The 54,282-nt window shown below is 60.5% G+C and carries 52 protein-coding genes and 4 tRNA genes (1 of these 56 cut by a window edge); 15 read left to right on the plus strand and 41 right to left on the minus strand.

The window, feature by feature from the left end; translation table 11 throughout:
* Window positions 1-1,170, minus strand: partial view of a threonine--tRNA ligase gene (gene thrS, locus BT204_RS07875; protein ID WP_003192490.1) — the 5' portion only. It extends 753 nt beyond the left edge of the window; 1,170 of the gene's 1,923 nt are visible here — the first part of the coding sequence; it begins with the start codon at window positions 1,168-1,170; its stop codon lies beyond the left edge, outside the window.
* A 364-nt stretch (window positions 1,171-1,534) separates the two neighbouring features.
* Between thrS and BT204_RS07880 the strand changes: the two genes are divergently transcribed.
* Together BT204_RS07880 and BT204_RS07885 are read left to right on the plus strand one after the other, a co-directional pair.
* Window positions 1,535-1,849, plus strand: coding sequence for a hypothetical protein (locus BT204_RS07880; RefSeq protein ID WP_019820908.1), 315 nt, complete (start codon window positions 1,535-1,537; stop codon window positions 1,847-1,849).
* Window positions 1,850-2,138: 289 nt separating this feature from the next.
* Complete coding sequence (locus BT204_RS07885; RefSeq protein WP_003234260.1) at window positions 2,139-2,351, plus strand: cold-shock protein; 213 nt, start codon at window positions 2,139-2,141, stop codon at window positions 2,349-2,351.
* 67 nt (window positions 2,352-2,418) lie between these two features.
* On the opposite strand, the gene BT204_RS07890 is transcribed toward BT204_RS07885, so the two are convergent.
* Complete coding sequence (locus BT204_RS07890) at window positions 2,419-2,739, minus strand: I78 family peptidase inhibitor (protein WP_054898318.1); 321 nt, start codon at window positions 2,737-2,739, stop codon at window positions 2,419-2,421.
* Window positions 2,740-2,883: 144 nt separating this feature from the next.
* On the minus strand, window positions 2,884-3,189 hold the full coding sequence (locus tag BT204_RS07895) for a hypothetical protein (RefSeq protein ID WP_034128280.1): 306 nt from the start codon (window positions 3,187-3,189) through the stop codon (window positions 2,884-2,886).
* Window positions 3,190-3,346: 157 nt separating this feature from the next.
* On the opposite strand from BT204_RS07895, the gene BT204_RS07900 reads away from it, so the two are divergent.
* Entirely contained in the window at window positions 3,347-3,553 is a 207-nt protein-coding gene (locus tag BT204_RS07900) for a hypothetical protein (protein WP_003192496.1), read from the plus strand.
* 29 nt (window positions 3,554-3,582) lie between these two features.
* Here the strand turns inward: BT204_RS07900 and BT204_RS07905 are convergent, their stop codons facing one another.
* Genes BT204_RS07905 through BT204_RS07935 form a run of 7 tightly spaced genes read right to left on the minus strand, consistent with a single transcriptional unit; the run spans window position 3,583 to window position 10,551 of the window.
* Complete coding sequence (locus BT204_RS07905) at window positions 3,583-4,611, minus strand: nucleoside hydrolase (RefSeq protein WP_054898319.1); 1,029 nt, start codon at window positions 4,609-4,611, stop codon at window positions 3,583-3,585.
* A 27-nt stretch (window positions 4,612-4,638) separates the two neighbouring features.
* Window positions 4,639-5,043 (minus strand): D-ribose pyranase, encoded by a 405-nt coding sequence (rbsD, locus tag BT204_RS07910; RefSeq protein WP_034128236.1) that lies wholly within the window; start codon window positions 5,041-5,043, stop codon window positions 4,639-4,641.
* Complete coding sequence (rbsK, locus tag BT204_RS07915; RefSeq protein ID WP_054922656.1) at window positions 5,040-5,957, minus strand: ribokinase; 918 nt, start codon at window positions 5,955-5,957, stop codon at window positions 5,040-5,042. The genes rbsD and rbsK overlap by 4 nt, the downstream gene beginning before the upstream one ends.
* 23 nt (window positions 5,958-5,980) lie before the next feature.
* Window positions 5,981-7,003: a LacI family DNA-binding transcriptional regulator gene (locus BT204_RS07920; protein WP_054922657.1), complete on the minus strand. Its 1,023-nt coding sequence runs from the start codon at window positions 7,001-7,003 to the stop codon at window positions 5,981-5,983.
* 3 nt (window positions 7,004-7,006) lie between these two features.
* On the minus strand, window positions 7,007-7,984 hold the full coding sequence (locus tag BT204_RS07925; protein WP_054898321.1) for an ABC transporter permease: 978 nt from the start codon (window positions 7,982-7,984) through the stop codon (window positions 7,007-7,009).
* The gene (locus BT204_RS07930; protein WP_054898322.1) at window positions 7,981-9,534 is read right to left on the minus strand and encodes a sugar ABC transporter ATP-binding protein; all 1,554 of its coding nucleotides are present in this window, start codon (window positions 9,532-9,534) and stop codon (window positions 7,981-7,983) included. Before BT204_RS07930 ends, BT204_RS07925 begins: the two co-directional genes overlap by 4 nt.
* A gap of 57 nt (window positions 9,535-9,591) precedes the next feature.
* Window positions 9,592-10,551: a sugar ABC transporter substrate-binding protein gene (locus BT204_RS07935; RefSeq protein ID WP_003192504.1), complete on the minus strand. Its 960-nt coding sequence runs from the start codon at window positions 10,549-10,551 to the stop codon at window positions 9,592-9,594.
* A gap of 564 nt (window positions 10,552-11,115) precedes the next feature.
* Here BT204_RS07935 and BT204_RS07940 point away from each other — a divergent pair.
* The 3 genes from BT204_RS07940 (at window position 11,116) to BT204_RS07950 (ending at window position 13,406) form a co-directional block, all read left to right on the plus strand.
* Window positions 11,116-12,204, plus strand: coding sequence for an asparaginase (locus BT204_RS07940; RefSeq protein WP_054922390.1), 1,089 nt, complete (start codon window positions 11,116-11,118; stop codon window positions 12,202-12,204).
* A 258-nt stretch (window positions 12,205-12,462) separates the two neighbouring features.
* Window positions 12,463-12,714: a DUF1654 domain-containing protein gene (locus BT204_RS07945; protein WP_083544056.1), complete on the plus strand. Its 252-nt coding sequence runs from the start codon at window positions 12,463-12,465 to the stop codon at window positions 12,712-12,714.
* 2 nt (window positions 12,715-12,716) lie between these two features.
* Window positions 12,717-13,406, plus strand: a complete 690-nt coding sequence (locus BT204_RS07950) for an endonuclease (RefSeq protein WP_052199994.1) — start codon at window positions 12,717-12,719, stop codon at window positions 13,404-13,406.
* Window positions 13,407-13,437: 31 nt separating this feature from the next.
* Here the strand turns inward: BT204_RS07950 and BT204_RS07955 are convergent, their stop codons facing one another.
* Entirely contained in the window at window positions 13,438-13,803 is a 366-nt protein-coding gene (locus BT204_RS07955; RefSeq protein ID WP_034128243.1) for an SPOR domain-containing protein, read from the minus strand.
* Window positions 13,804-14,067: 264 nt separating this feature from the next.
* On the opposite strand from BT204_RS07955, the gene csrA reads away from it, so the two are divergent.
* The 3 genes from csrA (at window position 14,068) to BT204_RS07970 (ending at window position 15,110) form a co-directional block, all read left to right on the plus strand.
* Window positions 14,068-14,262 (plus strand): carbon storage regulator CsrA, encoded by a 195-nt coding sequence (csrA, locus tag BT204_RS07960; protein WP_003192511.1) that lies wholly within the window; start codon window positions 14,068-14,070, stop codon window positions 14,260-14,262.
* A gap of 209 nt (window positions 14,263-14,471) precedes the next feature.
* Window positions 14,472-14,732 carry a hypothetical protein gene (locus BT204_RS07965; protein ID WP_072446265.1) on the plus strand — a complete coding sequence of 87 codons (261 nt, stop codon included), beginning with the start codon at window positions 14,472-14,474 and terminating at the stop codon, window positions 14,730-14,732.
* 93 nt (window positions 14,733-14,825) lie between these two features.
* Window positions 14,826-15,110: a hypothetical protein gene (locus BT204_RS07970; protein WP_072446267.1), complete on the plus strand. Its 285-nt coding sequence runs from the start codon at window positions 14,826-14,828 to the stop codon at window positions 15,108-15,110.
* Between the two features lie 20 nt (window positions 15,111-15,130).
* Here BT204_RS07970 and BT204_RS07975 read toward each other — a convergent pair whose 3' ends face one another.
* On the minus strand, window positions 15,131-15,808 hold the full coding sequence (locus BT204_RS07975; RefSeq protein ID WP_072446269.1) for an HAD family hydrolase: 678 nt from the start codon (window positions 15,806-15,808) through the stop codon (window positions 15,131-15,133).
* Between the two features lie 183 nt (window positions 15,809-15,991).
* Here BT204_RS07975 and BT204_RS07980 point away from each other — a divergent pair, with 183 nt between their 5' ends.
* From BT204_RS07980 to BT204_RS07990, 3 genes are read left to right on the plus strand one after another with little or no spacing between them, the layout of a single operon-like run.
* The gene (locus BT204_RS07980; RefSeq protein WP_054898328.1) at window positions 15,992-16,252 is read left to right on the plus strand and encodes a DUF2790 domain-containing protein; all 261 of its coding nucleotides are present in this window, start codon (window positions 15,992-15,994) and stop codon (window positions 16,250-16,252) included.
* A gap of 42 nt (window positions 16,253-16,294) precedes the next feature.
* Window positions 16,295-16,966: a heavy metal response regulator transcription factor gene (locus BT204_RS07985; protein ID WP_003192516.1), complete on the plus strand. Its 672-nt coding sequence runs from the start codon at window positions 16,295-16,297 to the stop codon at window positions 16,964-16,966.
* Window positions 16,963-18,363 (plus strand): heavy metal sensor histidine kinase, encoded by a 1,401-nt coding sequence (locus BT204_RS07990; protein ID WP_072446271.1) that lies wholly within the window; start codon window positions 16,963-16,965, stop codon window positions 18,361-18,363. The genes BT204_RS07985 and BT204_RS07990 overlap by 4 nt, the downstream gene beginning before the upstream one ends.
* 12 nt (window positions 18,364-18,375) lie before the next feature.
* Here the strand turns inward: BT204_RS07990 and BT204_RS07995 are convergent, their stop codons facing one another.
* The 5 genes from BT204_RS07995 to BT204_RS08020 form a co-directional block, all read right to left on the minus strand.
* Window positions 18,376-18,912, minus strand: a complete 537-nt coding sequence (locus BT204_RS07995) for an anti-virulence regulator CigR family protein (RefSeq protein WP_054922402.1) — start codon at window positions 18,910-18,912, stop codon at window positions 18,376-18,378.
* Between the two features lie 79 nt (window positions 18,913-18,991).
* A complete protein-coding gene (gene pcp, locus BT204_RS08000) occupies window positions 18,992-19,621 on the minus strand; it encodes a pyroglutamyl-peptidase I (RefSeq protein WP_054898331.1) in 630 nt (209 codons plus the stop codon).
* A 7-nt stretch (window positions 19,622-19,628) separates the two neighbouring features.
* Entirely contained in the window at window positions 19,629-20,579 is a 951-nt protein-coding gene (locus BT204_RS08005) for a DUF979 domain-containing protein (RefSeq protein ID WP_072446273.1), read from the minus strand.
* Window positions 20,576-21,292 carry a DUF969 domain-containing protein gene (locus BT204_RS08010; protein WP_054898332.1) on the minus strand — a complete coding sequence of 239 codons (717 nt, stop codon included), beginning with the start codon at window positions 21,290-21,292 and terminating at the stop codon, window positions 20,576-20,578. Before BT204_RS08010 ends, BT204_RS08005 begins: the two co-directional genes overlap by 4 nt.
* Before the next feature lie 623 nt (window positions 21,293-21,915).
* Window positions 21,916-21,992: transfer RNA gene (locus BT204_RS08020), tRNA-Val, on the minus strand.
* Between the two features lie 184 nt (window positions 21,993-22,176).
* Between BT204_RS08020 and BT204_RS08025 the strand changes: the two genes are divergently transcribed.
* Window positions 22,177-23,460: an NAD(P)/FAD-dependent oxidoreductase gene (locus BT204_RS08025; protein ID WP_034128252.1), complete on the plus strand. Its 1,284-nt coding sequence runs from the start codon at window positions 22,177-22,179 to the stop codon at window positions 23,458-23,460.
* A gap of 136 nt (window positions 23,461-23,596) precedes the next feature.
* Here BT204_RS08025 and BT204_RS08030 read toward each other — a convergent pair whose 3' ends face one another.
* The 23 genes from BT204_RS08030 to leuC form a co-directional block, all read right to left on the minus strand.
* Window positions 23,597-24,568 carry an XdhC family protein gene (locus tag BT204_RS08030; protein ID WP_072446274.1) on the minus strand — a complete coding sequence of 324 codons (972 nt, stop codon included), beginning with the start codon at window positions 24,566-24,568 and terminating at the stop codon, window positions 23,597-23,599.
* Between the two features lies 1 nt (window position 24,569).
* The gene (locus BT204_RS08035) at window positions 24,570-25,805 is read right to left on the minus strand and encodes a c-type cytochrome (RefSeq protein WP_072446276.1); all 1,236 of its coding nucleotides are present in this window, start codon (window positions 25,803-25,805) and stop codon (window positions 24,570-24,572) included.
* Between the two features lie 2 nt (window positions 25,806-25,807).
* The gene (locus BT204_RS08040) at window positions 25,808-26,347 is read right to left on the minus strand and encodes a (2Fe-2S)-binding protein (protein WP_054922414.1); all 540 of its coding nucleotides are present in this window, start codon (window positions 26,345-26,347) and stop codon (window positions 25,808-25,810) included.
* Window positions 26,340-29,171 carry a xanthine dehydrogenase family protein molybdopterin-binding subunit gene (locus tag BT204_RS08045; RefSeq protein WP_072446278.1) on the minus strand — a complete coding sequence of 944 codons (2,832 nt, stop codon included), beginning with the start codon at window positions 29,169-29,171 and terminating at the stop codon, window positions 26,340-26,342. The genes BT204_RS08040 and BT204_RS08045 overlap by 8 nt, the downstream gene beginning before the upstream one ends.
* A 388-nt stretch (window positions 29,172-29,559) precedes the next feature.
* Window positions 29,560-29,636, minus strand: a tRNA-Asp gene (locus BT204_RS08050).
* Between the two features lie 105 nt (window positions 29,637-29,741).
* Window positions 29,742-29,818, minus strand: a tRNA-Asp gene (locus BT204_RS08055).
* A gap of 55 nt (window positions 29,819-29,873) precedes the next feature.
* A tRNA-Val gene (locus BT204_RS08060) sits at window positions 29,874-29,949 on the minus strand.
* A gap of 107 nt (window positions 29,950-30,056) precedes the next feature.
* Window positions 30,057-30,821, minus strand: a complete 765-nt coding sequence (locus BT204_RS08065) for an SDR family oxidoreductase (RefSeq protein WP_003192533.1) — start codon at window positions 30,819-30,821, stop codon at window positions 30,057-30,059.
* A gap of 11 nt (window positions 30,822-30,832) precedes the next feature.
* Window positions 30,833-32,044, minus strand: coding sequence for an O-succinylhomoserine sulfhydrylase (locus tag BT204_RS08070; protein WP_014719150.1), 1,212 nt, complete (start codon window positions 32,042-32,044; stop codon window positions 30,833-30,835).
* Window positions 32,045-32,109: 65 nt separating this feature from the next.
* A complete protein-coding gene (gene purF / locus BT204_RS08075; RefSeq protein WP_003192537.1) occupies window positions 32,110-33,615 on the minus strand; it encodes an amidophosphoribosyltransferase in 1,506 nt (501 codons plus the stop codon).
* Between the two features lie 41 nt (window positions 33,616-33,656).
* Complete coding sequence (locus tag BT204_RS08080; protein ID WP_003192538.1) at window positions 33,657-34,214, minus strand: CvpA family protein; 558 nt, start codon at window positions 34,212-34,214, stop codon at window positions 33,657-33,659.
* Between the two features lie 242 nt (window positions 34,215-34,456).
* Window positions 34,457-35,125 (minus strand): SPOR domain-containing protein, encoded by a 669-nt coding sequence (locus BT204_RS08085; protein ID WP_014719152.1) that lies wholly within the window; start codon window positions 35,123-35,125, stop codon window positions 34,457-34,459.
* Complete coding sequence (gene folC, locus BT204_RS08090; RefSeq protein ID WP_054898766.1) at window positions 35,109-36,416, minus strand: bifunctional tetrahydrofolate synthase/dihydrofolate synthase; 1,308 nt, start codon at window positions 36,414-36,416, stop codon at window positions 35,109-35,111. Before folC ends, BT204_RS08085 begins: the two co-directional genes overlap by 17 nt.
* A complete protein-coding gene (gene accD, locus BT204_RS08095; protein ID WP_003192545.1) occupies window positions 36,413-37,333 on the minus strand; it encodes an acetyl-CoA carboxylase, carboxyltransferase subunit beta in 921 nt (306 codons plus the stop codon). Before accD ends, folC begins: the two co-directional genes overlap by 4 nt.
* Window positions 37,334-37,578: 245 nt before the next feature.
* Entirely contained in the window at window positions 37,579-38,211 is a 633-nt protein-coding gene (locus BT204_RS08100; RefSeq protein ID WP_057977621.1) for a phosphoribosylanthranilate isomerase, read from the minus strand.
* Between the two features lie 63 nt (window positions 38,212-38,274).
* Entirely contained in the window at window positions 38,275-39,099 is an 825-nt protein-coding gene (truA, locus tag BT204_RS08105; RefSeq protein WP_054898765.1) for a tRNA pseudouridine(38-40) synthase TruA, read from the minus strand.
* Between the two features lie 239 nt (window positions 39,100-39,338).
* A complete protein-coding gene (locus BT204_RS08110) occupies window positions 39,339-41,858 on the minus strand; it encodes a FimV/HubP family polar landmark protein (RefSeq protein WP_072446280.1) in 2,520 nt (839 codons plus the stop codon).
* Between the two features lie 161 nt (window positions 41,859-42,019).
* The gene (locus tag BT204_RS08115) at window positions 42,020-43,030 is read right to left on the minus strand and encodes an aspartate-semialdehyde dehydrogenase (protein ID WP_054899004.1); all 1,011 of its coding nucleotides are present in this window, start codon (window positions 43,028-43,030) and stop codon (window positions 42,020-42,022) included.
* A 249-nt stretch (window positions 43,031-43,279) separates the two neighbouring features.
* Window positions 43,280-44,392: an aspartate-semialdehyde dehydrogenase gene (asd, locus tag BT204_RS08120; RefSeq protein ID WP_003192554.1), complete on the minus strand. Its 1,113-nt coding sequence runs from the start codon at window positions 44,390-44,392 to the stop codon at window positions 43,280-43,282.
* Window positions 44,393-44,456: 64 nt separating this feature from the next.
* Window positions 44,457-45,539, minus strand: coding sequence for a 3-isopropylmalate dehydrogenase (gene leuB, locus BT204_RS08125; protein WP_003192555.1), 1,083 nt, complete (start codon window positions 45,537-45,539; stop codon window positions 44,457-44,459).
* 53 nt (window positions 45,540-45,592) lie between these two features.
* The gene (locus tag BT204_RS08130; protein WP_072446282.1) at window positions 45,593-46,357 is read right to left on the minus strand and encodes a class I SAM-dependent methyltransferase; all 765 of its coding nucleotides are present in this window, start codon (window positions 46,355-46,357) and stop codon (window positions 45,593-45,595) included.
* A 147-nt stretch (window positions 46,358-46,504) separates the two neighbouring features.
* A complete protein-coding gene (gene leuD / locus BT204_RS08135) occupies window positions 46,505-47,149 on the minus strand; it encodes a 3-isopropylmalate dehydratase small subunit (protein ID WP_014719160.1) in 645 nt (214 codons plus the stop codon).
* A 10-nt stretch (window positions 47,150-47,159) separates the two neighbouring features.
* Window positions 47,160-48,578, minus strand: a complete 1,419-nt coding sequence (leuC, locus tag BT204_RS08140) for a 3-isopropylmalate dehydratase large subunit (protein WP_054922598.1) — start codon at window positions 48,576-48,578, stop codon at window positions 47,160-47,162.
* 140 nt (window positions 48,579-48,718) lie between these two features.
* On the opposite strand from leuC, the gene BT204_RS08145 reads away from it, so the two are divergent.
* On the plus strand, window positions 48,719-49,609 hold the full coding sequence (locus BT204_RS08145; protein WP_034126233.1) for a LysR family transcriptional regulator: 891 nt from the start codon (window positions 48,719-48,721) through the stop codon (window positions 49,607-49,609).
* Between the two features lie 66 nt (window positions 49,610-49,675).
* A complete protein-coding gene (locus BT204_RS08150) occupies window positions 49,676-52,954 on the plus strand; it encodes a PAS domain S-box protein (protein WP_072446284.1) in 3,279 nt (1,092 codons plus the stop codon).
* Window positions 52,955-53,040: 86 nt separating this feature from the next.
* Here BT204_RS08150 and BT204_RS27845 read toward each other — a convergent pair whose 3' ends face one another.
* Window positions 53,041-53,973, minus strand: a complete 933-nt coding sequence (locus tag BT204_RS27845; protein ID WP_175550961.1) for a hypothetical protein — start codon at window positions 53,971-53,973, stop codon at window positions 53,041-53,043.
* Window positions 53,974-54,282 lie beyond the last annotated feature (309 nt).

A 54,282-nucleotide genomic window follows, 5' to 3' on the forward strand; every position in this document is an offset into this window, starting at 1 on the left:
CTCTTCGGTGCAGAAGATGTGGGCGTCGTCCTGGGTGAAGCCACGCACCCGCATGATGCCGTGCAGCGCACCCGATGGTTCGTTACGGTGGCAGGCACCGAACTCGGCCAGGCGCATCGGCAACTCGCGGTAGCTCTTCAGGCCCTGATTGAATACCTGCACGTGGCACGGGCAGTTCATCGGCTTGATGGCGTAGTCGCGGTTTTCCGACTGGGTGGTGAACATGTTGTCGGCGTAGTTGGCCCAGTGCCCGGATTTCTCCCACAGGCTGCGATCAACCACCTGGGGAGTCTTGATCTCCAGGTAACCGTTTTCGCGCTGCACCTTGCGCATGTACTGCTCAAGCACCTGGTACAGAGTCCAGCCATTCGGGTGCCAGAACACCATGCCCGGCGCTTCTTCCTGAAGGTGGAACAGGTTCAGGCGCTTGCCGATCTTGCGGTGGTCGCGTTTTTCAGCTTCTTCGATGCGCTGGATATAGGCGGCCAATTGCTTCTTGTCAGCCCAGGCCGTGCCGTAGATCCGTTGCAGCTGTTCGTTCTTGGCGTCACCGCGCCAGTAGGCACCGGACAGCTTGGTCAGCTTGAACGATTTGAGGAAGCGCGTGTTTGGCACGTGCGGGCCACGGCACATATCCACGTATTCTTCGTGGTAGTACAGCCCCATGGCCTGCTCGTCCGGCATGTCTTCTACCAGACGCAGCTTGTAGTCCTCGCCACGTGCAGTAAACACGTCGATCACTTCGGCACGCGGGGTGACTTTTTTGATGACGTCGTAATCTTTTTCGATCAGCGCGTGCATGCGCTGCTCGATGGCCGCCAGGTCGTCCGGCGTAAAAGGACGCTCATAGGCGATGTCGTAATAGAAGCCTTCTTCAATGACCGGGCCGATCACCATCTTGGCGGTTGGATACAGTTGCTTGACCGCATGGCCAATCAAGTGCGCGCAAGAGTGGCGAATGATCTCCAGCCCCTCTTGATCCTTGGGCGTGATGATTTGCAGGCTGGCGTCGCTGGTGATCAGGTCGCTGGCATCAACCAGCTTGCCGTCGACCTTGCCGGCCACGGTGGCCTTGGCCAGGCCAGCACCAATGGATGCGGCGACCTCGGCTACGGAAACCGGATGATCGAATGAACGCTGACTGCCGTCGGGAAGAGTAATAGTTGGCATGGCGCCTCCTCTCCTAGTGGTGACCCCTACCAAAGGTCACGTGGGTTGGGATGAGCCAGTACAAGATCCAACACCAGGCCGCTCAATAATGAACGCCTGCCTTACAGCGGCAGGAGCCTTTCGGCCAACCGATAATCGAACCAGAGTGACTGGAGTGAACAAAAAGAACCTGGCAAGGCGGCAAATGGCGCGCCCGGAAATAGCCAGGCAAGGATGCTAGCACAGATGAACGGTCATCGCGTTGGTCAAGCGCTGGGTAAAGAGCAATTCATGGCTTTACAGTTGCAAAAGTGAACTTGAGCTGTACGCAGGGCCTCAAAGCCACTGAGAATCGCCGTTCGTCCTCGACCCAAAGGAGCATCCCATGATGCGTTTTACCTCTACCCTCGCTGTCGCCGCTACCCTGAGCCTCCTTTCCCTCGGCGCGCAGGCTGCAGCCCCTTCCAACTGGCCAGCTGGCGCCCGTGACGCCTTCGTCAACGACTGCAGTGCCGCAGCCAGCCAGAACGTGGACGTCAAAACTGCCAAAGCCCACTGTGAATGTGGCGCTGACAAGATCAATGCCGAATTGAGCACTGCCGAGATCAAGGAATTGATGACCAACCAGAACGCCAGCCCGGAGCTTAAAAACAAAGCAGTCGCGGCTATTTCGTCCTGCAAAGTGGTGAAGAAAAAGTAAGATTGGCTGACGATTCGACGGTCATTTCGCTGAAAAAACAGCCTGAAAACTGCCATTTCACACAAATTATGCAGGTTTTACGGCTTTTTTTAACAGCTGATATTTCGTCGCGAAGCCCCGTAAATCGGGGCTTTCAGCCGAACAACGGATCAAACGCAAAGCGATTGATTAGCAAACAGTGCCTTGGGGGGGCTCCCAAGCCGAACATTTCGACTATGATAGCCCTGTGTGCCCAGTTGGCCTGAGCAGCACAGCACTACTGAAAATATATGTTTCTTGGAGATACACCATGTCTAATCGCCAAACCGGCACCGTTAAATGGTTCAACGATGAAAAAGGCTTCGGCTTCATCACTCCTCAAGGTGGCGGTGACGACCTGTTCGTACACTTCAAAGCTATCGAAAGCGACGGTTTCAAAAGCCTGAAAGAAGGCCAAACCGTTTCCTTCGTGGCTGAGAAAGGCCAAAAGGGTATGCAAGCTGCACAGGTTCGCGGCGAGTAATTCTCCGCTGAGCTAAAAAAACCCCGTCCATGTGACGGGGTTTTTTATGGGCGATGCAAAAGCCGTATCAGCCGCAGTTAACCCGGTTGATCACCAGATTGTCGTCGGTGTTCAGGTTCAGGCGGTCAGAGCGATACTCCAGCGTGACCATGTCGTTGGGCTTGAGGATGCGTGCATTCTGCGCGCCAGCACGCGTACGTGCTTGCTCCAGCAACTGGGGCGAGGCTTTCTGGCCGATGGCGAACTCTGCGGCCTTCGACTCACAGCGGCTATGACCGGCATCGGTCACAGTGGCAGCTTTGCCTGGCTCAGAGGCACCCGGGGTACTGCAACCCGCCAACGCGAGCGCAGCCAACAAAGTACCGAATGATGCGAGCTTCCAAGGCATGAAGCCTCCTATGATAAAAAGTGGACAGAGATCGTGCGACAGCATTCAAAGCGATTGGTTTCAAGACGTTAACCGCCTGTGGGCAAGTCTGCCTGAGTCACGGCCTGCAATCGCTTGGTGAATCGTGACTAGATATGAACGTATTCAGTAGATATCGATGTAGTCCGACGAAGGAGTAGGCCAATTCTGCTTCAGCGCGTTGAAAATCTGCATGACCCAGACTTCATCGCTGGCCGCCACGTTGCCGACATAGCCGGAACCTTTGGCCCAGGTCTCCAGGCGAAACACCAGGCCAGCGATATCAGCCCCACCGACTACGCCGGAAGAAATGTAGGCGATGCCTTCTTTGGTTACCCGCAACTGGGTATGTTCGTCGTCACTGGCGCTGCCAAGCAATTGGCGCACGGCGTCCAGCGTCAGGTTGTCGGGCTTGCTCAAATCGATTTGCACGCGGTGTTTCCCGGCCATTTAACAGGCCAACAGTGTCGCACAGCCGCCGCTTCATGCCTAAGTAGCAGTGCCAAATGCCGTACAAAATGCTTAACTGCGCCCCTCTGGAACGGCGTTCCAGTGCATTGCCCCCGCATTTTTAGCCCGTGAGATTTCCATGACCACCGTAACGCTTCAAGCCGACATCAAAGCCAAGTGGCCCCAAGGGCAAAGTTCCTACAGCCCCGGAAGCCCGGAAGAACTGGCGATCATTGGTATCGACCTGTTGGTCAAGGAACTGGGCACCCAGGCGGCGCAAGCATTCATCGGCCAGATATTCGAGAAATACCCGGCCGACTACATGGGCGCCCAAGAGCGCGAATAGAACAGGGCGACGAGCGCCGCCCCGCTAACTTACTTCAGACGCGCCAGGCGCTCGGTCAGCAGATCGAAGAAGCCCTGGGCGTCGCCATTCTCAACCCAGAACACATTCTTCGGCTGCTTGAGGCCGTCATACCAATCGACAATGGTCTGGCCGAAGGTCGGGCCTTCGCGGCTGTCGACCACCATATTGGCCTCACGACCGCTGAACAGCGAAGGCTTGAGCAGGTACGCCACCACGGTAGCGTCATGGACCGGGCCACCCGGAATGCCGTAGTGCTCCATATCGCCTTTGACGTACTCATTCAGAATACTGCTGACGACCTTGCTCGCATTGTTGTTCAGGTCCGCAATCTTCTTCAGGCGGGCGTCGCTGGTGAGGACTTTATGGGTCACGTCCAACGGCAGGTAGGTCAACTTCACACCGCTTTTGAGCACGATCTCCGCCGCCACCGGATCGGCGAACAGGTTGAACTCGGCCACTGGGGTGATATTGCCGCCGTTGAAGTGGGCGCCGCCCATCACGACCACTTCCTTGATGCCCTGGGTGATTTCGGGCGCTTGAGTCAGCGCCAGTGCCAGGTTGGTCTGCGGGCCGAGCATGGCGATGGTGATGCTGTGCGGCTTGGCGCTGCTCAGGGTCTTGATCAGGTAGTCGACTGCATTGCCTTCGGCCAGGCCTGTTTTCGGTTCATGCACCGTGACGCCCGAGATGCCTTCCTTGCCATGGATATTCTCGGCGTAGATCGGTTTGCGCAACAACGGCGCTGGCGCACCTGCGTACACCGGGATGTCCTCGCGACCTGCCCATTCGCGCGCCAGGCGCGCGTTGCGGGAGGTCTTGTCCAGGCGCACATTGCCGGCGACGGTGGTCAGCGCACGAATGCTCAACTCCTCCGGCGAGGCCATGGCGAACAGCAAGGCCACCACGTCATCGGCACCCGGGTCGGTATCGATGATCAGGTCGATTTTTTCCGCCGCTTGGGCGCTTGCAGCAGTGAGCGCGGACAAAAGCAGAACACTCCGGAACAGGTTTTTCAGGGTAGGTAGACCACGTTGCATAAAGCACTCCTTGTCATAGGGGGGACGCTAGAACGTTACGCCGGACACCAGCGCGATATTGCAGTACGGCTGGCACTCGCCAGTGCGCACCACAGCGCGGGCATTGCGGCTCAATTGCTTGAATTGGTCATGGCTGAGCAGGCGTCGCTCGCCCAGTGCAGCCTGCTCTGTGAGCGTATTTAGCGCGGTCAGCGCGGGCGGTTGCTTCAGCAGGATCTCTTCTGCCAGAACATGGCTTTCCACCTGCATTTCGCTAAGCACGATGCGCAAGGTGCTGATGAAGTCCGGGATGCCCTGGGTCAGTGCCAGGTCGATCAATTCGACGCCGGGAGGTACCGGCAGGCCGGCATCGCCGATGACCAGAATGTCACCGTGGCCCAGGGACGCGATCACGCGCGACAGGGCGATATTCAGCAAAGGTGTCTTTTTCATGCGGGCACAAAACCTTGTACGTCGTGCAGCGTAGGAATGGAAGGCTGAGCGCCGGCGCGGGTCACTGACAACGCCGCCGCCACTTGGCCAAAACGGATCGCCTCGGCTTCGCTCTGGCCCGCGGCCAGCGCGGCGGCAAAGCCACCGACAAAGGTATCGCCAGCAGCGGTGGTATCCACCGCCTTGACCTTCGGCGCCACCAGGTGCTCAAAGCTCTTGCCGTCGGCAAACAGCGCGCCCTGGGCGCCCAGGGTGATGATGACCTTGCCAGCACCCGCCTGGATCAGCGCGGTCGCGGCGACCTTGGCACTGTCGAGGGAGTCGACCGCTACGCCGCTGAGAGCGCTGGCCTCGCTTTCATTGGGGATCAGATAATCGATCGAGGCATACCAGTCAGCGGGCAATGGTCCGCTTGCCGGGGCCGGGTTGAGGATGACGGTCTTGCCCAGTTCGCGACCCCGCTTGAGCGCATACCCAACGGTCTCCATCGGCACCTCAAGCTGGCAGATGATCACGTCTGCCGCCTGCAGCACAGCGTCGCACGTTCGCAGCGACGCAGGCGTCAGCTCACCGTTGCTGCCGGCCACAATGACAATGGCGTTCTGGCTGCTGTCATCGACCACGATCAACGCCACACCGCTGGACCCATCCACCGTGCTGACGGCCTGGCAGTCGATCCCTTCCACCAGCAGCGCATCGCGCAATTGGCTGCCATAGGCGTCGGTACCGATGCACCCCACCATGGCGACACTCGCCCCCAGGCGTGCCGAGGCGACGGCCTGGTTGGCGCCCTTGCCACCGGGCACAGTGGAAAATGTCTGGCCGATCAGGGTTTCACCGGCACGCGGCAAGCGACTGGCGCGGGTGACCAGGTCCATGTTCAAGCTGCCTATTACCACTACTTTTGCTGGCATACATCAGTACTCATCAATTCGGTTCAGCGGTATTGGGCGAACACATCAGCCAATGGCGCGGTCGACTCACGCAAAACAATACTGGGCGTCACGATACGTTGATCGATCGGCAGTTGGGGGGTTGCTATTCGTTGCAGTAATAATTCGGCCGCAGTCTCGCCCAATTGCAGGATCGACTGGCCAACCGTCGTCAGCGCCGGGTAGACGTAGCGCCCCATCTGGATGTCATCGAAACCGATGACCGACAGCTCGCCCGGCACCCGCACATTGCGCTCGGCGGCGGCGCGCAGCACGCCAAAACCAATCATATCGTTGCTGGCGAAAATCGCGCTGGGCGGGTGTTGCGATAATAACTGTACGGCTGCGGCATACCCGCCCGTGCTGGTGAAATCGCTTTCCAGGGTACGACTGGACAACACCTCGATGCCCGCCTCGCGCAATGCACGCTGGTACCCGGCCAGGCGCATCTGCGCCACGCGGGTATGCCCAGGGCCGCCGATACAGGCGATGTCCCGGTGCCCCAACTCCAGCAAGTGCCGGGTCGCCAGGTAAGCGCCCTCTTCGTGATCGATGCGCACCAGGTCCACATCAATCCCATCCAGCGCCCGGTCGACAATCACCATCGGCGTGCGCACTGCACTCAAGCCTGCGGCAAGGCCACTGTCATCACCGCCCACGGATGTCACGATCAAGCCGTCGACGCGTTTTTCCAGCAACACGCGCAAATAACTGCGCTGTTTCTCTGCGTCGTCATCCGAGTTGCAGAGGATCACGCAATAGCCATTACGCTCGCAGTAATCCTCGATACCCCGAGCCAGCTCGGCAAAATACGGGTTGAGGCTGTTGGGCACCAGCAGCCCGATGGTGGCCGTGGTCTTGGCCTTGAGCGAGCGTGCCACGGCACTGGGCACGTAGTCCAACTGCTTGATCGCCGCCTCGACCTTGATGCGTACCGGCTCGCTGACTGGGCGCGTCTTGTTCACCACATGGGACACGGTGGTGTAGGAAATACCTGCAAGCGCTGCCACATCCTTGATCGTTGCCATGGTTCAGCCCCGCCGACTGGCGCGCTGGCTGCGATAAGTATCGAGGACCACGGCAATCACGATCACGGCACCGGTAATGATGCGTTTAGTCGGTTCCGTCGCGCCGATCTGCGCCAGCCCGGCGGCCAGGACCGAAATAATCAACACCCCGAAGAACGTACTGATGACCGAGCCACGCCCGCCCATCAGGCTGGTGCCACCGATCACTACGGCGGCGATCACTTGCAGCTCCAGGCCCGAACCGGCATTCGGGTCCGCCGCTTCCAGGCGCGAGATCTGGAACAGCGCCGCCACACCAGCCAACAGGCCCATCAGGCTGAACACCAGGACCTTGTAAGGCTTGGGATTGATACCCGCCAGGCGCACCGCTTCTTCGTTGGTGCCGATGCCGATCAGGTAGCGACCGAAGACCGTACGGGTCAGTACCAACTGGGCCGCGATGATCACCAGCAAGGCGATGATGAACGACGGAGAAATACCGAAGGCAATCGGGTTGGACAGCCAGGCAAACGAGTCACCGATATAAGCGGTGCGCGAGCCCGTCATCTGGTAGGCCACGCCGCGGGCCATCTCCAGCACGCCGAGGGATACGATAAATGACGGAATGCGCCAGGCCACCGTGATGGAACCGGTGATGGTGCCGGCCAACGCCGCGCAACCCATGCCCAACAGGGCGGCAGGCAACACGCTCCAGCCCCAGCCCAGGATCGCCACGCTGACTGCCGAGGCCGCCAATGCCAGTACCGATCCCACAGACAGGTCGATGCCGCCAATGATCAGGATGAAGGTCATGCCCACCGCCAGCACCATCAGGTCGGGAATCTGGTTGGCCAGGGTGCTGAAGGTGTCATAGGACAGAAAGTGATCGCTGAGCATCGAGAACAGCGCAATCATCGCCAGCAAGGCACCTGCCAGCCCGAGGTAGGTACCCAGGCCATAGAAGTTGCCGCCAGTTTTACCGGGGGAAATGTTTGTTTTCATGGGGTATTCCTAGGCGCTGCTTCGTTGAGCAGCGCATCACGTTTCTGATAGCCGGCAAAGGCGGCGGCGAGCAATTCGTCCTGGGTCCAGCTATCACGCTCGAAGGTCTCGATCAGGCGCCCGGCGGACAGCACACCGATGCGGTCACAGATCAGCATCAGCTCACGCAGGTCACTGGACACCACCACCAGCGCTTTGCCCTGGCGGGTCAATTCACCGAGCAAGGCATAGATATCGAACTTGGCACCGACGTCGATGCCGCGGGTAGGCTCATCGAACAGCATTACTGCGCAGTCGCGCTCCAGCCAGCGGCCAATCACCACCTTCTGCTGGTTACCACCCGACAGCTCGGACACCAGTTGCGTCGGGCTGGAACTGCGGATTCGCATGGCGTCGATCTGGCGCTTGGCCAGAGCGGTTTCGTTACGGCTGTTGACGACGCCCCCGCCGGAAATTTCCGGCATGTTGCCCAAGGCGATGTTGGCGCTGATGGACTGGGTCAGCAGCAGGCCTTCGCCCTTGCGGTCTTCGGTGATCAGGGCAATACCATGACCGACCGCGTCGACCGGCGAGCGAATGCTCACCACCTTGGCCGGCGAACCCAAGGCCACGGTGCCGCTATCGGCCGGGTCGGCGCCGAAAATCAGGCGCAGCAATTCGGTGCGACCGGCGCCGATCAGGCCGGAAATGCCAAAGATTTCACCGGCGCGCACTTCAAAGGACACATCGCGGACCTTGTCCGAACGGGTCAGGCCCGTCACGGTCAAGGCCGGACCTCCGATGGTGCGCGGGCCCAAATCGATGTGTTCACCCAGTTCGCGACCGACCATCAAGGTCACCAACTGCTCACTGTTGTAATTGGCCATCGGCTCGACGCAGACCAGCTTGCCGTCGCGCAATACCGCAATGCGCTGGGCGACACGGGCCAACTCTTCGAGCCGGTGCGAAATATAAATGATCGCCACGCCTCGAGCCTGCAGGCGCGTGATTTGTTCAAACAGCATCTCGACTTCACGAGCAGTAAGCATCGCCGTGGGCTCGTCGAGGATCAATACATGGCAGTCGCCGATCAGGTTACGAGCGATCTCGACCATTTGCTGGTGACCAATGCCCAGGCTGCCTACCAGTGTGTCCGGGTCGATCGCGTCCAGGCCGACTTGGGCCATGGCTTCGATCGCGGCTTTGCGCAATTGTTTGCGGCTGATCCAGCCACAGCGGCTCGGCAGGTTATCCAGGAACAGGTTTTCAGCCACGGTCAGCGTCGGCAGCAGGTTGAGTTCCTGCATGACCATGCGCACGCCCAAGGCTTCGGCCTGGGTGCGGCTGGCGGGGCGATAATCCTGACCGTTGAATTGCATGTGCCCGGTGGTGGGCGTGACCAGGCCGCCGATGATCTTCGACAAGGTACTTTTGCCTGCGCCGTTCTCACCGGTCAGCGCCAACACTTCCCCGCGATTGAGCGTCAGGGTGATGTCGGACAGAACCGGTTGGGCATAGGTCTTACCGATACCGCTGACCGAGAGGACAGCGTTCGGGGCGGAAGATGACATAGGAAAATCTCCAGGCGCCCGCTCAGGACGAGCGGGCGCTGTTGGGTACTGCCAGGATTACTGCTTGATGACGAGTTCGACCGGGGTTTCGATCACGCCATCTTTGGCATCGACTTTCTCACCCTTGACCAGCTTCAGCGCGTTCTGGATACCGAACACGGCTTGCTGGGCGGCGGCCTGGTCAGCGGTGGCCAACACGCGGCCGTCCTTGAGCATTGGCTTGATCGCGTCAATGTTGTCGTAACCTACCACCAACACCTTGCCGGCCTTGCCTGCCGCACGCACGGCGGAAACAGCGCCCAGGGCCATGTTGTCGTTACCGGCCAACAGCGCCTTGATATCCGGCGTTTCGCTCAGCATCGCTGCCGCGATTTTGTTGCCTTGGTCGATTTCCCAGTTACCGGATTGGGTGGAAACAATCTTCATGCCTGCCGCGTCCATCGCATCCTTGAAGCCTGCGGTGCGCTGCTGGGCATTGGTGGTAGTGGGTACGCCCTCGATGATGCCGACCTTGTCACCGGCGGCCAGTTGCTTGGCCAGGTAGTCGCCCACCAGCTTGGAGCCTTTGCGGTTATCCGGGCCTACAAACGGAATATCGAGGTTTTTGCTTTTGAGTACTTCCGGGTCCAGGCGATTGTCGATGTTGACCACCTTGATACCGGCATCGGAAGCCTTTTTCAGCACACTGGCGAGTGCCTTGGAGTCGGCGGGAGCAATGACAAGCGCATCAACCTTGGCGTTGATCATTTCGTTGACAATGGCGATCTGCGCGCTGGTATCGGTTTCGTTCTTGATGCCGTTGGAGATCAACTTGAATTCTGTTGGGTGCGCTTTCTGGTAATCCTTCGCACCGTCGGTCATGGTGACGAAAAACTCATTGGCAAGGGACTTCATGACCAAACCCACGGTAGGCGTTTTGGCAGCGTCATCGGCAAATGCAGAAGAGAGAGGCAAAGCGGCGGATGCGGCAGCAAGCACAGCAACAGCAAGAAGACGTCCAGCAAATGGCAGCTTCATGGGTTCACTCCGATCTTATGATTATTGTGAGCAACGCCTGCACCGAAGAGCCCTTCGGCAGCCCTCCCACCTGGGCGGCTGATACGAGCTGTCACGATGCGCCAAGGGCGCAGTGAAACATCTCGCAAACGTTTGCGTTGAGCAAACTATGAGAACCTTGTCGAGATTTGTCAACGGTAGCAGCAAGCCTTTCATTGGCGCCCTCCAAGCTCTCCCTTGAGCCACCGACCGCTGATACGTTTAAGCCAGCTCGCCGTTTCTGCCGTTCGCTGAAACGACAGACTGCACTGCGAATGATCGACCACAGCGCTCGGACATATCGTGATCGCTTTCGGACAACCGAACACCACAACCCTTCGCGTTCGGAAAGCCGGACAGCGCCAAGCCCCACGAAACTAAAATCTTAGGTTAAGTTGTTTTAAATCAATAAGTTAATTTATAAAAACCAACATGCTCAGTCTGGTACAAATCCTGCTCTTTCTCAGCACCTCGCGGCGTTCAGAACCGCCCGGGTGTTCTAGATGAACCTGCTACAGCACTCATCAAAAACCAGAGAGAAAAATAATGAAATCTGCATTGAAGAACGTCATTCCGGGCGCCCTGGCCCTTCTGCTGCTGTTCCCCGTTGCCGCCCAGGCAAAGGAAGTCGAAAGCAAGACCAAACTGTCCAACGTAGTCATCCTCGCCACCGGCGGTACCATCGCTGGCGCCGGCGCCAGTGCGGCCAACAGTGCCACCTACCAGGCGGCCAAAGTCGGCATCGAACAACTGATCGCCGGCGTTCCTGAGCTTAGCCAGATCGCCAATGTTCGCGGCGAACAAGTGATGCAAATTGCGTCGGAAAGCATCAATAACGAAAACCTTCTGCAACTGGGTCGCCGTGTCGCCGAATTGGCCGACAACAAGGACGTGGACGGCATCGTGATCACCCACGGCACCGACACCCTTGAAGAAACCGCCTACTTCCTGAACCTGGTGGAAAAAACCGACAAGCCTATCGTGGTGGTCGGCTCCATGCGCCCAGGCACCGCGATGTCGGCAGACGGCATGCTCAACCTTTACAACGCGGTTGCGGTCGCGGGCAGCAAGGATGCACGGGGCAAAGGCGTGCTGGTGACCATGAACGACGAGATCCAATCTGGCCGCGACGTCAGCAAGATGATCAACATCAAGACCGAAGCGTTCAAGAGCCCATGGGGCCCGCTGGGCATGGTCGTCGAGGGCAAATCCTACTGGTTCCGCCTGCCGGCCAAGCGTCACACCATGGATTCTGAGTTCGACATCAAGACCATCAAAAGCCTGCCTGACGTTGAAATTGCCTACGGCTATGGCAACGTGAGCGACACTGCCTACAAGGCGTTGGCCCAAGCGGGCGCCAAAGCGATCATTCACGCCGGTACCGGCAATGGGTCAGTATCGTCCAAGGTCGTTCCAGCGCTGGTGGAATTGCGTAAACAAGGCGTGCAGATCATTCGCTCTTCCCACGTCAACGCCGGTGGCATGGTTCTGCGTAACGCCGAACAGCCAGACGACAAATACGACTGGGTCGCCGCCCTTGACCTGAACCCGCAGAAAGCCCGCATCCTGGCCATGGTCGCCCTGACCAAGACCCAGGACAGCAAGGAACTGCAACGGATCTTCTGGGAATACTAATCCCTGCTGATTCATCTGTAGAAAGATGCTTTTGTGGCGAGGGAGCTTGCTCCCGCTGGGCTGCGAAGCGCCCAAAATACTTGCGGGCGCTACGCACCCGAGCGGGAGCAAGCTCCCTCGCCACATTCAGCCCCTCTCCCCCCGAACTTCAACAAACTCCCTGATTCGCTGTCAGACGAACTTCTTGAAATTTAAGCAGTTGCGAAATTGCCTACAGTTAAATACTGTATGTGCGTACAGCCAATTAAGGAATGCTCTGTGGCAAAGCCCTCTTCCGCAGCACCTGCAGCGCCTGACGCCTATCAGCGCCTGGCTATCCGCGTGCAAAAAATCATCAATTCGACCAACGCGCAGAAAACCAAGGCGGCGTTGATCTTCCGTTTACCCGAGGAACCGGAGAACGATTGGCAACGTTTACTGGAACAGATTGCAGAAAATGACAACGTCACCCTCGCCTATCGGGACGACGGTGGCGTGCAGATTTTTTGGGTTGTGCCGAAGGAAGATTGATTGTGAGTGCCCGTTTTATTGCTGTGTGCTGTCTGTTTTTAACCTTCACCGCCAACGCCCAAGCCCCTCGCACCTTCAGCGAAGCCAAGAAGATCGCCTGGAAGCTCTACGCGCCGCAATCCACCGAATTTTATTGCGGCTGCAAATACACCGGTAACCGGGTGAACCTGAAAGCCTGCGGTTACATCCCCCGCAAAAACGCCAACCGCGCTGCACGCATTGAGTGGGAACACATCGTGCCGGCTTGGCAAATCGGACATCAGCGCCAATGCTGGCAAAATGGCGGGCGAAAAAACTGCACGCGCCATGATGAGGTGTTCAAGCGCGCCGAGGCAGACCTGCACAACCTGGTGCCGAGCATCGGCGAAGTGAATGGTGACCGTAACAACTTCAGTTTTGGCTGGCTGCCGGTGCAAAGCGGGCAGTACGGCTCATGCCTGACCCAGGTGGACTTCAAGGCGAAGAAAGTCATGCCGCGCCCGTCCATTCGCGGGATGATCGCACGCACGTATTTTTATATGAGCAAGCAGTATGGCCTGCGCCTGTCGAAGCAGGACCGGCAATTGTATGAAGCCTGGAACAAGACCTATCCGGTGCAAACCTGGGAGCGCCAGCGCAACCAGACAGTGGCGTGCGTGATGGGACGTGGTAATGAATTCGTCGGCCCGGTCAACCTCAAGGCCTGCGGCTGACTGTGGGCGGGGTGCCCGCCCACTTCACCTGCTACTGCGCAGCCTGGTGTTCGATAATCTCCGACACGGTGTCGTTTTTCTTGGCCCGCGCCATTTTTTCGTTTAGCAGCGCCTGCTTGGCTTCGGCCTCGGCTTTGGTCGCGAACGGCCCCAATAGCACCTCATCCTTGCCGTCGACTTTCACAATGTAGAAATTGAACCCGTGCTCCAGCAACCAGGCGGTCAGGTCGGTGATCGCCTGCAGCTTATGGTCCGGCGGGCCGACCCGTATATCCCATTCCTGAGCGGCAATCGCACCGGTTTGCGGCAGGCTTTCGGTCACGGCAGGCTTGGCCTTGGGGGCGTCGACCGACTTACCTTCACCGCATCCGGCCAACGCCAACACCACAATTGCCATCGCTACTTTACGCACTGCCCTGCTCCTTTGAGGATCAAAGAGGCAACTTTACCATTCACTGTCTATTCTGGCCGTCATAAACGTTGGCTTAAACAATGCGAATCATGTATCGCGACCTGTATGATACCGCCATGGGAATTAATGTCGCCTCTATGCGTCCTAGAAAGAGGCAGTCACAGGGAAGCGCTTCGCAGTAAGCTACACACATCCGACACCTACCCTGTCTGAAACATGTGTCCTTAAAAGTAATTCAAGGAGAAGTCCATGCTTATACTCACCCGCAAAGTCGGTGAAAGCATAAACATCGGTGATGACATTACGATCACCATCCTGGGCGTTAGCGGCCAGCAAGTACGAATCGGCATCAACGCACCTAAGGATGTTGCCGTGCATCGCGAGGAGATTTACCAGCGTATCCAGGCCGGCCTGACTGCACCTGACAAAAACCAGACGCCTTGAAACGCCTCCAGTAGCCAGCCTTTTCGTTCACTGTAACGGCTGGCGAAAACCCAATTGGCCTGTTCGCGCTTCCCGGGTGACCAGCGCACGTTGAGCCCTTCCTTCGCTGCAAGATGAAACTGTGAGGGAATCCGGAACTTGTCGCGCTATTGGCAGCCCAACTTCTGACACTTTATCCTGCCGTCCGAGTGCATTTCGGGAACACGTCGATGAGGCCAGCCGCGTCGCAACCGCTTGTTTCAAAATCCTGGATGATCGCCCTGCTGATAGGGCTGGTCTTCGTGGCACTCGGGTGCTGCTTGAGAATGGAAGTGGAAGGGGCTGATCCCGACACCCATTCCTGGTTGGATCTTGCGCTTCTGCTCTGTGGCTACCTGCTTGTGTTCTGCCTCAAACCCATCCAGAAGGTGATCTTGCGCAAACTGCGCCAGCGTGCCGCTCATCGCCCCCATGAAAAAACCGCACGCTGAGGGCGTTTACCTGTTATCGGATCGCCGGTATTTACAGCGCCGCCGCACCACCTATCATTGGGCTTGCGCAGTCAGTCAAAGGTGCAGATACAGATGGATACCCTCAGTAAAGCCCAGATTGAGTCAGCACTGGCAGCGCGCCTGCCCAGCTATACCGTTGAGTGCACGCTGCATGCCGACGGTACTCTCTCAGCCGTTCTCAGCGGCCCGGGAACCGATCACTTCGCGATTACCGGCATCGTGCGCGCGCATTATCACGGTACAGAAGCCATCAACCGGCTCGCCACCGAGATACTCAGGGAAATGGTGGTGTCGCGCCAGGGGATGAAAAACAGCCGACTGCAGGCGCTCGACTGCATGGAAGGACGAGACCGGTAACGGGCTCGGCCTTCCACATATCATGGCGCCAACGAACTTAAGGACAGCAAGCCATCAGCCCCACGCTCGGCTTTCAACGCACTATATTCCTCGATGCAAGCATGGGCGGTCACCATCGGCGCCACGTGTGTCGAGGTCACCACCATGATATCCGCCCCCGCCGCTTCCCCAGCCTGAATACCCACTGTGGCGTCCTCGAACACCAGGCAGTCCTGCACCGGCACGCCCAGGCGCCGAGCACCCAGCACATAACAGGCCGGATCGGGCTTGCCCGTCTTCACATCTTCGGCTGTCACCAGTACCGCCGGCACGGGGATGCCCGCTGCTTGCAGCCGGCGCACGGCCAATGCCTTTGGCGCTGAGGTGACCAACGCCCATTGATCGACGGGCAGGCTCGCCAAAAACGCCACCGCGCCGGGAATCGCCACGATGCCTTCGACATCGTCCAGCTCAGCCTCGGTGATCCATTGGGCTTCTACCTGCGGATCGACGCCCGGCAATGCCTGGCGGGTGATCGTATCAATCGCGCGGGCGCCATGAATGGTGTGCAGAAACGCCTCGACATCCAAGCCATGCCGTGCAGCCCAGATGCTCCAGACGCGCTCCGCAGCGGCAATGGAGTTGAGCAGGGTCCCGTCCATATCGAACAGAAAGGCGCGGTAACGCCGGGTAAATACATTTGGAGTTGGGCTGGACACTGCGCGGCTTCCTCATGGGCTGGGCCCTGCAATCTACGGATCACCTCGACGCTTGTAAACGCCGAGTCCTGGCCCGTCACCTCCAAGTAAAAAATGACGAACTTGTCATGATCCTGTTGGTTGGCTGTTGGGGTCGCCTGGTTACCGTGAGCTCACTACCCACCCGGAACGTGAGACACCACCATGAAACTGATTGCCCTGGGCTTCGCCGCTTTGCTCGCCACTGGCTCGGCATTCGCTGCCGATACCGCCCCCGCTACCAACGTGATCCACGACAAAACCGGCTTCTTCGTGCACCTGGATGTCGCCAGGGTGCTGTCGAGCACCGACACCTACGGCCAATGCGGGGTTGTGCCGGCGCAACTGCGCTATCTGGACCACCAAGACCGCGAACATGTTCTCGATTACCAAGTCCAGGGCACCGGTTGCGCCAATGACAATTGATCGGGCTACACTGGCGCAACTTATTGAAGCAGAGCACTTCCCATGAACATCCTTGTAGTCGAAGACGAACCCAAGGCCGGCAATTATCTGCTCAATGGCCTGCAGGAACTGGGGCATTGTGTGAGCCTGGCCCGCGATGGCGTGGACGGTTTGCACCAGGCCCTGGAGACGCCGTTCGACGTAATCGTACTCGACGTGATGATGCCGAAAATGGATGGCTGGGAAGTGCTGCGTCGCCTGCGCAAAGAGGCCGATACGCCGGTGCTGTTCCTCACCGCCCGCGATGACATCGCCGACCGCATCAAAGGCCTTGAACTGGGTGCCGATGACTACCTGATCAAGCCCTTTTCGTTCGCCGAACTGGTGGCGCGCCTGCGTACCCTCAACCGTCGTGGCCCGAGCCGGGATGAAGAGCAACTGCACATCGCCGACCTGCACATTGACGTACTCAAACGTCGGGTCACCCGCGCCGGCACGCGCATTACCCTGACCAACAAAGAGTTCGCCCTACTGCATCTGTTTGCCACGCACCAGGACCAAGTGCTGTCCCGCTCGCTGATTGCTTCGCGGGTATGGGACATGAACTTCGACAGCGACACTAATGTGGTGGATGTCGCCGTGCGCCGCCTGCGCCTGAAAATCGACGACCCGTTCCAGCTCAAGCTGATCCACAGCGTGCGGGGCATTGGCTACCGCTTCGATACCCAGCCATGAACCGTCAACACCCTTACTCCCTGACCCTGCGCCTGGCGTTGATCTTCGCCCTGCTCGCCTTCGCCTTGCTGGCCACCCTGGGCGTGGCGCTGTACCGGGAACTGGAGCGCGAACTGATCCGCCGCGATGACGCCGCGCTGATATCCCGGGTGGACCAGTTACGCAACCTGCTCAACGACAGCAATACCCTTGACCTGATCAAGACCAAGCCAGAGCTGTTCCAGAACATGTTGGGCAACCGCGAATCCGTGCTGAGCATTGCCGCCCCCGACAAACAGCCACTGCTGCTGGTAAACCCGGGGAATATTGAGTTGCCGTCGATCCAGCCGCTGCCCAAGGATCACAAACTCATGTTGAGCGACGTGCAACATTTGCCAGGCCTGAACGGTATTCCCTTCTCGCTGGTGGCCGTGGCTATCGACTCCGGCGACCTGGGCAGCCTGCAAATCACCAGCGGCCGCCTGATGACCGAGCGCACCGCGGTGCTCGCCAGTTATCGACTCAGCGTATACATCCTGGCGAGTATCGCCGCGATCATCCTGGCGCTGGTGGGTTACCTGCTGGTTCATCGCGGCTTGCTGCCATTGCGCCGCCTGGCCCGGCATGCCCAAGGGATCGGCGTCAGCAACCTGGCCGAACGGCTCGACAGCCACGGCACACCGAAAGAATTGCTGCCCATGATCGACTCGTTCAACACCATGCTTGAACGCCTGGCCAAAGGCTTTGTACAACTGGGCCAAGTGTCCACCGACATGGCCCATGAACTGCGCACCCCGATCAACAACCTGCTCGGCGAAACCCAGGTTGCCCTGCAGCAGCAGCGCAGCATCGAGAGCTACCAGCAACTGCTGGCCTCCAATGTCGAAGAGCTGGAACGCCTGGCGCGAATGCTCGACAACATGCTGTTCCTGGCCCGCACCGACCCCGCCAGCGCACTGCGCCAACGCCAGGCGCTGGACGCAGCGGATGAAGTGGAACGCATCGCGGATTACTTCGAGGGGCTGGCCGGTGATGTGGACATGCACATCACCGCCTTGGGCGAAGGGGTGATCTGGGCTGAGCCGATGTTGCTGCGCCGTGCCTTGGCCAACCTGTGCGCCAACGCCATCAAATATGGCGCGCCGGGCTCGGAACTGAGTATCCAGGCAGTGCCGGATGGCGCGGGCATCAACCTGAGGGTCAGTAACCACGGCCAGACGATCCCGGCCGAGCACCTGCCGCGGCTGTTCGAACGGTTCTACCGGGTGGATGAATCCCGCGAGCGGTCAGCCCAGTCCAACGGCCTGGGACTCTCGATCGTGGCGACCATCATGCAGCTGCATAACGGGCGGTACCGTGTAAGCAGTGAAGATGGCGTGACCTGTTTTGAGTTGTTTTTCCCCGGCCGTGAAGCCTGAGGGCGCTGCGACTCAATCAAACGCGCCGTTCAGAACTTCGTAGATGATACCGGTCGCAATGGCCACCAATATCAAGTCGGTTCCCGCTTGCTGCCACTCGTAACCGTCGTAGCGAGGCAACTGCCCCAGCAAGCGGCCGTCCAGCTTCTTGGCAATACCGGGCGGCAGGGGCTTGCCGCGTGCCAGGTTTTTCTGAATGCCAGGCGGCAAGGCCGGGCCAGGGCGCCAATAATCGCGGTGACCGCCCAGCACGTTCAGTACAAGACCGCGATCAACGCTGAAGTCATTCCTGGAGGGCCCGCCATTGTCCTTGCCCTTACCGTGCCCACCCTGGGCATTACCTTTGTTATTACCGTGACCTTTGCCGTTGTCCTGCCCACCATAGGCATCACCCTTGCTATTGCCTTGGCCTTTGCCCTGCCCACCGTAGACATCACCTTTATTGTTACCCTGGCCTTTGCCATTGCCTGGATCTGCAAGGGCAAGGCCACTGGTCACGGACAGTGCAAGGGACAACGCAACCGACACGAACTTCGTACGCTTTAACATGGCGACTTCCCAACGCAAATATGTGCTTGAACTGTAGTTGAAATCGCAACACAGCGTACACAGACAACAGCGTCTGCCGTCAGCTCACCTGACCACCACTCAAGGCGATATCTACCTGGGTTTGCCAGGCTGCCAATGCCGCCACACGCAACCCCTCGACTATTGTCGATAGCGACATCGAATGCTCGCCCGCGTCAGGCAAACCAGGTACGTGAATAAACCCACTGCGCACCCCAGTCCCCACCAAGGCATGCTGCAAACGATAAAACACCTGATTACACACAAACGTCCCCGCCGTCTGCGATACCGAGGCCGCAATACCCGCCTCACGCACCGCCTTGACCATGCCCTTGATCGGCAACGTCGAGAAGTACGCCGCCGGGCCGCCATCCACTACCGCAATATCAATCGGCTGCGCCCCCAGATTGTCGGGAATACGCGCATCGTTAACGTTGATCGCAACGCGCTCGACGGAAATATCACTGCGCCCAGGCCCCAGGCCCGTGGCGATGACCATTGCCGGCCGCAGTTCGTTGATCAACTGCAGTAAGGTTTCGGCAGCGGTGGCAAATGCGCAGGGCAAGCAACGCGAAACCATTTGCACCCCCTCGCACAACTGCACACCGTCCAACTGGCGCACGGCCTCCCAAGAAGGGTTTACCGCCGCCTTATCAAAGGGCTCGAAGCCCGTCAGCAATACGTTTTGCACAATGGCCTCACATCAACAGATAGAGCAGCACGATATTGACCAGCAGCATCATCAGCGCCGTGGGTAGTTGGGCTTTGATCACCGCATTTTTATCCGGCAGCTCCAGTAGCGCCGCCGGGACGATATTGAAGTTGGCCGCCATCGGCGTCATCAACGTACCGCAATAGCCAGAGAACATACCAATCGCCGCCATCACCGCAGGGTTGCCGCCGTAAATCCCCACCAGCACCGGCACGCCGACGCCACCGGTCATCACCGGAAAGGCCGCAAAACCATTGCCCATGATCACGGTAAACAAGGCCATGCCCAACACATAGACCATCACCGCCACCAACTTGTAGTCCAGGTTGATGTAGGTGGTGGTGACATGAGCGACCGCCGTGCCCACCCCGGCCTCATTGAACAACAGCCCGAGCATCGCCAGCATTTGCGGAAGCACCATGGCCCAGCCCAGGGCTTCGGTCAGGCGACGAGATTCGCGTAACGCTTGTACCGGCGTATCCCGGGTCAGCCAGCAGGCCAGGCCAAGGGCGATCAGGCAACCGATGCCGAGGGAGACAAAGGTGGTGTTCTTCGGGTCCAGCAGCGGTACACCACCGATTTCGGTGTGTTTGAGCAACACTGAGCCAATCACCGTGGTCAGCGGAATCGCCAACGCCGGGATGAACAGTTTGTGGCCCAGGCGCCCGGCACTGGCGCGGGACGCCTTGTCGTGCAATTCGGCATGCTGGCCACGACCAACGCCGCCCAAGCCCGCAATCAATGCCATCACCACCACACCCACTCCGATGACCACCGAAGGCAGGCGCTCGCCTATAAGGAACGGTACGGCGAACAACAACCAGAACAGCGCACTGGACCAGCGCTTGGGGTGGGAACGGTCGAGCAGGATCATGCCGGCGGTGATCAGCAACAGCACGCCCGCCAGCCAGTACAGGTATTGAATGGAAATAATCATTGAGCCGCCTCCACCGGAGCGGTGGCCGAGCTCATTTCGTGGGTCAAGCGCCGGTCGAAACGATGCAACCGGATCGCGTGAATGATGAAGGCACAGATCGCCGTCGGGATGCCCCACACCGCAATGTGCAGCGGCTCCACATCAATCCCCGAGCCAAGCAGGAAGGTGTGCATCAACGCAATCGCACCAAAGGCCACGAAGATGTCCTCACCAAAGAACAACCCGACGTTGTCGGTGGCAGCGCACATGGCCAGTACCTTGTGGCGCAGCTTGTCAGGCAGCTTGCCATAACGTTTTTCTGCGGCGCCCTCGGCCATCGGCGCCAGCAGCGGCCGCACCATCTGCGGATGCCCACCCAGGCTCGTCAACCCCATGGCAGCCGTGGACTCACGCACAAACAGATAAATGATCAGCAAGCGCCCGACCGTGGCGCGTTCGAAGCGTGCAATCCAGTTCTGCGCATGCAGGCGCAGGCCATGGCGTTCCAGCAGGCCAATCACCGCCAGCGGCAATAACAGAATCAGTTGCAGCGCACGGGTCTGAAGGAAGCCATCGCCCATGGTGGCTAGGATTTTTTCCAGCGGGAACTGGGCGGCAAGCCCGGTGGCGATGGCGGCCGCGGTGACCACCAACAGCGGATTGAAGCGCAATACAAAGCCGACCACGATGACAAGTACGCCGATCAACGGCCATAAGTTCACAACAGTTTGCATGGCGGGGAGGTCCTTTAGTGCGCGCTGCGGCGCCATTACAGCAGGATGTGGGCAAAGGGCTCACAGCGTGAAAGTGGCGTGCAGTCGGCTCGGTTTTTTATTGTTGACCTGGAAGGTCGAGCGTCAGTGGCGCAACTTTGCTGCCTGGGGCCGGGGGTGTCCAACAAGAAAAATTGTTGCTGCAAACCAATAATTTTTGTGGGGGGATGGCTTCGGGCGGTACGGTGCCATGCAGAGATTCAGCGCAGTTTTTTTGGAAAAATCGTGAGGATGAACTCGCTAGGGCGTCGGCAGGGAAAATTCCTGATCAGCGCCTATACTCCACGATGCAGCTGTGTGTACTTGGAGTTCATTCACGGCGTCGTGCCGACAATGAGGGTTCCCGCTATGTATGCCGGACAAATGAGTAATATGGCGACCACGCTTGGCGAAATACGCTGCCAGCTGTTCGCCCAGGTAATTTGCCTGCTGGCGGTGGCGACGCTGTTCGCCTGATCGAACATTCAAGCCCTGAAAGGACGCCGCTCGGCGTCTTGGCTTTCCTTTGCCCAAATTTCAGGCAACAAAAAAGGGCCCACCTTTCGGTGAGCCCTTCTAGACCGCCCAGCAGAGCGGATTTTGTTTGGTAGGCGCGATTGGACTCGAACCAACGACCCCCACCATGTCAAGGTGGTGCTCTAACCAACTGAGCTACGTGCCTGCTGTGAGGCGGCATTCTACGGAATTCCGAAGGGGTGTCAACATCTTTTTTGCAGCTAACCCTATGAATATGCGAATTTTTTATTTGCGCCGGGTACACCCGTGATTTTCGGGTGGCTGGCAGGCGATTTTCAACTCAGGTAGGATCGGCGCACTCGTAAAAAATATAAAACAGAGGTTCCAGGATGGCGAACACCCCCTACCCCCAGTCGTATTACGCCGCTTCCGCGAATGCAGTTGCGCCCCGTCCTGTGTTGCAAGGTGAAGTCGAGACCGATGTGTGCGTGATCGGGGCCGGCTATACCGGGCTTTCCAGTGCGCTGTTTCTGCTGGAGAACGGCTTTCGCGTTACGGTGCTGGAAGCCGCCAAGGTCGGTTTTGGTGCGTCGGGCCGCAACGGTGGGCAGATCGTCAATAGTTACAGCCGCGATATCGACGTGATCGAGCGCAGCGTCGGGCCTCACCAGGCGCAGTTGTTGGGGCAGATGGCGTTTGAAGGCGGCAGGATCATCCGTGAGCGCGTGGCCAAGTATCAGATCCAGTGCGACTTGAAGGACGGTGGCGTGTTCGCCGCCCTCAACAGCAAGCACATGGGCCACCTGGAGTCGCAAAAGCGTCTGTGGGAGCGCTACGGCCATACGCAACTGGAGTTGCTGGACGAGCGCCGCATCCGCGAGGTGGTGGCCTGTGACAACTATGTGGGGGGTTTGCTGGACATGAGCGGTGGCCATATCCACCCGCTCAACCTGGCGCTCGGTGAAGCCGCGGCTGTGGAATCCCTGGGCGGCACGATCTATGAGCAATCGGCAGCGGTGCGCATTGAGCGCGGTGCCAATCCGGTGGTACACACCGCCGAAGGCAGGGTCAGGGCCAAATTCATTATCGTCGCGGGGAACGCTTACCTGGGCAATCTGGTGCCGGAGCTAGCGGCCAAGTCGATGCCGTGCGGCACCCAAGTGATCACCACGGCGCCACTGGGCGATGAAGTAGCCAAGACTTTATTGCCACAGGATTACTGTGTCGAGGACTGCAACTACCTGCTCGACTACTACCGCCTCACCAGCGACAAGCGCCTGATCTTCGGCGGCGGCGTGGTCTATGGCGCGCGGGACCCGGCGAATATCGAAGCGATCATCCGACCGAAAATGCTCAAGGCCTTTCCGCAACTGAAGAACGTGAAGATCGACTACGCCTGGACCGGCAATTTCCTCCTCACCCTGTCGCGTTTGCCGCAGGTCGGCCGCCTGGGTGACAACATCTATTACTCCCAGGGCTGTAGCGGCCATGGCGTGACGTACACCCACTTGGCAGGCAAAGTACTGGCGGAGGCCTTGCGAGGTCAGGCTGAGCGTTTTGATGCGTTTGCGGGCTTGCCGCATTACCCGTTCCCGGGTGGGCAAATGTTGCGCACGCCGTTTGCGGCGCTGGGAGCTTGGTACTACGGGTTGCGAGATAAATTCGGGATGTAAACACAGGCAACCTGTGGCGAGGGAGCTTGCTCCCGCTGGGCTGCGAAGCGGCCCCAAAAGCCTGGGAGCGCTACGCACTCCAGCGGGAGCAAGCTCCCTCGCCACATTACAACGCGCCTTTAAGCAGGGCTGCGCCTCAGAGCTGGTCGCGAGCAATCCCGCTACGAATCCGCACGATATCGGCCAATACTGCCAGCGCGATTTCCGACGGCGTCCTGCTGCCCAGGTTAAGCCCGATAGGCGCGTGTATCCGCGCCAGTTCAGGCTCCCCCAACCCACCGACGCGGCGCAGTCGCTCAAACCGTTTCTGCGAGGTCTGCAACGACCCCATCACGCCAATGTAGAACGCGTCGGTACGCACCGCTTCCATCATCGCCAGATCGTCGATACGCGGGTCATGCGTCAGCGCAACCACCGCCGTATCACGGTGACAGCCGCCGTCGGCAATAAACACCGACGGCAACTGGCGACGAATCTCCACGCCATTGAGCACCACGCCTTCGAGCACTTCATCACGTGGGTCGCAGAGAATCACTTCGAACCCAAGGCCGACTGCAAACTCGGCACACGCCTGCGCCACGCTGGAGTACCCGGCCAGTAATAAACGCTGAGCCGCACCGACGCGGATGCGCACCCGCTCACTGTCACGCTCGATGCGCACGCCCTGCTCACAATCAGCGACCAGGCTGCGCGCCCCGCTGGCCAGGTCGACCTGGCGAATCAAGCGGCGCTGCCCGAGCAGCGCCGACTCCACTTCACGCAGGTGCGCCCGCACCTCGCAGTCAGGCTCGAACTTCTCAACCAATACATCGAGAATGCCGCCGCAGGGCAGGCTGACCCGCGAGCGCGGATCGCCCCCTGCGCCGTAGCGCACCACGTTGACCGCAGCGAAAAACGCACCTTCGGCGACGCGTTCGAGAAAGTCTTCCTCGACGCAACCACCCGACAACGACCCAATCCACTGCCCAGCGGCGTTCACCGCCAGCAGCGAACCCGGCGCCCGCGGCGCCGAGCCGTAGGCGGCCAGCACCGTACAGAGCCAAATGCGCTGCCCCGCCACCGACCACGCCAGCGCCCGTCGTATCACCTGCAGGTCCAGATGCTGCATGTCAGTGCGCCTTGTGCTCGATGGACGGCGCCTCAGCCTGCAGCTTCTGCACATCGCTCACCGCCAACTCCGCCGACTGCCCACCCCAACCTTGGCGCAGGTAATTGATCAGGTCGGTGAGTTGTTCCGGGCTGAGTTTTCCCGCGAAGCCCGGCATCGGTTGCATGTGCTCGAACCCGGAGAACTTCTGCTCGCCGATCCCGTCCTCGATCACCCGCACCAAGTTGCGCGGGTCTTCCAGACGCAGCGTGGTGTTGCCGCGCATCGCCACCGCGATGTGCGGCTTGCCTTCGCCCCCCGCGGCATGGCAACCGGCACAGACGTTCAGGTATTCCTGGCGGCCGCGCTGAGCGCTCGGGCCAAGGTGTTCCACCGGCACTTCGACCAGCGCCTTGGCTGCCGGCGGTTTATCACCGAGCAGGAAGGTCGCCATCGCGGCCAGGTCCGTATCGCTCAGGCCCTGGGTGCTGTTGTGGAACACCGGGAACATCTCGTTGAACATCGTCCCTTGTGCGCTCATGCCATGCTTGAGGAACGTGGCCAGGTCCTGCTCATTCCAGCCGCGCGCGGCCAGGTCGGTGGCGAGCAGGCTGGGCGCCAGATAGCCATTGAGGATGCCGCCGGTCAGGCGCTTGTCCAGCTCCATCGCACCGGGCAGGCCACGTGGCGTGTGGCATTCGCCGCAGTGGCCGAGCACTTCGACCATGTACTGGCCGCGCTTCCAGGCTTCGCTCTTGCCTTCGGCCGGTTCCAGTTTCAGCGCTTTGCCGTACAGCACGTTCCAGCCCATCAGGCCCAGGCGCACGTTGAAGGGAAAGCTCAGGCTCGTCACAGGCGCTGCGCGCTCGATCGGCTCGATGGTTTTGAGGTACGCATGAATGGCGTCCGAGTCTTCACGCGGCATCAGGTGGTACGAGGTGTAGGGCATCGCCGGATACAAGTACGCACCGTCGCGACGCTTGCCTTCGGTCAACGCGGCGAAGAACTCGTCATCGCTGTACAAGCCGATGCCGTGTTCTTTGCTTGGCGTGATATTGGTGCCATAGATGGTGCCAAACGGCGAGACAATCGGCAGGCCGCCGGCAAACGGCGCGCCGCCCGGTGCAGTGTGGCAGGCCATGCAGTCAGCGGCGCGGGCGAGGTATTCGCCGCGCTTGGCTTGATCACCAGCGTGGGCAAACAATACCGGCGCGGCCAGGCCGACCGCCAAGGCCAGGCGGGTCAGAAAAAGCTTCATGCTTAACCCTCCTTGACCAGGCCGAGATCGGTCAGCACGTTGCGGGTGGCGTTGTAATAGCGCACGTACCCGGTACAACGGCAGACGTGATGACCGAGGCTGTCCTCGATGACTTGTTCCAGCTTGCTGTACACGGTCGGCTGGCGTTGCAGTTTCTCCACCAACACGGTCGCCGCGTTGACGAAGCCCGGCGCGCAATAGCTGCACTGAAAGGCGAACTCATCCACGAAGCGCTGCTGGATCGGGTTGAGCTCAGTGACCTGGCCCGACTCATCGCGCTTGGCGTGGCCTTCGATAGTGCGCACTTGCTTGCCTTCGAAGTAATGCGCGCCGGTGATGCAGGTGCGCACTTCTTCGCTGGTGCCGTCCGGGTTGTCGACGATCACCACACAGGCGTGGCAAATGCCTTGGCCGCAGCCCAGCCGCGAGCCCGTGAGGTTTTTGTATTCGTGCAGGTAGTCGATCATCGGCAGGTCATCAGGGATGTCCACCGGGCCGACGGGTTGACCATTGAGGGTCAGTTGAAGCGGACGGTTAGCCATTGAGGGCCTCCTTGATGCGTGCAGCCGTGATTGGCAGGTCGCGAACACGTTTACCGATGGCGTGTGCCACCGCATTACCGATGGCCCCGACAATCGGGATCATCACCACTTCAGCGATACCTTTGGACGGGTCGCTTGGCGACAGCGCCGGCAGAATCTCCGAGGTCTGCTTCCACACGGCAACGTGACGCGCCATCGGCAGACGGTAGCGGTTGAAGTTCCAGTCGCCCTCCCCCGGCCCGCCTTCGTACAACGGCATTTCCTCCATCAACGCGTGACCGATGCCCATGGCCACTCCACCTTCGAGCTGGCCCTTGACCAACTCTTCAACCAGCACACGCCCGCACTCGACCCATGAATGGTGATTGAGCACTTCGACCTGCGCTGACCCCTTGTTGACCTTCAACTCGACCAACGTGGCGACGGGGCTGTAGTACGTCACCGCAGCGTTATTCAACTGGGTGGCGGGATAGCTGACGTTCTGGCGATCGAGCAGGTGGAAACCGGCAGTGCTCATCAGCGCCTGCTTGGCTTTCGGCGCGCCGTCGCCGTATTTCACCGCCAGACCGTCGAGCGGCAGGCGCTCGCGCACGCCGTCGATGCTGTACTCAGCCTCGGCCCAGCTCCAGCGGTTGAACCCGTGGACCGTGGCAGCGGTGACCAGGCCGCGCTCATGAGCGCGCCTGGCCAGTTCTTCAAAGCTCAATGGCTGCATGCCGTTGGCGGTGAGCTTGCCGTCCACCCAATGTGCGTCTTCGCGGCGCACCACATAGGGGTTGGCCTGGCCGCCGAACGGGCCCTGGCGCCAGATCTCCAGCGCTGCCGGCCACAAGCCGTGGTTGAACAGCACACGCGCCGCTTCGCGGGTGGCGTGGCTGAAGTAGTACGCCGAGTTGGTCGCCGAAGACGCCGACGCGAGCTTGCCCACCCAACGCGGGTTACGCAGCAGGTTGTCCTGCTCGGCCTGGCTCATGGTGTAAGGGTTGCCGCCGGTGACCAGTTGCATTTCCTGCCATTGTGTTTCGCCGGTCTTCACTTCGTGGGCCGGGCTGCCGAGGAAGTCGGCAACCACCAGCGACTGCGAAGTGGACATGCCGGTGCCGATTTCGATTCCGATGTGGCGCAGGCTGATGCGACCGTCAGCGCTGAATTCAACACTGGCCATCGGCGCTTCGGAACCGGTGCCGAAGTCTTTCTGGCAGATGGCAAAACCGACGCCATACCAGTTATCCGGGTCTGCGGCTTCGCGTTGTTGCTTGATCGCGTCACGGTTTTTCCACACGTCGTGCACAGCGGCCTTGTCGAGAATTTCGTGCAGCCGCAACGCACCGGCAGGGATCGCGCCCTGGGTGTTCTTCATGCCCGAACGCAATGCGTTCTTGCGCCGCAGCTCGATGGCATCCACACCAAGGCGGCCGGCGATTTCGTCGACCATCATTTCGGTCGCCGCCATGCTTTGCAGGGTGCCGTAGCCCCGCATCGAACCGGCTTCAACGCCACGGGAATGGTACGCGGTGACTTGCAGGTCGTTCTGCGGCATGTAGTAGATCGACTGCGCCGCCGTGGCGCCGACCGCAGCCACCGATGGGCTGTAGTTGATCCGGCCACCGCCGTCGACGCTCATGTCGGCGAGGAAGATTTTGAAGCTGTGGTCGTTCTTGTCGACCGCCAACTGATAGCGGATATCGAACGGGTGACGCTTGATGCCGCTCTGGAATTGCTCGTAACGGTCGTTGGCCAGGCGCACCGGCACACCGGCGCCATACAACGCAGCGAGGGCGGCGTAGTAGACGAAAATGTTGTGGTCTTTGGAACCGTAACCCACGGTATAACCCGGATGCATGTTCAGGTTGGCCAGGCCGAAGCGCGACGGCGAGATCATCTTGGCGGTCTCGGTCGCAACTTCCAATGGGCACTGGGTGGCCACCACAAAGTGCAGGGTTTTGGTTGCTGGATCGTACCAACCGTTGCCGTTGTCCGGCTCCATGGCGGCCGGTTCGATCGACGGGGTTTTGTAGCGCTCGTCAAACACTAGCCAGTTGTCCGGTGGCGTGTTGATCTGGCTCTTCATGCGCTCGGCGTAGAACAGCCCGCGCTCGGTCAGGTTGCCGTGCAGGTTCGGCTGGGAATTCCACACTGGGCGACGGTTTTTCAGCATCGGGAACAGGATCGAATCCTTGAGGCTGGCGAATTCGTCTTCATCGGCCGAGGTCGGGCCACCCACGCGCACGTAGCGGAAGCTACCGTAGGGGTCACCTTCGTAATACGGCACTTTGGCGCCGTAACGAATCGCCTTGTCATTGAACTTGAGTTTGTTCTTGGCCTGACGGAAACGCTCGAAGTCGTTCCAGATCAGGATCGCCACCGGGTGACCGATGAACATCGGCACTTTGCCCTCGGATAGCAACGGGTCCGGCGCATGTTCTTCCGGGAAGACGATACCGTCCTTGTCCAGGTCGGCAGCGGTGACAATACGGTCCGGCTGCAGCTCGGCGCCAAGCCACGACAGGTCGTAGCCCGCGTAGATGTGGTCGGCCTTGATGGTTTTGAGCAACATGGCGTGACCTTGCTGCTGGGGCCAGCCAGGCATGTCCTTGGAACGGATGTCGCGGGCAAACACCTTGCTGCCGCAGACTTTCGACAAGGCATCGTTACGCTGGCGCGCCTTGCCGTTATGGCCAAGCCACTTTTCAGACGGCACGGTCACGCTGTTTTCCATCAAGGCAGCCAGCGCCTGGGTGCTGAGCGGCGTGAGCGTGACACTCACACCCGCCACCAGCCCGCCCTGGAGGAACGAGCGCCGGGTTATTTCACGGTTGGACATGGATCATCCTCTGAGCGGTTATAAATCCGCCCTTATGGTTAAGTACACCAAATCTGGAGACTTGCAGAAACCTTTCTCGACGAATCAAAAGGCCATGATGACAGTGCAAAGTTGACCGAAGGGTTAACTTTAAAGGTTTCTGCGCCTGCGGCAAATAACCACATTGAAATTTTTTGACACAAGAACGCAAAACGGCCGACAGAATCGAAATGTTCTGCCGGCCGTTTGCCGATAATGAGCGCTGTTGGTAGCGAAGAAGATGAGGCTTTTTTTCAAACCCCAGACACAAAAAACCCCGGTCTTTCGACCAGGGTCTTTGCTATCGGATCAAGGTGAGCCAGTGGCTTTCCTTGTGCTTCAAGGCGTTCAGTGGGCCTTGATGCAGATATGGCGCAGCGGACGGGACTCGAACCCGCGACCCCCGGCGTGACAGGCCGGTATTCTAACCGACTGAACTACCGCTGCGTATCGCTTGGCTGATTGAGCATGAACCCTCAACCACCTTTAAACATCTGATCGATCAGCCTTGGCTGTTCAATCTCAAGCCCGACATATCGAACCTGGAAAATATGGCGCAGCGGACGGGACTCGAACCCGCGACCCCCGGCGTGACAGGCCGGTATTCTAACCGACTGAACTACCGCTGCGCGTCGGTGCAACCTTTAACGTTGCGTCTTGCCCTAGGGCAAAACTCTCAAGAAGTGGTGGGTGATGACGGGATCGAACCGCCGACCCTCTGCTTGTAAGGCAGATGCTCTCCCAGCTGAGCTAATCACCCTTTGCTTCGTTGAGGCCGCGAAATTTACGCAGGTAGCGGACCTAAGTCAATAGCCTGCTTGAAGTTTTTCTGAAAAAGACAAAATGGCTTCAAGACAGCTACCCGCCCTACTCGCTGTAAATCATCTTCTTGCTCATGCCGCCGTCCACCACGAACTCTTGCCCGGTGACGAACCCGGCCTGGCGTGACAGCAACCAGGCCACCATCGCCGCCACGTCCTCCACCGTCCCCACCCTGCCCGCCGGATGCTGGGCATGATCGGCGTCGGTGAGCGGCTCTGCACGCCGCGCAGCCGGGTCACGTGCGTCGATCCAGCCAGGGCTGACCGCATTGACCCGCACTTCCGGCCCCAGGCTCATGGCCAGGGCGTGGGTCAGGGCCAACAGCCCACCTTTGCTGGCCGCATAGGCTTCGGTGTCAGGCTCGGATTGACGCGCCCGGGTCGAGGCCAGGTTTACGATGGCACCGCCATGGGCACGCAGGTAAGGCGCGCAGTGCTTGGCCAGCAGCATCGGCCCACTGAGGTTGACCGCCAGCACCCGATTCCAGTACGCCAGGTCGAGGCTTTCCAGGGTGATATTGCGCGGGTCGGCCACCGCCGCGTTGCACACCAACGCATCCAGGCGCCCGAACTGCCCCAGCACCTCGGCGACACCCTGGGCCACTTGCTTCTCGTCGGCCACGTCCATGGTGATAAACCAGGCGTTGTCGCCCAGCACCTTGGACACCTTGGCACCGCGCTCGCGGTCCAGGTCGGTCAACACCACCTGCCAGCCTTCGCTGATCAGCCACGCGGCAATCCCGAGGCCAATGCCCCGCGCCGCGCCCGTCACCAACGCCACGCGCCCGTTACTGGCCGCTGCGGCCTCCATGGACCACTCGATCACAAGGCCGCCAGCCCGCGGGCCAGGTCTGCCTGCAAGTCAGCAACGTCTTCCAGGCCCACCGCGATGCGGATCAGGCTGTCACGGATACCGGCCGCTTCACGCTCCTGCGGCGCCAGGCGCCCGTGGGAGGTGGTGCTCGGGTGGGTGATGGTGGTCTTGCTGTCACCCAGGTTGGCGGTAATGGAGATCAAGCGCGTCGCATCGATAAAGCGCCAGGCACCGTCTTTGCCGCCCTTGACTTCGAAACTCACCACCGCGCCGAAGCCACGCTGCTGACGCTGGGCCAAGGCGTGTTGCGGGTGGCTCTTGAGGCCGGCGTAATGCACCTTCTCGATACCGTCCTGCTGCTCCAGCCACTCGGCCAGGGCCTGGGCGTTGGCACAATGAGCTTTCATACGCAGGCTGAGGGTTTCCAGGCCTTTGAGGAAGATCCAGGCGTTGAACGGGCTGAGGGTCGGGCCGGCGGTGCGCAGGAAGCCCACCACTTCCTTCATCTGCTCGCTGCGACCGGCCACCACGCCGCCCATGCAACGGCCCTGGCCGTCGATGAACTTGGTTGCCGAGTGCACCACGATGTCCGCACCCAGCTTCAGCGGTTGCTGCAAGGCCGGGGTGCAGAAGCAGTTGTCCACCACCAGCATCGCGCCCTTGGCATGGGCGACTTCGGATAGCGCGGCGATGTCCACCAGCTCAGCGAGCGGGTTGGACGGCGATTCGACGAACAACAGCTTGGTATTGGCCTTGATGGCCGCCTCCCAACCGGACAGGTCCGCCAGGGGCACGTAATCGACTTCAATACCGAAACGCTTGAAGTACTTCTCGAACAGGCTGATGGTCGAGCCGAACACGCTGCGCGATACCAGCACATGGTCGCCGGCGCTGCACAGGCTCATCACCACGGCCAGGATGGCCGCCATGCCGGTGGCAGTCGCCACGGCCTGCTCGGCACCTTCCAGAGCCGCGATGCGCTCTTCAAACGCACGCACGGTCGGGTTGGTGTAGCGCGAATACACGTTGCCCGGCACTTCGCCAGCAAACCGCGCAGCGGCGTCGGCGGCAGTACGAAACACGTAGCTGGAGGTGAAGAACATCGGGTCGCCGTGCTCACCTTCCGGGGTACGGTGCTGGCCGGCGCGCACAGCCAGGGTATCGAAAGCTACGCCATCGAGGTCGCTGTCCAACCGACCGGCATCCCATTCCTGACTCATGCTGCGACTCCTTATTCAATTCTTTGTTTAAGATACAAAACCGGCCCCTCAGGGCCGGTGTTTACTCAGTTGTTATAGAGGTCGATGATCGCGCTGACCGCCTGTGTCTTGATCTTCGACGAGTCGTTGCGCGCCTGCTCGATCTTGTTCAGGTAGGCCTCGTCGACATCGCCGGTCACGTACTTGCCGTCGAACACGGCGCAGTCGAACTGCTCGATCTTGATCTTGCCACCGCCAACCGCTTCGATCAGGTCCGGCAGGTCCTGGTAGATCAGCCAGTCGGCGCCGATCAGGTCGGCCACGTCCTGGGTCGAACGATTATGCGCGATCAGCTCATGGGCGCTCGGCATGTCGATACCGTACACGTTCGGGTAACGCACCGCAGGCGCAGCGGAACAGAAGTACACGTTCTTCGCCCCGGCTTCGCGGGCCATCTGGATGATCTGCTTGCAGGTGGTGCCCCGCACGATGGAGTCATCTACCAGCATTACGTTCTTGCCGCGGAACTCAAGCTCGATGGCGTTGAGCTTCTGGCGTACCGATTTCTTGCGTGCAGCCTGGCCGGGCATGATGAAGGTACGGCCGATGTAGCGGTTCTTCACGAAGCCTTCGCGGAACTTGACGCCCAGGTGGTTGGCCAGCTCCAGCGCAGCGGTACGGCTGGTATCCGGGATCGGGATGACCACATCGATATCGTGCTCGGGACGCTCGCGCAGGATCTTCTCGGCCAGCTTCTCGCCCATGCGCAGGCGCGCCTTGTAGACCGAGACGCCGTCGATGATCGAATCCGGACGCGCCAGGTAGACGTGTTCGAAGATGCACGGGGTGAGTTTCGGCGCTACGGCGCACTGACGGGTGTGCAGCTTGCCGTCTTCAGTAATGTAGACAGCCTCGCCCGGCGCCAGGTCGCGGATCAGGGTGAAGCCCAGCACGTCCAGGGACACGCTTTCGGAAGCGATCATGTACTCGACGCCTTCGTCGGTGTGACGCTGGCCGAACACGATCGGGCGAATGCCGTGGGGGTCGCGGAAACCAACGATGCCGTAACCGGTGATCATCGCCACCACCGCATAACCACCGACGCAACGGTTGTGCACGTCGATCACGGCGGCGAACACGTCTTCTTCGGTCGGCTGCAGCTTGCCGCGCTGGGCCAGCTCGTGGGCGAACACGTTGAGCAGCACTTCCGAATCGGAGCTGGTGTTGACGTGGCGCAGGTCAGATTCGTAGATCTCCTTGGCCAGTTGTTCAACGTTGGTCAGGTTACCGTTGTGCGCCAAGGTGATGCCGTAAGGCGAGTTGACGTAGAACGGTTGAGCTTCGGCCGAGGTCGAACTACCGGCAGTCGGGTAGCGCACATGGCCAATGCCCATGTGCCCGACGAGGCGCTGCATGTGACGCTGATGGAACACGTCACGCACCAGGCCATTGTCCTTGCGCAGGAATAACCGGCCGTCGTGGCTGGTCACAATACCGGCAGCGTCCTGGCCGCGGTGCTGGAGGACGGTTAGCGCGTCATACAGCGCCTGATTGACGTTCGACTTACCGACGATACCGACGATGCCACACATGCGACGCAACCCCTACTTAATGAATCTTGACTGAACACAGCTTACTGAGGCGTTTTGGCCGGTAAGAGGTGCTCCTTGAACGGAAGATCAGCGGGTACGCTGATTCCGCTGGCCAGCCACTGACTGCTCCACCCCAGGATGAGGTTCTTGGACCAGTCTGCAACCAATAGAAATTTTGGCACGAGTACCGACTCCTGCCACCACGAATCCTGCTGTACCGGCCCCAGGCTCAACAGCCCGACCGCCACGACCACCAGCAACGCGCCACGCGCAGCCCCGAAGGCCATGCCGAGAAATCGATCGGTCCCGGAGAGGCCGGTGACACGTATCAACTCGCCAATAAGATAATTGACCATTGCCCCCACCAACAGCGTGGCGATGAACATGATGGCGCAGCCCGCGATGACGCGAGCCGAAGGTGTCTCTATGTACCCGGCCAGGTAGACCGACAGTGAACCACCGAACATCCAGGCTACGACTCCTGCGATGATCCAGGTCAGCAACGACAGTGCTTCTTTTACGAAGCCGCGGCTCAGACTGATCAAAGCGGAGATGGCGACGATTGCAACGATCGCCCAATCAACCCAGGTAAATGGCACAGTGCAGCCTACGTACGGATAAGGCGGCGCATTTTAGCAGAGCGCCGGGCTATCGGTAAGCGGTGATTGCGGGTGCTTTGCAAATCAATAGATTGTGACGGGCCAATCGCATTTCAACCCCAGCACAAACCAATGTGGGAGCTGGCTTGCCTGCGATGAAGGCGGCACGCTCGACATCGTTGTCGATTGAACCACCGTCATCGCAGGCAAGCCAGCTCCCACATTTAGAGCATATTGCCCGTTCAGCCGCGCTCGGGCTGGAAACGCACCACAAACCCGTTGAGGTTCTGCTGACGACCCAGCAAATCGCGCAGGCGATCTGCCTCCGCACGCTCGATCAGCGGCCCGACAAACACACGATTCTTGCCGTCAGCGCTGCGGATATAAGCGTTATACCCCTGGGCACGCAGCTTTTTCTGCAAGGCGTCGGCACTTTCGCGATTGGCCAGGCTGGCCAGCTGGATCGACCAACTGATCGGCAGGCCATTAGGGTCGATGCGACTCTGCCCCACATCCGGCTTGCCAGGCGCTGCAGGCTGCGGCGCTACCGGCTTGGGCGCTGGCGCCGGTGCAGCCGGTTTGGCGGCGACAGCCGGGGCTGGCGTTGGCTTGACCACCGGCACACTTGGCTGCACCGGCATCGAAGGGGCCTGTGAAGGCGCCTGCTGTGTGACGACCTCCTCCTCGACGGGCACAGGCTCTTCCGGCAACACCTGAGGCTCAGGCACGACCACCGGTTCGACCTGAACCTGCGGCACCACCGGCGCCTGGGGCGCAGCGGGAGCTTCAACCACCACCTGGCGCTGTTCGTCCTGGCGGGAAAACAGCATCGGCAAAAAGATTACCGCCAACGCCACCAGCACCAGGGCCCCGACCATTCGCTGCTTGTATGCGCTATCCAGTAATGCCATGTGCAGCTTCCTCCGTGGAGCGCCGGGCCAGCCATTCAAGCGCCTCGGCAACACAATAAAATGATCCGAACAACAGGATTTCGTCCTCGGCCGTCGCTACCGCACACTGCGCCTCCAGGGCTGCAGTGACGCTTGCATACGACGTCACCGGCGCGCCAAGGTTCTGCAAGGCAGTTTCCAACTCAACCGCAGGACGGCTGCGTGGCGTGTCCAGCGGCGCAACGGCCCAAGACTGGACGCTGCCCAGCAGTGGCGCAACCACGCCGTCCAGGTCCTTGTCGACCAACAACCCGAACACCGCCAGGCGACGCCCCACCGGCGGCGTACGCGCCAGACGCTCAGCCAGGTACTGCGCAGCATGGGGGTTATGGCCTACATCCAACATCAGGCTCAGGCGCTTGCCTTGCCAGTCGAAGGTTCGGCGATCGAGGCGCCCCACCACTTTCGTTGCCAGCAAGGTCGCCGCGATCTGCGCGGCGTCCCACGGCAGGTCCAGCAGCAAATAGGCTTGCAGCGCGAGCGCGGCGTTTTCCATCGGCAGGTTCAGCAACGGCAAATCAAGCAGCTCTACCCGTTGGCCACGTGCATCCTGCCCACGCCATTGCCAATGGGTGTCGCCGATGTCCAGGGTGAACTCGCGACCCCGCAGGTAGAACAGGCAATCCAGTTCGCGCGCCCTGTCGAGCAAGGGTTGCGGCGGGTCCAGGTCACCACACAGCGCCGGACGGCCCTGGCGGAAGATCCCGGCCTTTTCAAAAGACACCGATTCGCGGGTATTGCCCAGGTAATCGGCATGATCGACACCAATGCTGGTTACCAGGGCCAGGTCGGCATCCACCACGTTGACAGTATCCAGGCGCCCGCCGAGGCCGACTTCCAGCACGACCACATCCAGTTGCGCACGCTCGAACAGCCAGAACGCCGCCAGGGTGCCCATCTCGAAATAGGTCAGGGAAATGTCGCCACGCCCGGCTTCCAGGGCTGCGAAGGCTTCGCACAGCTGGGCATCAGTGGCTTCGACGCCATTGAGCTGCACCCGCTCGTTGTAGCGCAGCAGGTGCGGCGAACTGTACACGCCGACTTTGAGGCCCTGGGCCTGCAACAGCGCGGCGACAAAGGCACAGGTGGAGCCTTTGCCGTTGGTGCCGGTCACCGTGATCACACGCGGTGCCGGCTGGCCCAACCCGAGGCGGGCCGCTACCTGTTGCGAGCGCTCCAGGCCCATGTCGATGGCGGACGGATGCAACTGCTCAAGGTAGGCGAGCCATTCGCCCAGGGTACGTTGGGTCATAGGTTTGCTGGCACCGGCGGCACGACGATCGGCTCGACCTTAGGCGCGATGTACACAGGCGTCGGCAAGCCCATCATTTGCGCGAGCAGGCTGCCCAGGCGAGGGCGCAGTTCGCCACGCGGAATGATCAGGTCGATCGCACCGTGCTCCAGCAGGAACTCGCTGCGCTGGAAGCCTTCCGGCAGTTTTTCCCGCACGGTCTGCTCGATTACGCGCGGGCCGGCAAAACCGATCAGGGCTTTAGGCTCGCCAACGATCACATCGCCCAACATCGCCAGGCTGGCGGAGACGCCGCCGTAGACCGGGTCGGTCAGTACGGAGATGAACGGAATGCCTTCTTCACGCAGACGCGCCAGTACCGCCGAGGTCTTGGCCATTTGCATCAGGGAAATCAGGGCTTCCTGCATACGCGCACCACCGGAGGCGGCGAAGCAGATCATTGGGCAACGATTTTCCAGGGCATAGTTGGCAGCGCGAACAAAGCGCTCACCGACGATGGCACCCATGGAACCGCCCATGAAGGAGAATTCGAAGGCCGAGACTACTACCGGCATGCCCAGCAGCTTGCCGCTGACCGAAATCAGCGCGTCTTTTTCGCCAGTCTGCTTCTGTGCGCCGACCAGGCGGTCCTTGTACTTCTTGCTGTCGCGGAACTTGAGACGGTCAACCGGCTCCAGGTCGGCACCCAGTTCATTACGGCCATCGGCATCCAGGAAGATGTCGATACGGGCGCGTGCGCCAATACGCATGTGGTGGTTGCACTTGGGGCAAACGTCCAGGGTCTTTTCCAGCTCCGGGCGATACAGCACCGCGTCGCAGGATGGGCATTTGTGCCACAGACCTTCAGGAACCGAGCTTTTCTTCACCTCGGAACGCATGATCGAAGGGATCAGTTTGTCTACTAACCAGTTGCTCATGCTTTCTTTTCTCCAGTACCGGTGGCTCGAACACAGCCCCGCGTATGCCCTTGAGCTAAATTCATATGTGGCGATGACACAGACGGGACGGGGTCAGACGTTGGACCTGCCATTTCCCGCCCGTATCCTCAGCCTTCCAGACAACCTGCCAGCGCAGGGTTGCCACTTCGTTTCCGGGCCACCCACAGGCGGCGCCGGGCTGTTTTACACAGTGGTAGTTATGGACGGCGGCAGACTGCCAGCCGTCACATCCCACCCCTGCTGTTGCGCACGGCCTGCATGAACGCGCGAATCTTGCTCGGGTCCTTGATCCCCTTGCCCTGCTCCACCCCACCGCTGACGTCCACGGCATACGGCCGGACCTGTTCGATGGCCGCCTGGACATTCGCTGGAGTGAGCCCACCCGCGAGAATGACCGGTTTGCTCAACCCCTCGGGAATCAGCGTCCAGTCGAACGACTCGCCCGTGCCACCAGGTACGCCTTCGACGTAGGTGTCCAACAGAATCCCGCGAGCGCCGGTATAAGCGGCGCAGGCTGCGGCGATATCGTCCCCGGCCTTGACCCGCAACGCCTTGATGTACGGGCGCTGATAGCTTTCGCATTCCTCTGGCGATTCGTCGCCATGGAACTGCAACATATCCAGCGGCACCGCATCCAGGGTTTCGTTGAGCTCGCAGCGGCTGGCGTTGACGAACAACCCCACGGTGGTCACGAAGGGCGGCAATGCAGCGATGATCGCCCGCGCCTGCAGCACATTCACCGCCCGTGGGCTCTTGGCATAAAACACCAGGCCAATGGCATCCGCCCCCGCTTCGACTGCCGCCAGCGCGTCTTCTATGCGGGTAATCCCGCAAATCTTGCTGCGAACGGCTGACATGTCGTAGGAACCTCAGGGTTGGACCGAGAAAGTCCCGGATGGTAACAAAAGCTTTTCCGGGCGTCAGCCGCCAAGTTCGCTGAAACCGGTGAGGAAGTGCGGCCCGATAAAGCGTTCCGGTAATTCGAACTCGTCGCGGTACTCCACATCCACCAGGTAAAGGCCGAACGGATGCGCCGTGACCCCGCCCGTGCGGCGAATGCGGCTATCCAGCACTTCCTTGGCCCACTCCACCGGGCGCTCACCGGTGCCGATGGTCATCAGCACGCCAGCGATGTTGCGCACCATGTGATGCAGGAAGGCACCTGCACGGATATCCAGCACAATCATCTTGCCGTGGCGCGTCACCCGCAGGTGGTGGACTTCCTTGATCGGCGACTTGGCCTGGCACTGCCCGGCACGGAACGCGCTGAAGTCATGCACCCCGACCAAATGCTGCGCGGCCTCGGCCATGCGCTCGGCATCCAGCGGGCGGTGGTTCCAGGTGATTTCTTCATTGAGGTGCGCCGGGCGGATCTGATCGTTGTAGATCACGTAGCGGTAACGGCGGGCGATGGCCTTGAAACGGGCGTGAAAATGCGCCGGCATGACCTTGGCCCAGCTGACACTGACATCATGGGGCAAATTGATATTAGCCCCCATCACCCACGCCTTCATCGACCGCTCGGCCTGGGTGTCGAAGTGCACCACTTGGCCACACGCGTGTACGCCGGCATCGGTACGCCCGGCACACATCAGCGACACCGGCGAGTTGGCGACTTTGGACAGGGCGTTTTCCAGGGTTTCCTGCACCGTCAGCACCCCGGAGGCCTGACGCTGCCAGCCGCGATAGCGCGAGCCTTTGTATTCCACGCCCAGGGCGATGCGGTAAAAGCCTGCGGCCGCCATTTCGGCAGCCGCGTTATCTATATTTGCCAAGAACTGTGAGCCTGATGAGTTGCGCAAAGGCGGGCATTATAGGGCGTCAGGGTGCATGAGAGGGGGCTTTTAATCTGGGGTTTTTGTGGCGAGGGAGCTTGCTCCCGTTCGACAGCGCAGCTGGAGCCCGCTTTTCAGGGGCGCTACGCACCCCAGCGGGAGCAAGCTCCCTCGCCACAACAAGCCCACACATTTTTCTGCCTCGGCCGTTAGATTCGGCCGAGCATTTCCTTGGCTTCGCCACGCTGGCCTTCGTTGCCTTCGGTCAGCACCTCGGACAGGATGTCTCGCGCGCCGTCAGCATCGCCCATGTCGATATAGGCCTGGGCCAGGTCGAGCTTGGTAGCCACTTCATCGGTGCCCGAGAGGAAGTCGAAATCCGGCTCATCCTCAGCACCCAGCGCGGCATCTTCAGCCGTGAAGGAAGGCTCGATCGGCGGATGCTCCAGGCTCTGGGACAATCGATCCAGTTCAGCGTTGACGTCGTCCAGCTCCGACGCGAAGGCATCGGGCTTGGCCGCAGGGTTGCTCGGCTCGTCCGCCAGCGACAGGTCAAAGTCTTCCGGCAGGTCGAATTCGTCCAGCGCAGCCGGCGTCAGGGTCGGCGGCTCCACTGGCGGTACATCCTTGATCTGCTCTTCAAGGCCCGACAGGAAGTCGTCATCGGTTTGCGACGCGGGCGGGTCCAGCTGCAGGTCCAGGTCAAAGTCCGACAGGTCCTGTGCGTCGGCCTTAGACTCGGTCTGTTGTTTGAGCAATGTTTCAAAGGTTTGCTGGTCTTGCGCGATCTCGGCCGGCGAGGCGGCTTCCAGGTCATCCAGGCTCAAGTCGAAATCGGTGTCGAAGGTGTCTGCCTGCGCAGCCGAGGCCGGCTTGTCGTCGAGCAGGTCCTTGACGTATTGCGCATCCAGGGCTGCGGCGGCCACTGCGGCACTGACACCCGCAGCCAACACGGCCATGGCCGGGAAGCGCGTCTTGAGCTGCTCGACCTGGGCATGGTTCTCACCGTTGGCCACCAACTGGCGCTCCTGGGTGACGAACCCGTCCTTGTTGTTCTGCAGGCCATAGACTTCCATCAGCTTCAAACGCAGGTCGCTGCGCTTGGGCTCGTGCTTGATGGCTTGTTCAAGCACATCCGCCGCCTGGTTCAGGTGGCCACGGTCAATATGGGATTGGGCCTGGGCCAGGGCGTCGCTGGAATTTTCCTGAGCCACGGCAACCGCCAACGGCGCCAGCACGGAGGCGACCGTCGGCGCCACAACCGTCTCGACCACCGGTGCTGGCGCGGGTGCGGCTGCTGGCGCCACTGCGGTGGCGAGCTTGACGCTCGGCGGCGGCACTTCAAGGCCCTCGAAGCTGTCAGGCGGCAGGTCTTGATCGATATTGGAAACGAACTCAGGCTCTTCGGCCAACGCCCGAGCCATGCGCAGATGCTTCTCTTCTTCACGGCGAGCATTGCGATGGCGAGCCCATAGCAGCAGAAGCAGCAGCACCACCAGCAGGGCCGCACCGCCAAGGATGCCGAGCACAATCGGGTTGGTCAGCAGATCATTGAACTTGCCTTCGGTACTGGCCGGCGCGGCAGCCGGCTTGACCGGTTCAGGCGCTGGCGCTGGCGTTGCAACAGGGGCCGCAGGCTCGGCTGCAGGCTCACCGGGCAACTGTGCGGGGATCGCGGCTGGCTCACCCGTTTGCGCCTGCAAACGAGCCAATTGGTCATTCTTCAGCTGGATCAGCTTCTGCAGCTTGTCCAGCTGGCTTTGCAGGTCGGCGGCACGGCTTTTCAGTTCTTCGTTGTCGCGCCGCGTGGTGTCGAGCTCTTCCTGGGTCATCGCCAGCTTGTCGCTCAGGGCGCGGCTGTCCCCAGCTGCGCCTTTGCCACCTTTCTTGGCGGCTTGCGCCGATACCAGGCTCAAATTGTCCTTGGCCTGGGTGCTCGACGGCGCATTGCCGGCCTGGGTGCGCCGGGTTGCATCCAACTGCGGCTTACCAGCCACTTGCCCCTGAGGACTGCGCTGGCGCTGGCGCCAGGCGGCGTTCTGCGCACTCACTTCGGCAATCGCTTGCGGCTGGGCCAGGGCTGTACTTTGGGTGATATCCGGCAGGCGTAGCACCTGGCCGGTTTTCAGGCGGTTGATGTTGCCGTCGACAAAGGCATCCGGGTTAAGCGCCTGGATAGCCAGCATCGTTTGCTGGACCGAGGCGCCATGACGGTTCTTCGCGGCAATTTCCCACAAGGTATCGTGGGGCGTGGTGGTGTGCCGGGCAAGCGTGCCAGTGGCAGGCGCAGAGCTGGCAGGCGCGCTGGCAGTCGGTGCCGGCTGGTCAAACTTGGCCGGGTCGAGCAGCACACTGTAGTCACGCATCAAGCGGCCATTGGGCCATTGCACCTGCATGAGGAAACGCACGTAGGAATCGGGCAGCGGTTTGCTGGAGGTCACACGTACCACGCTGCGACCTTCGGGGTTGATCACCGGCGTGAACGTCAGGTCATCGAGAAACGCCTGGCGGTCGACACCCGCATCCACGAAGGCCTGGGCCGAAGCCAGGCTGGGGGTGATCTCGGACGCCGTGAGGCCGCCCACATCGCGCAATTCGATTTCCACCGACAGCGGCTGGTTCAACTTCGACTTGAGGGTCATCTCCCCAAGTTGCAGCGCCTGCGCCATACCGGAGGACAGCGCCGAGGCGGCCGCTATTGCTAACACCAGTTTGCGAACTTGAACCATAGCCTCATCCTTTGTTTGAACACTTCCCGCTCTGCGAGAAGGTTGGTAACCGCTGCCATAAGGCATGGCGAGCCGATAGGTCACCGACGCGCTTGTGTTTCACTTGGGACCAAGCATAGCGCCTGGCTAGAATCAATCTACAAATTGCCGCCAAGTATCTTTTACACAAGGTCTTTTATCAACAACTGCGCCAGTTCCACGGCGTTCAGGGCCGAGCCTTTGCGTACGTTATCTGACGTCAACCAAAGATTTAGTTCCGCCGGGTCGTCGATACCTGCGCGAACTCGCCCGACGTACACCACGTCCTGGCCGACGGCATCGCCTACGGCGGTGGGGTAATCGCCCTCCTCGACCAGCTCGATTCCCGGCGCAGCGTCGAGGGCGCGGTTCACCGCGGCCAGGTCGACCGGCGCGGCCAGTTGCAGCGACACAGTCAGGCTATCGCCGAAAAACACCGGGGCTTGAACGCAGGTGGCGGAAATCTTTAGTAAAGGTGTTTCCAGCACCGCACGCAGTTCGTGTACGAGGCGCTTCTCCAGGGCGGTATGACCTTGGACGTCTGGCGTGCCGACTTGCGCCAGCAGGTTGAACGCCACTTGCCGATCGAAGAACGCTGGCTCCAAGGGACGCACGTTCAGCAGTTCGGCAGTCTGGCGCGCCAACTCGCTGACGGCCTCGCGGCCCTGGGCAGAGATGGCCAGGTTGGCGGTGACGCTCACGCGCTGGATGTCCACTACATTGCGCAACGGTGCCAGCACCACCGCGAGGTAGGTGGCACAAGGGCTCGGGCTGCCGAGCTGGAAAGGCTTTTTCAACGCGCCCAGCACATGGGCGTTGGCCTGCGGCACCACTTGCGGCGCCTGCTCGGCGGGCAATGCGCCAGACAAGTCGATCACCGCGCAGCCAGCGGCGGTGGCACGCGGGGCGAAGCTCAGGGTCACCGCGGGGCCTGCAGCGAAGAACGCCAACTGCACCTTGCTGAAATCAAACGTGTCGATCTCTTTGACCCGCACGTTCTTGCCCCGAAACGGCACCGAAGCCCCCGCCGAGTTGCTGCCCGCCAGCAGGTACAAGGTGCCCACCGGGAACTCCAGCTCTTCGAGAATCTGCACCAGGGTTTCGCCAACGGTACCGGTAGCGCCGATCACGGCGATTTCAAAGGTCTGGGTCATGGGATTGCCTCGGGCATTACGGGGGAGCGGCACTTTACCGGGTGGTAGAGGGTGAGGCAATTACAGCCCCCCTGATCGTTCCCGCGCTCTGCGTGGGAACGCCTCCTGTGACGCTCCGCGTCACGCCTCTAAAGCAGACGCAGAGCGTCCAGAGCTGCATTCCCACGCAGAGCGTGGGAACGATCACAAGGGCAACAAAAAACCCGCGCCTGTCACCAGAACGCGGGTTTCTGTTATTGCCTCAAGCGATCAACGCTCCAGCAAAATCCGCAACATGCGACGCAACGGCTCAGCCGCGCCCCACAGCAGTTGGTCGCCAACGGTGAACGCGCCAAGGAACTGGCTGCCCATGTTCAGCTTGCGCAGGCGGCCCACCGGTACATTCAGGGTGCCGGTGACCTTGGTCGGGCTCAGCTCCTGCATGCTGATATCGCGGTTGTTCGGCACCAGCTTGACCCAAGGGTTGTGCTGGCTGATCAGCCCTTCGATATCGGCGATCGGCACATCTTTGTTCAACTTGATAGTCAGCGCCTGGCTGTGGCAACGCATGGCGCCAATGCGCACGCAGATGCCATCCACCGGGATCGGGTTCTTGAAGCGCCCCAGGATCTTGTTGGTTTCGGCCTGGGCCTTCCACTCTTCGCGACTCTGACCGTTAGGCAGTTCCTTGTCGATCCACGGGATCAGGCTACCGGCCAATGGCACGCCGAAGTTCTCGGTCGGGTAAGCATCGCTGCGCATGGCCTCAGCCACACGGCGGTCGATATCGAGGATCGCACTGGCCGGGTCAGCCAGTTGATCGGCGACAGCGGCGTGGGTCGCGCCCATCTGCTTGATCAGTTCACGCATGTTCTGCGCGCCGGCACCGGAGGCCGCCTGATAGGTCATCGCGCTCATCCACTCCACCAGGCCCGCTTCGAACAGGCCGCCCAGGCCCATCAGCATCAGGCTGACGGTGCAGTTGCCGCCCACATAGTTCTTGGTACCGGCGTCCAGTTGCTGGTCGATGACCTTGCGGTTGACCGGATCGAGGATGATCACCGCGTCGTCCTGCATGCGCAGGCTCGAAGCGGCGTCGATCCAGTAACCCTGCCAGCCGGCTTCGCGCAGCTTGGGGAAGACTTCGCTGGTGTAGTCGCCACCCTGGCAGGTCAGGATCACGTCGAGGCTCTTCAACTCTTCAATGCTGTAGGCATCCTTGAGCGGGGCAATATCCTTGCCCACGGACGGCCCTTGGCCACCTACGTTCGAAGTGGTGAAAAACACCGGCTCAATAAGATCGAAATCCTGCTCTTCCAGCATCCGCTGCATGAGCACGGAACCGACCATACCGCGCCAACCGATCAGACCTACACGTTTCATCGCAACTACACCTTGTTAAAAAGTGGGCCGCCTTGCAGCAACAACTGCAAGCGGGCCCGAGAGATTACAGATTCCGCAGCGCGGCGACTACTGCGTCGCCCATTTCTTGCGTCCCGACCTTGGTGCAACCCTGGGACCAGATATCGCCGGTGCGCAAGCCCTGATCCAGCACCAGGCTGACGGCCTTCTCGATTGCGTCCGCCGCATCGCCCAGGTTGAAGCTGTAGCGCAGCATCATCGACACCGACAAAATCGTCGCCAGCGGGTTGGCAATGCCCTGCCCCGCGATGTCTGGCGCCGAACCGTGGCACGGCTCGTACATACCTTTGTTGTTGGTGTCCAGGGACGCCGACGGCAGCATGCCGATGGAACCGGTGAGCATCGACGCCTGGTCGGACAGGATGTCGCCGAACAGGTTGTCGGTGACAATCACGTCGAACTGCTTGGGTGCGCGCACCAGTTGCATGGCGGCGTTGTCGACGTACATGTGGCTCAGTTCGACGTCCGGATAATCCTTGGCGACTTCTTCGACGATTTCACGCCACAGTTGGCTGGAAGCCAGCACGTTGGCCTTGTCCACCGAGCAGACTTTTTTGCCGCGCACGCGCGCCATGTCGAAACCGACCCGGGCGATACGGCGGATTTCGCTCTCGCTGTATGGCAGCGTGTCATAGGCCTGACGCTCACCATTTTCCAACTCGCGCACACCCCGTGGCGAGCCGAAGTAGATACCGCCGGTCAGCTCACGCACGATGAGGATATCCAGGCCCGCCACCACTTCCGGCTTGAGGCTCGACGCGTCAGCCAGTTGCGGGTAGAGGATGGCCGGGCGCAGGTTACCGAACAGGCCCAGTTGCGCACGAATTTTCAGCAAGCCGCGCTCAGGGCGGATGTCACGCTCGATCTTGTCCCATTTCGGCCCACCCACGGCACCGAGCAGTACCGCATCGGCAGCCCGGGCGCGGTCGAGGGTCTCGTCAGCCAGCGGCACGCCGTGCTTGTCGATGGCAGCGCCGCCGATCACGTCGTGGCTCAGCTCGAAGCCCAGGCTGTACTTGCTGTTGGCAAGCTCAAGGACCTTGACCGCTTCGGCCATGATTTCCGGCCCAATACCGTCGCCAGGGAGAATCAGAATCTGCTTGCTCATGCGTTCCTCATTTCATCAAGCGACCCGCCCGTGGGCAGGTCGGGAAAAATCAATCAGCGTTCGGCGAAGACCACCAGCACATCGGTGCTGAAGGTGCCGTCGGCTTGAACTTCGTAATAATCACGTACTTCCTGGCCCATCGCCTGTTGCAGCTCAAGGATTGCTGCACGCAGTACCTCTGGCGTGCGCATGCGTTCAACCCACGAGGTGTACTCCAGGCGCAAGCGCTGGCGACTGCTGTTGCGCACGTGCAGGCCGGCCTCACTCAACTGGCGCATCCACTCGGCGCTGGAATAGTCACGCACATGGCTGGTGTCGCGCAGCACTTCGACGGTTTGCAGGTAAGTGTCCAACAGCGGGCTGCCCGGTGACAAGACATCCACAAATGCCGCCACGCCACCCGGCTTGAGCACCCGGCGCACTTCACGCAGGGCCAGGCCGAGGTCGCTCCAGTGATGGGCCGAATAACGGCTGAACACGAAGTCGAATTCGCCATCGGCGAACGGCAGGCGCTCGGCGGCGCCGTGCACGGTGCGGATGTTGTCCAGGTTGCGGTCTTTGGCGGCGGCGGCCACCACGTCGAGCATAGGCTGGGACAAGTCGTAGGCCACCACTTCTTTGACCAGAGGCGCTACATGGAAGCTGACATGACCGGCACCGCAGCCCAGGTCCAGCAGGCGTGCAGCGCCCTGCCCGGCCAGTTCGGCCTGTAGCAGTGCGAATTCGGTGCCCTGGGCGTGTACGGCGCTGCTCAGGTAGGCCGAGGCTTGCTCGCCGAATTGTTTTTGCACGACTTGGGTGTGGGCGGTGGTGGTCATGGTGGCTTTCCTTGAGAGTTGTGTTGCTTGTACTGCCGCCTTCGCGAGCAAGCCCGCTCCCACATTTGATTGCATTTCAACTGAAGAAACTCGTTCGAATGTGGGAGCGGGCTTGCTCGCGAAGGGGCCAGTGCGGCCTACATAACGTCAGGCATCGCGAAACAGCCAGGGCTGGCTCGCCCGGTGCCTGGTTTCAAACGCAGCAATCGCATCGCCGTCCTGCAAGGTCAGGCCAATGTCGTCCAGGCCGTTGATCAGGCAGTGCTTACGGAAGGCATCCACTTCAAAGTGGTACACCTTGCCATCCGGGCGGGTCACGGTTTGCGCGGCCAGGTCCACCGTCAACTGGTAGCCGACATTGGCCTCCACTTGCTGGAACAACTCGTCCACTTCAGCGTCGCTCAAGATGATCGGCAACAGGCCGTTCTTGAAGCTGTTGTTGAAGAAGATATCGGCGTAGCTCGGCGCGATGATGCTGCGAAAGCCGTACTCTTCCAGGGCCCAAGGCGCGTGCTCGCGGCTGGAGCCGCAGCCGAAGTTTTCCCGGGCCAGCAACACGCTGGCGCCTTGGTAACGCTCGGCGTTGAGCACAAAGTCCTTGTTCAGAGGGCGCTTGGAGTTGTCCTGGTAGGCGTAGCCCACGTCCAGGTAGCGCCACTCATCGAACAGGTTGGGGCCGAAACCGGTGCGCTTGATCGACTTCAGGAACTGCTTTGGGATGATCTGGTCGGTGTCCACATTGGCACGGTCCAACGGCGCTACAAGGCCTGTGTGTTGGGTAAAAGCTCTCATCGGGTTTTCCTCAGATCAATTCGCGAACGTCGATGAAACGACCGTTGACGGCAGCAGCGGCGGCCATGGCCGGGCTCACCAGGTGAGTACGCCCACCCGCGCCTTGGCGCCCTTCGAAGTTACGGTTGGAGGTCGACGCGCAATGCTCGCCCGACTCCAGGCGGTCCGGGTTCATCGCCAGGCACATCGAGCAGCCCGGCTCACGCCATTCAAAACCGGCTTCGAGGAAGATCTTGTCCAGGCCTTCGGCTTCCGCCTGGGCTTTAACCAGCCCGGAACCTGGCACCACAATGGCTTGTTTGATGGTCGAGGCCACCTTGCGGCCCTTGGCGATCACCGCTGCGGCGCGCAGGTCTTCGATCCGCGAGTTGGTGCAGGAACCGATAAACACGCGGTCCAACTGGATATCGGTGATCGCCTGGTTGGCGGTCAACCCCATGTATTTCAAGGCGCGCTCGATGGAGCCACGCTTGACCAGGTCGGCCTCTTTGGCCGGGTCCGGCACGTTCTGGTCGACGGCCAGGACCATTTCGGGCGAAGTGCCCCAGCTGACTTGCGGCTTGATCTGCGCAGCGTCGAGTTCGACCACGGTGTCGAACACCGCATCGGCGTCGGAGACCAGGTCTTTCCACGCTTCGACGGCGGCATCCCAATCGGCGCCTTGCGGCGCGAACGGGCGGCCCTTGACGTATTCGACGGTTTTTTCGTCCGCCGCCACCATGCCCACGCGGGCACCGGCTTCGATGGACATGTTGCAAATGGTCATGCGGCCTTCAATGGACAGCTCGCGGATAGCACTGCCGGCGAACTCGATGGCATGGCCGTTACCGCCCGCGGTGCCGATCTTGCCGATCACAGCCAGTACGATGTCCTTGGCGGTCACGCCAAACGGCAATTGGCCTTCGACGCGTACCAGCATGTTCTTCATTTTCTTGGCCACCAGGCACTGGGTGGCAAACACGTGCTCCACCTCGGAAGTACCGATGCCGTGGGCCAGGGCGCCGAACGCACCATGGGTGGAGGTATGAGAGTCACCGCAGACCACGGTCATGCCCGGCAAGGTGGCGCCCTGCTCCGGGCCGATGACGTGGACGATGCCTTGGCGCACGTCGTTCATCTTGAATTCGGTGATGCCGTATTCGTCGCAATAATCGTCGAGGGTCTGCACCTGCAACCGCGAAACCTGGTCGGCAATGGCTTCGATGCCGCCCTTGCGCTCAGGAGTGGTCGGCACGTTGTGGTCCGGCGTAGCGATGATGGAGTCGACGCGCCAAGGCTTGCGCCCGGCCAGTCGCAGGCCTTCGAACGCTTGGGGCGAGGTCACTTCATGGATGATGTGACGGTCGATGTAGATCAGCGACGATCCATCATCGCGACGTTTCACTTCGTGGGAATCCCAAAGCTTGTCGTAAAGCGTTTTGCCGGCCATCAGTCGGTCCTCATCAGCGGTGCTTCTATACGCCGGGCTTTTCAATAACCCTTTGGCTTGTGAGGCTGATGGTATGGCGCTACATTAAATAACTCAAATTCATATTTTTTATGCTTTGGATTACCAACTGGAATAGCACCATGGACCTGGCCAACCTCAACGCCTTTATCGCCATCGCCGAGACCGGCAGCTTCTCCGGCGCCGGCGAACGCCTGCACCTGACCCAGCCGGCTATCAGCAAGCGCATCGCCGGTCTGGAACAACAATTGAAGGTACGGCTGTTCGACCGCCTGGGCCGCGAAGTCGGCTTGACCGAGGCCGGGCGGGCCTTGCTGCCCCGCGCCTATCAAATCCTCAACGTGCTGGACGACACCCGCCGGGCCCTGACCAACCTCACCGGCGAAGTCAGCGGGCGCCTCACTCTGGCCACCAGCCACCATATCGGCCTGCATCGCCTGCCGCCGATTCTGCGCACCTTCACCCGGCAATATCCGAAGGTGGCGTTGGATATTCAGTTTCTGGATTCAGAAGTGGCCTACGAAGAAATCCTCCATGGCCGTGCGGAAGTCGCGGTAATCACCCTGGCGCCTGAGCCCCACAACCTGGTACGTGCTACCCGGGTGTGGGACGACCCGCTGGATTTTGTGGTGGCGCCGGAACACAGCCTGATCAGCAACGGTTCCGTCAGCCTGGGCGATATCGCCGGGCATCCGGCCGTGTTTCCCGGTGGCAACACCTTTACCCACCATATTGTCAGCCGCCTGTTCGAGGCCCAGGGCCTGACGCCCAATATCGCGATGAGCACTAACTACCTGGAAACCATCAAGATGATGGTCTCCATCGGCCTGGCCTGGAGCGTGTTGCCGCGCACCATGCTCGACGATCAGGTGGCAAGTATCGCTTTGCCGGGCATACAGCTCAGTCGCCAGCTAGGCTATATCGTGCACACCGAAAGGACGCTGTCGAACGCTGCGCGGGCTTTCATGAGCCTGTTGGATGCACAGGTCGATCTGCCAGGGTTACCGGCATGACACTGTGCGGGCCAGGGGTTTAGGTCAAACCGCGCGGTTTTCTCAATGAGCCAAGGCCCTTTGATAATGCGCAACCCCCTTGACCCGATTCCACCCCTGCCCCGCATCTACGCCCTGGACCCTCAAGCGGCGGAACAAAGCTGGGACAGTGCCCCGCAACTGCTGGCGGCCCTCAATGCCGCGCGGCTGGGTGCCTGGTGCTGGGAAATCGACACAGGAAGAATCAGTTGGTCACGGGGCACCCAGGCGCTATTCGGCTTTGACCCGCGCCAGCCTCTGCCCAAGGACCTCGATTACCTAGACCTACTGGCCCCGCAAGACAGTGCGCGGGTGGTGCGCGGCTTTCATGCGGTGCTCGCCGGAGAGCCCTTCGACCGCGCCATGCACCACCGCATCCAATGGCCCGATGGCAGCCTGCACTGGCTGGAAATCAGCGGCAACCTGGCCCCCGATAAAGCCGGACGGCGGCGCATGATCGGGGTCATCCGCGAAATCACCCACCAACGCGACCGTGAACACGCTCTCAGCCATTCGGAAAAGCGCTTCGCCACCCTGTTCCACCTGTGCCCGAACATGGTACTGCTGACGCGCCAGGCCGACGGTTTGATCAGCGAAGCCAACCAGTATTTCGAAATGCTGTTCGGCTGGCCGGTGGCTGATGTCATCGGCCGCACCACCCTGGAACTGGGCCTGTGGCGCCACCCGGAACAGCGGGCGCTGCTGGTCAAGGCCACGCAACGCAAAGGCGAACCCATCACCATGGAAGTGCAGTTCTGCGCCAGCAACGGCCAGATTCATGACGGCACCCTCAGCGCACAAAAGGTGGAACTGGACGGCGAGGCGTACCTGATCAGCACCTTTCTGGACATCACCGAACGCAAAAACGCCGAGCAAGCGCTCAAGGAAAGCCAGGAGCGCCTGGACCTGGCTCTGGATTCCGCGCAACTGGGTACCTGGGATTGGCACATCCCCAGCGGCATGCTCTACGGCTCGGCGCGTGCCGCCCAGTTGCACGGGCTGGAACCCGCGCCGTTCCATGAATCCTTCGATGCGTTTTTTGAGGGCATGTCCGATGAGGACCGCGAGGGCATGCGCCATGCGTACCGCAGTTTGCGCGAAGGCCCGGACGGCAACTATCAGCTGACCTACCGCGTGCAAATGGAAGACGGCAGCCCGCGCTACCTGGAGAGCCGCGCACGCCTGTATCGCGATGAGTCAGGCAAGCCCCTGCGCATGGCAGGGACCTTGCTGGATATCACCGACCAGGTCGAGCGCGAGCAACGGCTGACCGCCTCGGAAGAAAAGTTCGCCAGCCTGTTCCAGGCCAGCCCCGACCCGATCTGCGTGACCTGCCTGGACAGCGGCGCCTTTATCGAGATCAACCCGGCGTTTACCCAGACGTTTGGCTGGACAGCCGCCGAAGTGCTCGACAAAAGCGCCGAACAAATCGGCTTGTGGGACGACTCCAGCAAGCGCCTGCAGCGCATCGAGCAGGTGATACGCGAACAGGCCCTGAGCAATGTGGCCATAGTGGTGCATCACAAGGACGGCCAAAGCCTGACCTGCATGATTTCCAGCCGCTTGATCAAGGTCAGCGACCAGCCGTGCATCGTCACCACGCTGCGCGATATTACCCAACAGCAACGCTCGGAAGCCGCACTCAAGGCCAGTGAAGAGAAGTTTGCCAAGGCGTTCCATTCCAGCCCCGATGCGATATCCATCACCGAACGCGACACCGGCCGTTACGTGGAGGTCAACGACGGTTTTTGCCGCCTGACCGGTTACCGCACCGAAGAAGCCATCGGCCTGACGCTGTACCAGATCGGCATCTGGGCCGATGAAAACCAACGCGCCGCACTGTTGGCCGAGTTGCACATCAAGGGGCGCATTCACCACCTGGAAATGCTCTGGCGCAACAAGCGTGGCGAGGTTCTGGCGGTGGAGGTCTCGGTGGAGCCGATCACCTTGAATGAAACCCCCTGCCTGCTGCTGACCGCGCGGGATGTGAGCCTATTGAAGAACGCCCAGGCGCAGATCCGGCACCTGGCCTATCACGACCCGCTGACCAACCTGCCGAACCGGGCACTGCTGATGGACCGCCTGAGCCAGCAGATCGCCCTGCTCAAGCGCCACAACCTGCGCGGCGCCCTGCTGTTTCTGGACCTGGATCACTTCAAGCACATCAACGACTCCCTCGGCCACCCCGTTGGCGACACCGTGCTGAAAATCGTCACCGCGCGCCTGGAAGCCAGCGTGCGCACGGAGGACACCGTGGCGCGCCTGGGCGGCGACGAGTTTGTGGTATTGCTCAGCGGCCTGGAGGGCACCCGCCAGACGGTCAGCAGCCAGGTGCAAGCGCTGGCCGATACCCTGCGCGAATTGCTCTCGGAACCCATGTTCCTTGACGGTCACCGGTTGCAGGTCACGCCCAGCATCGGCGTGGCGCTGATCCCCGACCACGGCACCACACCCGCCGATCTGCTCAAGCGTGCCGACATCGCCCTGTACCGCGCCAAGGACTCCGGGCGCAACACCACGCAGATGTTCCACAACAGCATGCAAAAAACCGCCAGCGAGCGCCTGCGCATGGAAACCGACTTGCGCCTGGCTTTGTCACGCGGCGAATTCAGCGTGCATTACCAGCCCCAGGTGGATGCGCGAGGCAACAGGATAATCGGCGCCGAAGCCCTGGTGCGCTGGCAGCATCCACAATTGGGCGCGCAGTCGCCGGCGGAATTTATCAAGGTATTGGAAGACAGCGGCCTGATCCTGGAGGTCGGCACCTGGATTCTCGATGAAGCCTGCGGCGCCTTTGCCCAGTTGATTGCCGCCGGCCTGGTGGACCCGCTCAATTTCAGCCTGTGCGTGAATATCAGCCCGCGGCAGTTTCGCCAGAACGACTTTGTGGAACGGGTGGAGCACAGCCTCAAGCAACACGGCCTGCCGTTCAGCCTGCTGAAACTGGAAATCACCGAAGGGATCGTGATCCAGAACCTGGACGACACCGTGATGAAGATGCGCCGCCTGAAAAAACTCGGCGTGAGCTTTGCAATGGATGATTTCGGCACCGGCTACTCATCCCTGACCTATCTCAAGCGCTTGCCGGTGGACGCACTGAAGATCGATCAGTCGTTCGTGCGCGATGCGACCCACGACCCCAATGATGCAGAAATCATCCGCGCCATTGTGGCGATGGCGCGCAGCCTGAACCTGGAAGTCATCGCCGAGGGGGTGGAAACCCTGGAACAGCTGGCGTTCCTGCAAAAGCTGGGCTGCCATTTGTTCCAGGGGTATTTACACAGCCGGCCATTGCCGATCGAGGGTTTCAGGCGGTTGCTGGAATAGGGCCGCGCCTGATCACGCGAGGTTGCAAAAGATGCAGCCAAGCGCCACTGCCGTCAACGGAGCCGCCCGCCTGGGTGCCTGTTCAATTACATAAGCGCTACAGCATGGCCGTAGGTAGGGGCCGAGCCTCGGCGCCCCCACAACTCTTCACGACCATTGATAACCGCTACCGAATGCTTATCCCGATTGCACATACCCACTTGCCCACCGGCGAGCGCACTGACGGGCACCGTTCTCATGTGTTTCCTCAACCCCAGGCGCAGAAACCCCTCCCCCGGCCCCCACTCATCCTCCCCATTGTTCAGGCTGCGAATGGCAGCATGAAAACTCCTGCTCGCCGTACCATCGTTGTCTTCCATTTGCGCGCGCTTGGCGCTGACGGCAAAAAGAAACTGCGCATCCTTGAGCATCTCTTTATCGGGACCTATGAACCGCGAACCTTGTGCTGCTTGCGCCAACTCCGAGTCGGTCAATCTCAGCTGAAAATCGTCGCGCATGACCACGTGATAACCGCCAGGCTCTTTTCTCACTGAGCGAAAAATGTCCGTAGGGCTTTGACCAAATCGGTACATGGCTGCCTTGATGGCCGATACGGTAACGCAGTTGCCATCTGGCCCTTGGCGAAAGCCACTCCAGATGTTGTCCGGCTTAGCCCCATTACGCTTTATCGAAAGACCCGGAATGTGTGCGGCGACCTCTGGCTTTGGTGGTAGCGGTTCAGGTATGACCCGAGGCGCAACCTCAGGCTGAACCCTGGGCGGAGGAGGAACGTCAGGAACTGTCGTATCTTTTTTATCGGACAACAGAGAAATCAACTGTGAAAAAAAAGACGCAACCAGCCCCGACAATGTAGTGACTAATTCCCTATTAGTACCAATGCTATTTTTAGCTGTCTCGACAGTTCCGTAATTAACTGGAGTGCACTGCAGAGTGTCATTAATGGGTTTCAACGTATCAACAGGTGCCACCTGACGGACATCTATCACGCGCGCAATATTATTAATCGAACAGCACGACACAAGTTTCTCCTTAAACAGTACTTCTCCGAGTGGTATACCTCGGAGAAGCCCCCGTTTTATTCAAGCGTTCTTATGAGCCAGTGGATTTCAGGATCTGGATGAAAGTCGAGCATTGAAGCGCCAGTTTTTGTCGAATTTATTCTCATCAGGACCTGGGCTGGTCAAACCCGGAACAAACTTATCGGGCTGTGGCGCGGGTGTAGGTATCGGGTTGGTATCCGGATTCGGGCCTGGCTGTGGCATCGGGTTCGATTCCGGCTTCGGACCGGGCTGGGGCACGGGGTTCGATTCCGGCTTCGGACCGGGCTG

It is taken from the genome of Pseudomonas sp. NFPP02 (assembly GCF_900119355.1).
Lineage (GTDB): Bacteria > Pseudomonadota > Gammaproteobacteria > Pseudomonadales > Pseudomonadaceae > Aquipseudomonas > Aquipseudomonas paracarnis.

Coding starts and splice junctions, on each gene's coding strand:
- BT204_RS07985 (WP_003192516.1), top strand. CDS start 16,295: ATGAACATCCTTGTAGTCGAAGACGAACCCAAGGCCGGCAATTATCTG.
- BT204_RS08070 (WP_014719150.1), bottom strand. CDS start 32,044: ATGAGTCAGGAATGGGATGCCGGTCGGTTGGACAGCGACCTCGATGGC.
- BT204_RS08110 (WP_072446280.1), bottom strand. CDS start 41,858: ATGGTTCAAGTTCGCAAACTGGTGTTAGCAATAGCGGCCGCCTCGGCG.
- BT204_RS08005 (WP_072446273.1), bottom strand. CDS start 20,579: ATGATTATTTCCATTCAATACCTGTACTGGCTGGCGGGCGTGCTGTTG.
- folC (WP_054898766.1), bottom strand. CDS start 36,416: ATGACCCAACGTACCCTGGGCGAATGGCTCGCCTACCTTGAGCAGTTG.
- purF (WP_003192537.1), bottom strand. CDS start 33,615: ATGTGTGGCATCGTCGGTATCGTCGGTAAGTCGAACGTCAATCAGGCG.
- BT204_RS07905 (WP_054898319.1), bottom strand. CDS start 4,611: ATGCAACGTGGTCTACCTACCCTGAAAAACCTGTTCCGGAGTGTTCTG.
- BT204_RS07920 (WP_054922657.1), bottom strand. CDS start 7,003: ATGGCAACGATCAAGGATGTGGCAGCGCTTGCAGGTATTTCCTACACC.
- BT204_RS07995 (WP_054922402.1), bottom strand. CDS start 18,912: ATGTTAAAGCGTACGAAGTTCGTGTCGGTTGCGTTGTCCCTTGCACTG.
- BT204_RS08045 (WP_072446278.1), bottom strand. CDS start 29,171: ATGTCCAACCGTGAAATAACCCGGCGCTCGTTCCTCCAGGGCGGGCTG.
- BT204_RS07970 (WP_072446267.1), top strand. CDS start 14,826: ATGGATACCCTCAGTAAAGCCCAGATTGAGTCAGCACTGGCAGCGCGC.
- rbsK (WP_054922656.1), bottom strand. CDS start 5,957: ATGCCAGCAAAAGTAGTGGTAATAGGCAGCTTGAACATGGACCTGGTC.
- BT204_RS08130 (WP_072446282.1), bottom strand. CDS start 46,357: ATGACCACCACCGCCCACACCCAAGTCGTGCAAAAACAATTCGGCGAG.
- truA (WP_054898765.1), bottom strand. CDS start 39,099: ATGGCGGCCGCAGGCTTTTACCGCATCGCCCTGGGCGTGGAATACAAA.
- BT204_RS08030 (WP_072446274.1), bottom strand. CDS start 24,568: ATGCAGCATCTGGACCTGCAGGTGATACGACGGGCGCTGGCGTGGTCG.
- BT204_RS07965 (WP_072446265.1), top strand. CDS start 14,472: ATGAGGCCAGCCGCGTCGCAACCGCTTGTTTCAAAATCCTGGATGATC.
- BT204_RS07890 (WP_054898318.1), bottom strand. CDS start 2,739: ATGCCTTGGAAGCTCGCATCATTCGGTACTTTGTTGGCTGCGCTCGCG.
- BT204_RS07980 (WP_054898328.1), top strand. CDS start 15,992: ATGAAACTGATTGCCCTGGGCTTCGCCGCTTTGCTCGCCACTGGCTCG.
- BT204_RS08065 (WP_003192533.1), bottom strand. CDS start 30,821: ATGGAGGCCGCAGCGGCCAGTAACGGGCGCGTGGCGTTGGTGACGGGC.
- BT204_RS08150 (WP_072446284.1), top strand. CDS start 49,676: ATGCGCAACCCCCTTGACCCGATTCCACCCCTGCCCCGCATCTACGCC.
- csrA (WP_003192511.1), top strand. CDS start 14,068: ATGCTTATACTCACCCGCAAAGTCGGTGAAAGCATAAACATCGGTGAT.
- BT204_RS08100 (WP_057977621.1), bottom strand. CDS start 38,211: ATGTCAGCCGTTCGCAGCAAGATTTGCGGGATTACCCGCATAGAAGAC.
- BT204_RS07880 (WP_019820908.1), top strand. CDS start 1,535: ATGATGCGTTTTACCTCTACCCTCGCTGTCGCCGCTACCCTGAGCCTC.
- BT204_RS08010 (WP_054898332.1), bottom strand. CDS start 21,292: ATGCAAACTGTTGTGAACTTATGGCCGTTGATCGGCGTACTTGTCATC.
- BT204_RS08085 (WP_014719152.1), bottom strand. CDS start 35,125: ATGGCATTACTGGATAGCGCATACAAGCAGCGAATGGTCGGGGCCCTG.
- BT204_RS08145 (WP_034126233.1), top strand. CDS start 48,719: ATGGACCTGGCCAACCTCAACGCCTTTATCGCCATCGCCGAGACCGGC.
- accD (WP_003192545.1), bottom strand. CDS start 37,333: ATGAGCAACTGGTTAGTAGACAAACTGATCCCTTCGATCATGCGTTCC.
- BT204_RS08025 (WP_034128252.1), top strand. CDS start 22,177: ATGGCGAACACCCCCTACCCCCAGTCGTATTACGCCGCTTCCGCGAAT.
- leuC (WP_054922598.1), bottom strand. CDS start 48,578: ATGGCCGGCAAAACGCTTTACGACAAGCTTTGGGATTCCCACGAAGTG.
- BT204_RS08115 (WP_054899004.1), bottom strand. CDS start 43,030: ATGACCCAGACCTTTGAAATCGCCGTGATCGGCGCTACCGGTACCGTT.
- rbsD (WP_034128236.1), bottom strand. CDS start 5,043: ATGAAAAAGACACCTTTGCTGAATATCGCCCTGTCGCGCGTGATCGCG.
- BT204_RS07930 (WP_054898322.1), bottom strand. CDS start 9,534: ATGTCATCTTCCGCCCCGAACGCTGTCCTCTCGGTCAGCGGTATCGGT.
- BT204_RS08040 (WP_054922414.1), bottom strand. CDS start 26,347: ATGGCTAACCGTCCGCTTCAACTGACCCTCAATGGTCAACCCGTCGGC.
- BT204_RS07940 (WP_054922390.1), top strand. CDS start 11,116: ATGAAATCTGCATTGAAGAACGTCATTCCGGGCGCCCTGGCCCTTCTG.
- BT204_RS07935 (WP_003192504.1), bottom strand. CDS start 10,551: ATGAAGCTGCCATTTGCTGGACGTCTTCTTGCTGTTGCTGTGCTTGCT.
- BT204_RS08035 (WP_072446276.1), bottom strand. CDS start 25,805: ATGAAGCTTTTTCTGACCCGCCTGGCCTTGGCGGTCGGCCTGGCCGCG.
- leuD (WP_014719160.1), bottom strand. CDS start 47,149: ATGAGAGCTTTTACCCAACACACAGGCCTTGTAGCGCCGTTGGACCGT.
- BT204_RS07990 (WP_072446271.1), top strand. CDS start 16,963: ATGAACCGTCAACACCCTTACTCCCTGACCCTGCGCCTGGCGTTGATC.
- asd (WP_003192554.1), bottom strand. CDS start 44,392: ATGAAACGTGTAGGTCTGATCGGTTGGCGCGGTATGGTCGGTTCCGTG.
- BT204_RS07925 (WP_054898321.1), bottom strand. CDS start 7,984: ATGAAAACAAACATTTCCCCCGGTAAAACTGGCGGCAACTTCTATGGC.
- leuB (WP_003192555.1), bottom strand. CDS start 45,539: ATGAGCAAGCAGATTCTGATTCTCCCTGGCGACGGTATTGGGCCGGAA.
- BT204_RS07955 (WP_034128243.1), bottom strand. CDS start 13,803: ATGGCAATTGTGGTGTTGGCGTTGGCCGGATGCGGTGAAGGTAAGTCG.
- BT204_RS07900 (WP_003192496.1), top strand. CDS start 3,347: ATGACCACCGTAACGCTTCAAGCCGACATCAAAGCCAAGTGGCCCCAA.
- BT204_RS07885 (WP_003234260.1), top strand. CDS start 2,139: ATGTCTAATCGCCAAACCGGCACCGTTAAATGGTTCAACGATGAAAAA.